This window comes from Microbacterium sp. SORGH_AS_0969 (assembly GCF_030818255.1).
Taxonomy (GTDB): Bacteria; Actinomycetota; Actinomycetes; order Actinomycetales; family Microbacteriaceae; genus Microbacterium.
Map to the genome: position 1 here is coordinate 3597661 of NZ_JAUTAG010000001.1, position 55507 is coordinate 3653167.

Sequence of the window (55507 nt, forward strand, 5' to 3'; positions counted from 1 at the left end):
GATAGCGAGTGCGCTCCGGCAGTTCCATGAGCTGGTCGGCGATCTGCTGGACGGTCTGCCGCTGGATCCGCGCACCGCACTCGGGACAGTGCGGCACACCGATGCGCGCCCACAGGAGGCGCATGTAGTCGTGGATCTCGGTGATCGTGCCGACCGTCGACCGGGGGTTGCGGTTGGTCGACTTCTGGTCGATCGAGACTGCGGGGCTGAGCCCTTCGATGAAGTCGACGTCGGGGCGATCGACCTGTCCGAGGAACTGGCGCGCGTACGCGCTCAGCGACTCGACGTAGCGACGCTGGCCCTCGGCGAAGATCGTGTCGAACGCGAGGCTCGACTTGCCCGAACCCGAAAGGCCGGTGAAGACGACGAGCGAATCACGGGGGATGTGGAGGTCGACGTCCTTCAGGTTGTGGACGCGAGCGCCACGGACGCTGAGCTTTCCGCTGGAGCCGGAAGGGGCCGAGGACGGGGCGGGTACGACGGGAACGATGGGCACCTGTTAAGTCTAGGTCGGGCCTCCGACATCGGTCCCGGGTTCGCCCGGGGCGCACGGATGTGCGAAGGTTCTCGCCCTGGCGGGCCCCTCGAGATCGATGTCAGTCGCGGGGCCGACCGGCGAATGGCGCCAGCCCGTCACGGAGAGCAACGAGCGCGTGTTCGTCGATGCCGACGCGCGCCATGATCTTTCCGGGCACCTCGAGCGCCGCGGCGCGCAGCGCCGCACCCTCCTCCGTGAGGGCGATGTCGAGCATCCGCTCGTCGTCGGCACGGCGGGTGCGTACCACCCGCCCTTGCGCCTCCAGGCGCTTCACCAACGGCGACAGGGTGGCCGGTTCCATCGCCAGCTCCGCCGCCAGGGCGCCGAGCGATCGCGGAGCCTCCTCCCACAGTGCCAGCATCACGAGGTACTGGGGGTGCGTCAGGCCCAGGGGCTCGAGCACCGGGCGATAGATCGACACCACGTTGCGCGCAGCGGTGACCAGCGCGAAGCACACCTGATTCTCCAGCTTGAGCAGATCGTCCATGCGCCCTCTCTCAAAATAGTTAGTACACTAATAATCATGACACGAAAGGATGCCGATCGGCCGCCGTTGCGCGACCGCGTGCGCGAAGCCGGCGGCTGGTACCAGTACCTCAACTCTCGGCTGATCCGCGTCGCGGGCCCGGCATCGGTCGGCCCCTACGAAACCGACCCGGAGCCTGTCCGCACCGGACGCCCCTGCCCGCTCTGCGGACACGCGATGGCGGAGCACTCGGTCGATCGGACAGGTCCGAAACCCCTCCTCCACTGCCCCTGAAAGATGCGCGGGCCGACGCGGCTCTGACCGCCGGTCACCGCGGAGCACCGCCGGTCAGAGCTGCGGTCGACCGTCCTCATCGAGCGGCCAACCGGGGTTGACCGCGATCTCCCACGGGTGACCGTCCGGGTCGACGAAGACTCCGGAATACCCGCCCCAGGGAGTCGCCGCTCCCGCCCGAGCGAGCGTGGCACCGCGGGCGACCGCGGAGTCGAGGATCGCTTCGACCTCTTCGCTGTCACGGACGTTGTGCGCGAGCGTCACGCCTCCCCACCCGCCGCTGTCTGAAACGCCGGAGTCCGCGGCGAGCTTGTGTCGGTCCCACAGCGCAAGCACCATTCCGCCGAGATCAAAGAACGCCACCTCGCCCTCGACGGACGTCGGATGTGGCGTCCACCCGAGACTCGAGGAGAAGGCGATCGCCCTGCCGAGGTCTCCGACACCGAGCGTCACGAGCGTCATGCGCTGCTGCATCTCGGTCCCCCGATCAGGCGTGTCCGGCCCGCTCCATCGCTCGGAGCTCCTTCTTGAGATCCTGCACCTCGTCACGCAGCCGCCCGGCAAGCTCGAACTTCAGCTCGGCGGCGGCGGCGAGCATCTGCTGCGTCAGGTCAGCGATCGTGGACTCGAGCTGATCCGCCCCTTCGGCGGCGATACCCGTGCGTCGGAGCTGCGGCGTCGGCGACTTGCCCTTGGCGCCCTTGTCGTTGCGCGACAGGAGCTTCTTGGTGTCGGTCGCCTCACGGTTCAGGACCTCGGTGATGTCGGCGATCTTCTTGCGCAGAGGCTGGGGATCGATCCCGTGCTCTTTGTTGTAGGCGATCTGCTTCTCGCGGCGGCGCTCGGTTTCGTCGATCGCGTTGCGCATCGAATCGGTGATCTTATCGGCGTACATGTGCACCTCGCCCGACACATTGCGGGCCGCGCGCCCGATGGTCTGGATGAGCGACGTTCCGCTGCGCAGGAAGCCTTCCTTGTCGGCGTCGAGGATCGCGACGAGCGAGACCTCGGGAAGGTCGAGACCCTCACGGAGGAGGTTGATGCCGACGAGCACGTCGTACACACCGGCGCGGAGCTCGGTGAGAAGCTCCACGCGGCGGAGGGTGTCGACATCGGAGTGCAGGTACCGGACGCGGACACCGTGCTCGCCGAGGAAGTCGGTGAGCTCCTCGGCCATCTTCTTCGTCAGTGTCGTGACGAGGATGCGCTCGTCTCGTTCGACCCGGACACGGATCTCTTCGAGGAGATCGTCGATCTGTCCCTTCGACGGCTTGACGATGATCTCGGGGTCGACGAGGCCGGTCGGTCGGATGATCTGCTCGACCACCCCGTCGGCGATTCCCATCTCATAGCGCCCCGGCGTCGCCGAGAGGTAGACGGTCTGTCCGACGCGCTCTTTGAACTCGTCCCAGCGGAGGGGCCGATTGTCCATCGCGCTCGGGAGCCGGAACCCGTGCTCGACGAGGGTGCGCTTCCGGGACGCGTCGCCCTCGTACATGGCACCGATTTGGGGAACCGTCACGTGGGACTCATCGATCACGAGCAGGAAGTCGTCGGGGAAGAAGTCGAGCAGCGTGTGCGGCGGCTCGCCCGCCACGCGGCCGTCCATGTGCCGCGAGTAGTTCTCGATACCGGAGCAGAAGCCGAGCTGCTGCAGCATCTCGAGGTCGAAGGTCGTGCGCATGCGCAGTCGCTGCGCCTCCAGCAGCTTGCCCTGCGACTCGAACTCTTTCAGACGCTCTTCGAGCTCGTGCTCGATGGTGCCGATCGCGCGCTGGACCGTCTCCGTGCCGGCGACGTAGTGAGACGCAGGGAAGATCGGGACGGAATCCATCTTCTCGATGACGTCGCCCGTCAGCGGGTGCAGCGTGTAGAGCGCCTCGATCTCGTCGCCGAACATCTCGATACGGATGGCGTACTCCTCGTACACCGGGATGATCTCGATCGTGTCGCCGCGCACGCGGAAATTGCCTCGCGAGAAATCGACGTCGTTGCGGTTGTACTGCATCGAGATGAACTTGCGGATGAGCGCGTCGCGGTCGTAACGCTCCCCCACCTGCAGAGCCACCATCGCGCGCAGATACTCTTCGGGCGCACCCAGGCCGTAGATGCACGACACCGTCGACACGACCACCACGTCGCGGCGCGACAGGAGCGAATTCGTCGTCGAGTGACGCAGGCGCTCGACCTCGGCGTTGATCGACGAGTCCTTCTCGATGAACGTATCGGTCTGGGGGACGTACGCCTCTGGCTGGTAGTAGTCGTAGTACGAGACGAAGTACTCGACCGCGTTGTTCGGCAGAAGCTCGCGGAATTCGTTCGCCAACTGCGCCGCGAGGGTCTTGTTGTGCGCCAGGACGAGTGTCGGACGCTGGACCTGCTCCACCAGCCAGGCGGTCGTAGCGGACTTGCCGGTGCCGGTGGCGCCGAGGAGCACGACGTCGGTCTCACCGGCGTTGATGCGCGCGGCGAGGTCGGCGATCGCCTGCGGCTGGTCGCCGGAGGGGCTGTACTCGCTGATGACCTCGAAGGGACGAACGGATCGCGTGGCCTGCATGATTCCAGCGTAGGCGGGGCCTCCGACATCGGGGGCGGCTTGCGTTCGCCCACCACGAACGCCGTCAGTGCGAGGGCACGATCCGCTGCCAGAGGTCGTCGACCTGACGCCGGGTGTCCGCCACATCCGCGGTCGTGTCGATCACGACATCCGCGAGCGCGAGTCGATCCTCATCGGATACCTGAGACCTGATCCTCGCCCGGGCGTCGTCCTCGCTCAGCCCGCGATTCTCGACGAGGCGTCGGACGCGAAGCTCCTCGGGCGCGTGCGTCACGACCACCAGGTCCCACGAGTCGCCGCCGCGCGCTTCGGCGAGCAGCGGGACGTCGTAGACGACGACCGCCGCAGGATCCGCCGCCAGAGCGTCGCGGAACCTCCGCTCCGACTCGCGTCGGACAGCGGGGTGGACGAGCGTGTTCAGTGCCGCGAGGCGCTCGGGATGACCGAACACGAGCGCCCCCAGAGCCGGCCGGTCGAGCTGTCCGTCGGCCGACAGGACGGCGGAGCCGAACTCGTCGACGATCGACGCGAGAACGGGCGACCCGGGGGCCTGCACGTCGCGCACGATGGCGTCGGCATCCACGACGACAGCTCCGCGGTCTCGGAGCATGGCGGCGACGGTCGATTTTCCCGACGCGATGCCGCCGGTGAGAGCGAGGAGGGGCACCTGTCGAGGATGCCACACACCCGCCGAGCACGAACGGTGGTCTAGCATTTCGAGGGGAGCCGCGCAGTGGCTTTCTCGCCCCACCCCGCGGAAGTCCGATCATGCCGAACCCGATGCTCGCGGTCGTCATCGAAGATGATGCCGATATCCGGTCGCTGGTCGTCGCTGTCCTCGAGCAGGCGGGGTACGTGGTGCACGCGGCGTCCAGCGGCTTGGACGGCATCGAGCTGGTCGCTCGTCACGACCCCGCGGTGACGACCCTCGACGTCAGCATGCCGGGTATCGACGGCTTCGAAACGGCGCGGCGCATCCGTGGATTCAGCAACACGCGCATTCTCATGGTGAGCGCCCGGGCCGACGAGACGGAGGAGCGGGAGGGCCGCGACGCCGGCGCGGACGATTACCTCACCAAGCCGTTCCGTCCTCGCGAGCTCCGCGAACGCGTGCGGATGCTCGTCGAAGGCGATTGACTCTCAGGCGAGCCCGAACGGCTGCCGCCCCGTCAGGACCGCCTCCGCTGCCGCCGCATCCGCCGCTTCGATGAGCCGCTCGGCGTCGAATCCGACCTGGCCGGCGAGGGCGACGCCCGCACCCACGACGGGAGCGACGGATGTCTGGAGAGCCGCGACATCGGCCACGACGCGATCGCGAAGCGACCGTGCAACGCGGCTCACGTCGGTGACGCTCGTCGTGATGAAAGCCACCGTGATCCCGGTCGTGTCCGTCTCCCCAACCAGGGCCATCGTCGGAGCATGCCGTCGGGCGGCCGCGCGAAACGCGCGGAGAATGGCGTCCGCTTCTTCGGGGCCGAACGCCATGGCCACGCGCCGGAGGTCGTCGATTCGCAGGCAGACGACGCACGGATCCTCCTCCGCCGCACGCGCCCGCGTCAGCAGGATGCCCAAGGCCCCGCGGAACGAATCGCGGAACAGGATGCCGTCACCGTCGACCGTCAGGTTTCGAGCGGCGACATGACCGCGGAAGGCCGATTCGCTCGACCGCAGGGTCGACGTCACGATGACGGCCGCGACGACGAGGACGATGGTCAGGAGCGACGCCACGCGCGTGTCGAAGACGGCACGGAAAAGGGCACTGTCCGGTCCGAGAGCGATGAAGACCACGGCCCGCGCCGCGAACCAGACCGACTCGATCGCCATGATCACGGTCAGTCCCCCGGCGCTCCACCGTCCACGGACGGCCCCGCGCCGGGTCTCGATGGCACCGAGCGCACCGAACAGCGCATTCCCCAGGAAGAACGGCACCGAGCCGGCCCAGGTTCCCCCATCCGGACCCGCCGCGAGGGCGGCGACCGCCACCGCCACGACCGCCGCGGCCCAGACGATCACGGGCACGAGCATCGGCCGCCCGTTGAACGAAAGACAACCCAGCCAGATGAACCCCGTGGCCCCGACGAACACCCCGTTGCCGATCGCGACGGCGATGTATGCGCCGGGCAGGACGAGCCCGATGAGGTAGCACAGGGCCGAGAGACAGCCGCTCAGGTAGGCGGCCGACCAGTACCTGCCCGGGCTGCCGTCTTTCAGCATGAGCGTGTCCAGGACGTACATCACCGCCGAGATGAGGATGACGAGGAATGCAGCGACTTGGAGAGTCACCGAATCGAGGATCATGTCGCGCTCCCCTGCTTGCGCGGCAGGCGCACGATGAAGGTCGAGCCGCTGCCGAGGGCCGAGCTCACCGTGATCTCGCCTCCATGCGCGCGGACGATGTCGCGGCTGATCGCCAGCCCCAGCCCGCTGCCGTGAGTGGACGAGTTCCGCACTGCATCGCCGCGGAAGAAGCGATCGAAGACTCTCCCCTGCTCGGACCGCGAGATTCCCGGCCCGTCATCGGCGACCGCGATCTGCACGGACGTGGCGCCGATTTCCACGGCGACCGTGACCGTCCCTCCGCGGACGTTGTACTTGATGGCGTTCGACAAGAGGTTGTCGACGATCTGACGCAAGCGTCGCGGATCGACGTGCGCGATCCCGGGTCTCACCCCGGACGAATCGATCCGGATGCCATGATCCGCCGCGCGTGGCTGCTGGGACTCCACCGCCGCACGAACGATCGTCGCGATGTCGGTGTCCACGGGAATGAGATCGAACTCCGCACCTTGGCGAGAGGAGGCGGACATCGCCAGGATGTCGGCGACCAGCTCCCTCAAACGCGTGGCGTTGCGCTCAGCGACCTCCAGACGATCGCGCGTTTCCGCGTCGATACCGGGGTCGTCGAGAGCGAGATCGAGGTAGCCGATGATCGAGGTGAGCGGGGTACGGAGTTCGTGCGAGACGCTGGCGACGAGATCGTCGCGCGCTCGCAGCGCCTGCTCCTCGGCCGTCACGTCCCGTGAGACCACGATCGTGCTCTCATCCGCGTCCGTCCCCGAGGACAGTCGTCGCGCCGTGACGCTCAACGCACGCCGGTCCTGTCCCGGCGCACCGAACCAGACGAGCTCGCCCTCGAACAGTTCTCCGGCGCGCGCTCGGGCCAGGGGGGTCTCGTTCGGCGGGACAGGGGTGGTGCCGTCCGCAGCGTAGGCCGCGATCGGCTCGCCCAGAACGTCCACGGTGGCTTGCAGCCGAGCGTGAGCTTCGTTCGTCACGGCGAGGTCGCCCTCGCGGGTGACGCGGATGACACCGAAGTCCACGGCGTCGAGCACCTCGGTGACGAGGTCTTCCTGCCGCCGCGCCCGCTCGACGGAGCGACGAAGCTCGGCCGACTGCTTCTCGAGCAGGGCGCGTTGCGCTCGTGCCCGACGCGCCGTCGAGTGTGCCAGGGCCGACAGCGCCACGACGGAGAAGGGCAAGACGAACGTCGCCGCTGTAAGGCGTTGTTCGTCGTCGTTGACGAGCTGGAACAGAACGATCGCGGAGACGCCGATGAGAACGGCGACGACTCCCCCGACCCCGAAGGTCGATCCGATCCAGATGGCGGGGAAGGCCCAGAGCAGACCGACACCGGCGAGGGGAGCACTCTCACGCAGGGCGGCGATCGCGATCATGTCGATGACCGGCACGAGCCCGAGAGCCCACGAGGGCAGCGATCGCCACGGGGCGAGGATCGCGAGGATGGCTCCCCCGAAGATCACCGTTACGCAGACGGTGAAGAGCCCGACGTCGCGCACCTGGCCGAGCACCGAGGACGAGACCACCAGGAGAAGGGTCGCCGCAAGAAGAAGCGCCTGATTGGAGAGGATGCTTCGGTGGATCCCGAGTCGCTCGGTGAGTGACGTGCCCGGCATGGCCCTGACCATAGCGCGCACATCCGCTCACCGCGCGCCTCCCCGCGATACGGCGGGTCGCGCGGTGGCTTCTGGCCGCTCAGCGGCGCGCGGTGGCTTCGCTCACCCACCGTGCGAACAGCGACCACGGGTCGTCGACGCCGGCGCGCAGCTCGTCGATGTGAGATGAGAGGGCATCGCTCAGCCGGAACCACTCCGTCCGCGCGAAACGCTCGTCCGCGAACCGCTCGTGCCTGCGACGTTCCACCTGGCGGTCGCCGCGCTCGAACGCGAGCAGCTGGTCGTGCCAGATCGCTCGCAATCAATGTCGAGGCTGCGAGGTCGTGCCGATCTTGACCCGGTCTTCGAAACGGAGGTAGTAGACGACGTCGACGCGTGGGGCGGGGAGCTCATCGTCCACCGCATCACCGACACGCCATTCGCAGACGGCGCAGAGCCATCCGCTCGGCCACCGGACACCGAGCCGGGAGCCGCAGAGGCGGCACGGCGACGGCAGCACGTCGGTGACGCCATCGCGTGAACCCGCCCAGTCCGCCGCCACGGCGAGATGCCAACCGCAGAGGTCGAGCGGAGCCCCGTCCTCGACGGGTGACGCGCAGCCGGAGGCGACGCAAACGATGGAGGCCATGGCCTCACCGTAGACGTCGCCTCCGACATCGTTCCCGGCGGCATCCTCACTCTGCGGGAGCATCCTCCATCACCAGGAAGAGTCCTGCGTAGGGCGCGAGCTCGAGGGCGAAGCTCTGTAGCTCGTCGACGCGACCGACGACATCGCCCGTGGCGGCGTCGACAGCCGTGCTCTGGGGCACCAGCCACTCGGACCGTACCGTTCCCTCGATCGTCTCACCCGAGAAGTTGAGAACCGTGATCTGCAAGGGAGCGTCCTCGCGGCGACGGTCTCCCCCGTCGAGACGGTGGACCATGACCAGCATGCTCGGGTGACCGACCTGCGGGATGTCCACCTGGGATGCCACCGCGATCCCGCTCTCGGTACGGATCCTCAACACGTCGCGCAGACCGGAGAGGAACGACGAGGAGTCGTTCTGCTGTGCGGTCAACGAGCCGTACAGGGAGCGGGCGCGCGGCATCCCCGAGGCGGAACCGCTGGCATCCGGTGCGACATCGAGCAGGTCGTGCGCTCCACGCTCTATCCACCGCGTGTCGCCCGACGCGATGAGATGACGCACGTCGTCGGCGGGAAGCGTCAGGGAGCCCGTGAGATCCCAGCCCGACAGGGCGAACACCCCCGGCTGCCACGAGTTGTACTTGGCCAGGAGCAGATGAGCGTCGCGGATCGCAGGGACGTCGTCGTCGGTGATCTCCGCCAGTGTCGCGCGTCCCTGCGTCGCCGCGATGAGCGAGGCGGTCGTGCAGGCGATCCCGTTCTGGGTGAAGACCAGGTTGTAGTCCGCGTTCACGGTGAGCTTCTCGGTGAGTTCCGCGCGAACCATCTCCGCGATCTCTGCTCCGGTCGCCTCGCCGTGCCGGAACGGATACACCGTGTCGTGGTGGGTCGTCGCCCAGTGCACGAGCTCATAGGTCAGCTCGTCGTGGTTCTGCATGCCGTGCACGAGCTGCGCCGGCTCCACGCCGATCTCGAGGGATGTCGTGAGGGCCAGCCGCAGGAACTCGGTGTTCGCCGTCGCCAATGCGTGGTGGTATCCCGGCCGAGTGACGAAATCGTAGGAGAGATCCGCACCGACCGCCGCCGTGTCTCGGATGTCCTCGATCGTGAGGTTGAGCTCCTGGAACGTGAAGCCGCCGACCTTGCGCACCATCCCGGCGATGATGTGGTTCGCCGCGTGCGAGAGCGGATGGCCCTCCGACCACGCGGGCAGACCCTCAGCGCTCTTCTCGACGCCGAGGAAGCCGTTGGCGTCGAGCCGAAGGGCGCTCGTCCCGAGATCACCGAGGGAGTGGAGAGCGTCACCGATCACGAGGCGCATTCCCGCGAACGTCGGGTCCAGCCAGTTGATGGAGGGCTGCCCCTCCTTGAAGTAATGGAGGTACACCCATCGCCGCTCCATGCCGTCGGTTCCCAGCACCGGTGCGGTCGCGCTCCAGTTGGTCTCCTTGACCCCGGGCGTATAGAAGATCACGCGCTGCAACTCGCCGATGATGTATCCGCGCTTGCTGAGCTCCCGCTCGGTCTCGGCGTCGAGGTTGACCGAGTCACGACCCGCGGGGACCTCGGGGAGCAGACCCCAGTCCTCGCGGGGGATCTCGACCATGTGGTAGATGCCCGGATAGTCCTTGTACGCCATCTCCGCGAGCCGGAAGTCGGCTCCCTTGCCGGTGTGGCCCGGGACGATGTCATCGATGACGCTCCCGCCGTGTGCGTCCGCCACGTCGGCAACGCGTCGGAAGGCGTTCTCGTCTCCGAAATCGGGATCGATCTGCGTGCTGATGCGGTCGAAGTGGCCGTCGACGCTCGGTGTCTCCTGCCACCCCGTGATGCCGCCCGCGCGCTTGACCGGTCCAGTGTGGATGCCGTTGATCCCGACCCACTCGAACGCTTCCCACAGCGCCTCATCACCGAGCGCATCGAGGAACGACTCCCCCGGCCTCGTGATCAGTGAGATCGGGTAGGCGGTGAACCACACGTCCGTCGACTCGATCGCCCGGCGGGCATCCGGGCGAGCGTACGGATTGCGCCACATGGACGGTTGCCCCGACAGCTGACGGCTGAGCACGTCCGCGTCCTTCAGCATGGACTGCCGAACGAGCCACTCGACGTAGGAGGGATTGCCACCGTTCGCGTTGCGCGGGTCGGTCAGGAACCGCCGCAGTGTGCCTCCGCGGAACTGGTCGCGCGGGCGGAGGCGGCGAGGACGCGCCGGATAGCGCTGCTCGTCGTAACTGATCTCCGCGGCGGTCTCGACCGTTTCGTCGGTCGCTTCCTGCACCTCGGCGTCCGTCACGTCATCCACCACGGTGCGCTCGTCCGCATCGTCCACTCGGAACCTCCCTCACGTCACATCCGACGCTAGTCGGTCACGCCGAGATCGGACGTGGGCATTGACCTCGAACCGGCGTCACGCCAAAGTTTCGTGTTCTCTCTTCATCGCGTGCCGGTCGCGTGGGCCCGGAGGGTGAGAGCCGCGACGCCCGCCGCGATCGCGCACATCACCAGAACCACGGCGAGGAACATCGCCCATCCGGCTCCGGAGAAGACCACTCCCAGGACCCACCCGAACAGACTCGATCCGGCGTAGTAGCCGAGGTAGTAGAGCGACGACGCTTGCGCGCGAGCCCCCGGGTCAGCCGCGACGGGTGTCCATCCGGATGCCACGGCGTGCGCGCCGAAGAAGCCCGCGGTGAATGCCACCAGGCCGACGATGACCGCCGGCACCACCGGCAGAAACATCACCGCCGCCCCGGCCGCCATGACACCGATGCTGCCGAGCAGCACCGGCAGACGGCCGAGTCGGACCGCCAACATCCCGGCACGAGGAGACGACACCGTCCCCGCCAGGTACGCGAGGAAGAGCAGCGTCACGAGACTCGGAGCGATGTCGAACGGCGGCTCGGAGAGCCGAAAGCCGAGGTAGTTGTAGACGGCGACGAAAGCTCCCATCAGCAGAAAGCCCTGCGCGTAGAGAGCGAGCTGCGCGCGAGACCGCAGATTGAGCCCGATGCGCCGACGCACGGACGGCCCCCTCTCCGACCGCATCCGCCCCGGTACGAACCCCCGCGCCTTCGGCACCAGAGTCACGAAGACGACCGCCGCCCCCGCGCAGAAAAGGACAATGGATGCCACCCCCCACCGCCATCCCGCGAGTTCGCCGATCCATCCCGCCACGATCCGGCCTGAGAGGCCACCGACCGTCGTCCCCGCGATGTATGACCCCGCTGCTGCCGCGACGTGTCGAGCAGAAACCTCCTCGCTCAAGTAGGCGAGGGCCACCGCCGGCACAGCCCCCAGGGCCGCACCCTCGAGGACGCGTATGGCGAGAAGAACGTCGAGCGATGGGGCGAAGGGGGTCGCAGCCCCGAGAACGGTCGCCGCAACGAGCCCGAGGGCCATGACCGGAACTCGACCTACTCGATCAGCGACCAGTGACCACGGGATGACCGCGACGGCAAGTCCCAGCGTCGCGGCCGAAACGGTCAGCGCGGCGCCGGCGGGACCAGACTCGACATCTTGAGCGATCGCCGGTAGAACCGACTGCGTCGCGTAGAGCTGCGCGAAGGTGGCCACGCCGCCGAAGAACAGGCCCAGGAGGAGCCGTCGATACTCACGACTGCCGGGCTGATGGCCGGAAAAGTCGCTCACGTCTTCGACCCTAGTCACCCCCCGGGAACGACGAAGCGCCGACGCGGTCTCCGTCACCGGAGAGCGCGTCGGCGCTCGTGGCATGTGCCCGTAAATGCGAAATGGCCACCCAGCTTTGGGTGGCCATTTCGTTAGAAGAAGTCCGGCGGTGTCCTACTCTCCCACAGGGTCCCCCCTGCAGTACCATCGGCGCTGAGAGGCTTAGCTTCCGGGTTCGGAATGTGACCGGGCGTTTCCCTCTCGCTATGGCCGCCGAAACACTATTGATGTTTCAAAAACCAACAACGATTACTTTCATTGTTGTGTTCCCGACCGTACATCGAGAACCACTCAGTGGACGCAAGCACCAAAAACGGTGTGTTATCAAGTCATCGGCTTATTAGTACCGGTCAGCTTCACGTATTACTACGCTTCCACATCCGGCCTATCAACCCAGTAGTCTGGCTGGGAGCCTCTCACCCGAAGGTATGGAAGTCTCATCTTGAGGCCGGCTTCCCGCTTAGATGCTTTCAGCGGTTATCCATCCCGAACGTAGCTAATCAGCGGTGCTCCTGGCGGAACAACTGACACACCAGAGGTTCGTCCAACCCGGTCCTCTCGTACTAGGGTCAGATCCTCTCAAACTTCCTACGCGCGCAGCGGATAGGGACCGAACTGTCTCACGACGTTCTAAACCCAGCTCGCGTACCGCTTTAATGGGCGAACAGCCCAACCCTTGGGACCTACTCCAGCCCCAGGATGCGACGAGCCGACATCGAGGTGCCAAACCATGCCGTCGATATGGACTCTTGGGCAAGATCAGCCTGTTATCCCCGAGGTACCTTTTATCCGTTGAGCGACAGCGCTTCCACAAGCCACTGCCGGATCACTAGTCCCGACTTTCGTCCCTGCTCGACCTGTCAGTCTCACAGTCAAGCTCCCTTGTGCACTTACACTCGCCACCTGATTGCCAACCAGGTTGAGGGAACCTTTGGGCGCCTCCGTTACATTTTGGGAGGCAACCGCCCCAGTTAAACTACCCACCAGGCACTGTCCCTGAACCGGATCACGGTCCTAAGTTAGATATCCAGAGTGACCAGAGTGGTATTTCAACAATGACTCCACACTCACTGGCGTGAATGCTTCAACGTCTCCCACCTATCCTACACAAGCCACACCGAACACCAATACCAAGCTGTAGTAAAGGTCACGGGGTCTTTCCGTCCTGCTGCGCGTAACGAGCATCTTTACTCGTAATGCAATTTCGCCGAGTTCGCGGTTGAGACAGTTGGGAAGTCGTTACGCCATTCGTGCAGGTCGGAACTTACCCGACAAGGAATTTCGCTACCTTAGGATGGTTATAGTTACCACCGCCGTTTACTGGGGCTTAAATTCTCAGCTTCGCCTTGCGGCTAACCGGTCCTCTTAACCTTCCAGCACCGGGCAGGCGTCAGTCCGTATACATCGTCTTGCGACTTGGCACGGACCTGTGTTTTTAGTAAACAGTCGCTACCCACTAGTCTCTGCGGCCACCACACCCTTTCGGAGCAAGTCCTAATAAGTGGATGGCCCCCCTTCTCCCGAAGTTACGGGGGCATTTTGCCGAGTTCCTTAACCACGATTCTCTCGATCTCCTTGGTATTCTCTACCTGACCACCTGAGTCGGTTTGGGGTACGGGCAGCTAGAACCTCGCGTCGATGCTTTTCTCGGCAGCATAGGATCACCCACTTTTTATCCGCATCGTGTCTCAGCCTGAATGACTCCCGGATTTGCCTAAGAGTCGGCCTACGCACTTGCACCAGGACAACCATCGCCTGGCTTGGGCTACCTTCCTGCGTCACACCTGTTAATACGCTAGCCGCACCAGCATGGGGTCGAGCGTTCACACAGACGATCATCACCCCGAAGGGATCCGAAACATTCTGAGCTAGGACTCTTAGCACCACTGGATTAGCTTGGGCGGTTCTTCGCCGGTACGGGAATATCAACCCGTTGTCCATCGACTACGCCTGTCGGCCTCGCCTTAGGTCCCGACTTACCCAGGGAAGATTAGCTTGACCCTGGAACCCTTGGTCTTTCGGAGGACGTGTTTCTCACACGTCTTTCGCTACTCATGCCTGCATTCTCACTCGTGTAGCGTCCACGGCTGGGTCACCCCGCCGCTTCACTCGCCACACGACGCTCTCCTACCCATCAACACGGCTGGACCACGAAGGCCTACCAAAAATGTCAATGCCACAACTTCGGTGGCGTGCTTGAGCCCCGTTACATTGTCGGCGCGGAATCACTTGACCAGTGAGCTATTACGCACTCTTTCAAGGGTGGCTGCTTCTAAGCCAACCTCCTGGTTGTCAAAGCAACTCCACATCCTTTCCCACTTAGCACGCGCTTAGGGACCTTAGTTGGTGGTCTGGGTTGTTTCCCTCTCGACTATGAAGCTTATCCCCCACAGTCTCACTGCTGCGCTCTCACTTACCGGCATTCGGAGTTTGGCTGACGTCAGTAACCTTGTAGGGCCCATCGGCCATCCAGTAGCTCTACCTCCGGCAAGAAACACGCAACGCTGCACCTAAATGCATTTCGGAGAGAACCAGCTATCACGAAGTTTGATTGGCCTTTCACCCCTATCCACAGCTCATCCCCTCAGTTTTCAACCTAAGTGGGTTCGGTCCTCCACGACGTCTTACCGTCGCTTCAACCTGGCCATGGATAGATCACTTCGCTTCGGGTCTAGGACACGCGACTGAATCGCCCTATTCAGACTCGCTTTCGCTACGGCTACCCCACACGGGTTAACCTCGCCACGTATCGCTAACTCGCAGGCTCATTCTTCAAAAGGCACGCTGTCACCCCTACTAAGGAGGCTCCAACGGTTTGTAAGCAAACGGTTTCAGGTACTATTTCACTCCCCTCCCGGGGTACTTTTCACCTTTCCCTCACGGTACTTGTCCGCTATCGGTCATCTGGGAGTATTTAGGCTTATCAGGTGGTCCTGACAGATTCACACGGGATTTCTCGGGCCCCGTGCTACTTGGGATACTCTTCACGCCAAGAACAGGCATTTCGACTACGGGGTTCGCACCCTCTATGACCGGCCATTCAAAACCGTTCGTCTATACCCTCTTGTCACGTCGACTGCTCGGCAGAACAATCAGAAAAGTCCCACAACCCCCAACATGCAACGCCTGCCGGCTATCACACACGCTAGGTTTAGCCTCTTCCGGTTTCGCTCGCCACTACTCACGGAATCGCTGTTGCTTTCTCTTCCTGTGGGTACTGAGATGTTTCACTTCCCCACGTTCCCTCTACCCGCCCTATATATTCAGGCGGGAGTCACCAGGTACGCACGCGCCCTGGCGGGGTTTCCCCATTCGGACACCCTCGGATCAAAACTCGCTTATCAGTTCCCCGAGGCTTATCGCAGATTGCTACGTCCTTCTTCGGCTCCAGATGCCAAGGCATCCACCGTTTGCTCTTAAAGACTTGAAATCACATGAGTTGAATCGTCAAAAAATTGACTAATGATCTTTAAGATCATCTACACCACACAACCCCGAAGAGTTGCATGGAAGATGCTCGCGTCCACTGTGTAGTTCTCAAAGTACGGGCGGTACCCACCCCAGCCACCGGAACACCGGCACCGAGACAGGCCCTCAAGGAAACAGCCACCAACCACCACCAGCCACACGACTAGCGCGATCAGCGCCCGGCCCCTCAGGACCCAACAGCGTGCATGTATCAGACACTCCAACCCGAACCGTTCCAGTGGCAAGCCACGTACTAAACCCGGAACCTTCGTCCCTGACACCTCATCAAATGTTCCACCCATGAGCTAACCGGCAGACACATTCGGTCTGATCCGGCGCCTGGACACCAACAACCCGAAGGCCATCCGTGCCAGATGCTCCTTAGAAAGGAGGTGATCCAGCCGCACCTTCCGGTACGGCTACCTTGTTACGACTTAGTCCTAATTACCGATCCCACCTTCGACGGCTCCCTCCACAAGGGTTGGGCCACCGGCTTCAGGTGTTACCGACTTTCATGACTTGACGGGCGGTGTGTACAAGACCCGGGAACGTATTCACCGCAGCGTTGCTGATCTGCGATTACTAGCGACTCCGACTTCATGAGGTCGAGTTGCAGACCTCAATCCGAACTGGGACCGGCTTTTTGGGATTCGCTCCACCTTACGGTATTGCAGCCCTTTGTACCGGCCATTGTAGCATGCGTGAAGCCCAAGACATAAGGGGCATGATGATTTGACGTCATCCCCACCTTCCTCCGAGTTGACCCCGGCAGTATCCCATGAGTTCCCACCATTACGTGCTGGCAACATAGAACGAGGGTTGCGCTCGTTGCGGGACTTAACCCAACATCTCACGACACGAGCTGACGACAACCATGCACCACCTGTTTACGAGTGTCCAAAGAGTTGACCATTTCTGGCCCGTTCTCGTATATGTCAAGCCTTGGTAAGGTTCTTCGCGTTGCATCGAATTAATCCGCATGCTCCGCCGCTTGTGCGGGTCCCCGTCAATTCCTTTGAGTTTTAGCCTTGCGGCCGTACTCCCCAGGCGGGGAACTTAATGCGTTAGCTGCGTCACGGAAACCGTGGAATGGTCCCCACAACTAGTTCCCAACGTTTACGGGGTGGACTACCAGGGTATCTAAGCCTGTTTGCTCCCCACCCTTTCGCTCCTCAGCGTCAGTTACGGCCCAGAGATCTGCCTTCGCCATCGGTGTTCCTCCTGATATCTGCGCATTCCACCGCTACACCAGGAATTCCAATCTCCCCTACCGCACTCTAGTCTGCCCGTACCCACTGCAGGCCCGAGGTTGAGCCTCGGGATTTCACAGCAGACGCGACAAACCGCCTACGAGCTCTTTACGCCCAATAATTCCGGATAACGCTTGCGCCCTACGTATTACCGCGGCTGCTGGCACGTAGTTAGCCGGCGCTTTTTCTGCAGGTACCGTCACTTTCGCTTCTTCCCTGCTAAAAGAGGTTTACAACCCGAAGGCCGTCATCCCTCACGCGGCGTTGCTGCATCAGGCTTCCGCCCATTGTGCAATATTCCCCACTGCTGCCTCCCGTAGGAGTCTGGGCCGTGTCTCAGTCCCAGTGTGGCCGGTCACCCTCTCAGGCCGGCTACCCGTCGACGCCTTGGTGAGCCATTACCTCACCAACAAGCTGATAGGCCGCGAGCCCATCCCAGACCGAAAAATCTTTCCAAACACGACCATGCGATCACGTCTCATATCCAGTATTAGACGCCGTTTCCAGCGCTTATCCCAGAGTCCAGGGCAGGTTGCTCACGTGTTACTCACCCGTTCGCCACTGATCCACCAAGCAAGCTTGGCTTCACCGTTCGACTTGCATGTGTTAAGCACGCCGCCAGCGTTCATCCTGAGCCAGGATCAAACTCTCCGTAAAAGAAAAATGCCCACCCAACCGGAATAAGGTCGGGACAAGCGAGTTCAATCTGACCAAACAGGAAGTCAAAACTGACTATCCAGATGCCAACCCCAAAGGGTTGGACTTTGATCCAAAGGAATTTCTCGCAATCCGAAAAACGGACCGACGAGGAATAAATTGGCATTTGACAAGTGCACGCTGTTGAGTTCTCAAGGAACGGACGCACCCACAGAAACGATCTCTCGACCTACCCGTGAGGCAGTTCACTTCTATATTGGATCATTCGAACCTTATGGCTCTCACAGTGGGACCTATCTAAGAGATCAACGTCGTGAGACCCGGTCGAAGACCAGAACCAAAACCTTACACCATCAGGTTGGGGTTTTGGGTTGTTCTCCGCTTGAGAAGACGCGGGGCCTTTCGGCCGCTCCGCTCTCCCCTGTGGGGCGAACAAGTAATAAGTTACGCGGATCCCGCCCTCTCGTCCAATCCACACCACCGCCCGGGCGTGTCGCACCTCCGAAACCGCGGAAAACCGCGGATCTACGCCGATCGGACCCGAGTGGAGCTCCTGTGGCCTCCGGCGGTCAGATTCGCGAAGGGATCGGCACGATCGAGGCGATGGCATCCGAATGTCCGCCCGTGAACTCGATGCCACCGAAGAACATGGCCCCGAGGACCAGAGCGAAGACGAACGCGATGGACAGGAACAGCACGGCCACGCCGGCGAGGGTGATCAGGAGCGGAAGTCGATTTGCCATGCGACGATCCTCCCCCGACGGCCACGGGGATGACCAGGGGTTGCGCGGGAACGACCGAAGGCCGGCACCCCGAGGGGTACCGGCCTTCGATGAGGAACCGATCAGCGACCGGAGAGCTTCTCGCGAAGCGCCGCCAGCGACTCGTCGTCGGCGAGGGTGCCCTGAGCGGGAGACTCCGACGAGAACGAGCCACCGAACGAACCGGCGTCCGTCGGGTTGGCCGCCTCGGCCTCAAGGGCCTTGGCGACGGCAGCCTTGTGGGCCTCCCAGCGACCCTGGGCAGCGGCGTACTCCTGCTCCCACGCCTCGCGCTGGGTGTCGAAGCCCTCGAGCCACGCACCCGACTCGGGGTCGAAGCCCTCGGGGTACTTGTACTCGCCACGCTCGTCGTACTCGGTGGCCATGCCGTACAGCGCCGGGTCGAACTCGGTGCCGTTGGGGTCGACAGACTCGTTGGCCTGCTTCAGCGACAGCGAGATGCGACGACGCTCGAGGTCGATGTCGATGATCTTGACGAAGACCTCTTCGCCGACCGACACGACCTGCTCGGCGAGCTCGACGTGCTTGCCGGACAGCTCGGAGATGTGCACGAGGCCCTCGATGCCATCCGCCACGCGGACGAAGGCACCGAACGGAACGAGCTTGGTGACCTTGCCCGGAGCGATCTGACCGATCGCGTGGGTACGGGCGAACACCTGCCACGGGTCTTCCTGGGTGGCCTTGAGCGAGAGCGACACGCGCTCACGGTCGAGGTCGACCTCGAGGATCTCGACGGTGACCTCCTGGCCCACCTCGACGACCTCGGAGGCGTGCTCGATGTGCTTCCAGGAGAGCTCGGAGACGTGCACGAGACCGTCCACGCCGCCCAGGTCGACGAACGCACCGAAGTTGACGATCGACGAAACCGTGCCCTTGCGGACCTGGCCCTTGTGGAGGTTGTTGAGGAACGTGGTGCGCGACTCGGACTGCGTCTGCTCGAGCAGGGCGCGGCGCGACAGAACGACGTTGTTGCGGTTCTTGTCGAGCTCGAGGATCTTCGCCTCGATCTCCTGGCCGAGGTACGGCGTGAGGTCGCGAACACGGCGCAGCTCGATGAGCGAGGCCGGGAGGAAGCCGCGGAGGCCGATGTCGACGATGAGCCCGCCCTTGACGACCTCGATCACGGAGCCGGTGACGACACCGTCGTTCTCCTTGATCTTCTCGACGTCGCCCCACGCGCGCTCGTACTGCGCACGCTTCTTGGACAGGATGAGGCGACCTTCCTTGTCCTCCTTCTGGAGAACGAGGGCCTCGACGTGATCGCCGACGTTGACGACCTCGTTGGGGTCGACGTCGTGCTTGATCGAAAGCTCGCGGGAGGGGATGACACCCTCGGTCTTGTAACCGACGTCGAGGAGGACCTCGTCGCGGTCGATCTTCACCACGGTGCCCTCGATGAGGTCGCCGTCGTTGAAGAACTTGAGGGTCTTCTCGACCGCGGCCAAGAAGTCTTCGGCGGAGCCGATGTCGTTGATCGCGACCTGCTTGGTAGCCGGGGCGGTCGTTGCGGTAGTCATGTAGTGGGTTGTCCTAGGTGGGTTTGGTGTCGGGCTTCGGCTCCTGCGGGACAGCCCCGGATGAGGCCGGACCGGCCGGGCACCACTCGCTGGAGGGCGAACGAGAACCACGAGCCGAAGCGAAGCGGATTGTTTCGTGCGATGCCACCCGCTCACACCCGCGGTGCGGGATAGCCAGACGAGTGACACTCAAGCCTAACGCATCCGCGGCCCCGGATACCGACGAGACCGCGGCCCGCGGGCCGCGCGGTCGGATCGATATGGCCTCTCGAACGGGGCCCGTCGGGGTGTTCTCGCCCAGCTTGCGTCCAGACTGCCGTGCCAGGCTCCCCGTTCCGTGCCCGTCGATCACGGGCAGGACGTGCTGTTTTCCGCCGTCCTCGCGATACGAAACCGGTTTTATGAGTTCTGATTCGACGCCCACACACAACCGCCGTGCCCGCCGACTGGCGGCCCGCCGCTCCACTCGCCGCCCCGCGATCACCGCCGGTGTCGTGGCTCTGGGACTCGCGGCGACGGTGACCCTCACGGGGACCGCTCCCCTCGCTCAGGCCAACGCGGGATCCTCCCTCCTCTCGGCCTCGAGCATGCAGCTCGCCTCCTACAGCGCACCTGTCGCGCCCGGCACGACGTCCGACCCCGATCGCGCAGACGCTCGAGCCGCCGAGCAGACCGCCGCAGCCTCGCTGCAAGCGGCGACGACGGTCCAGAACGACATCGCGGCATCCGGACTGGACATCGGTCAGCCCGCCACCGTCGACACCTCCGCGCTCCAGGCGGCCGCGGATCACCTGACCGCGGCGCAGGTGCTGCCGTCGACCTTCCTCCCCGGCGTGACCGGTGATGTGAGGGCTGAGGCGACGGCCGTCGACCAGCGCGTCAGTGCGCTTCGCGGCAGCCTGGACGCGGCGATCGCGAAGAAGCAGGAGGAAGAGGCCGCGGAGAAGGCGCGCCAGGAGGCCGAGGCGGCAGCGGCCGCCCAGGCGAAGGCAGACGCCGAGGCGGCCGCGAACACCTCGTCGGGCAGCTCTTCCGGCGGCGGCGACTGGACGCCCGCACCGTCGTCGGGCGGCGGCTCGGGAGACAACAGCCCGGCGGGCGCGCAGGCCACCGCGCGCGGCATGCTGTCCGGCTTCGGCTGGGGCGACGACCAGTTCTCGTGCCTCGTCTCGCTCTGGAGCCGCGAGTCGGGCTGGAACTACCAGGCCTACAACGCCGGAAGCGGTGCCTATGGCATCCCGCAGGCTCTCCCCGGAAGCAAGATGAGCTCTGCCGGTGCCGACTGGCAGACCAACGCCGGCACCCAGATCGCCTGGGGTCTCGGGTATATCTCGGGTCGATACGGCAGCCCGTGCGGCGCCTGGGACCACTCGCAGTCGACCGGCTGGTACTGAGCCTCAGCTCCACCGCACCATCGAGCGCGCCGCTCCGGAGAACGCTCCGGCGCGGCGCGCTTCGCTGATCACGGGGTCTTCCGCCGAGAGCCCGACTTCGTGCAGGATCGCCGGGCCGATGCGGCGCTGCCATTCCTGCGCGAAGCGGTGAGCGGTCTCGCGACGGCGCCCGATGTCCGCGGGCACCGAGAGGAATCGACGCGGGCGAACCGCCCCGGTGAGTCGGAGAGCCGCGCGGACCGGCGCCGACCGTCCGCCGCGATCGATTTCGAGCACGAACCGCGGTGCGCGCACCGGCGCGCACAGCTCGAGGAGCGCCTGTCCGAACACCGCGCGGTCGGCGGAATCGGCGTGCGCAACCGTAACGTCGAGCCGCTGAACCGCGGTGAGAGGATCAGCCGGGTCGACCCGAGGCGTGCCGGACGCGGCGCGGACACGACCGGCGTCACCCAACGCCTCCCACAGCACCTCGGCCATCCGTTGCAGGGTCGCGCCGGCGTCGCGGACGCGACGTCGTCCCTGTCGCCACGCGACACCCAGAGGGAGCGCAGCGAGGGTGCCGGCCAGAAGCGCAGCGCCGACGAACGGGGGTGCCGCCTCGGGGACGAACGCGATCGCCCCGGACACCGCCGCGCCCGTCAGCCCGAGCGTGCCGAGCAGCGCCGTCGCAGTGGCACGCGTCGCCGACACCGAGGTCGGGAACAGCGGGGCGTCCGGACGGTGCTCGACGACGAACGTCTCTTCCTCGACGTCGTCGTAGGGCTCGCCGATTCGCCAGAGCTCACGGGTCTCGGCGCGCGACGGAATCGCGCGAAGGCTGCCGATCGCCCCCGGCGAGGCTCCCGGGATCTTCGCTTGGACGTCCGTGAGTGCTCGTCGTTGAGCGTGGCCGAGAGCGGCACTCAGACCGCGCACCACCCGCGAGGGTCGTCGACGTCGATCCCCCAGAGTCGGGCGTGCTTGCGGCGGAGACGGGTGGCATCCGGTTGCGCCTCAACGGCCAGATCGATCGGGATGAGCGCGGTCACCGTCCAGTTGTGCGCGGTCTTCTCGGCCCACGACGGGTCGAGGCGCAGGGTGCGGCCGCGCAGCTGCTGCATGGCGGCGTCGCCGGCTGCGGCGGTGAGGTCGACGAGGGTGTTCACGCGGGGGCAGTCCCAGCCCTCGCCGAACAGCCCGCGCGTTCCGACGACGACCTGGAGCCTTCCCGCGTCGAGGAGCCGGGCCGCGGCGCTGACGATGCCCGCCCCGGCGATGCCACGCACCTCCAGCACGGACGGATCGTCGTCCACGGGGACCGCCGTCACCTCGACGCCGAGCTCGGAGACGAGAGCGGGCAGGACAGCGGGCGCGTGGCGGCGCGAGAGGCGCACGGTGGACGAGGTCACGAGCATCGCCGGAAGCGCTGCGGTGGCGGCGTCGGTCACCAGCACCGAGAAGGTCCGGACGGCTCCCGCGGCGCCGAGCAGGCCACCGTGCACGTTGCCGTGTCGCGCGAAGTCCGTCACGACGAGAGCGCAGAGACGCTCGCCCATGACGTCACGCTCGGCGGCGATGATGTCGCACGCCCCCTGGTCCTTGGCGAGCGACGACGTCAGAACCGAGTCGATGGGATCGCGCGTGCGACGCACACCCTTGTCGGTGAGGGCGTACCCGAAGTCGGCGAGGAGCGCACGCAGACGCTGCCATTCCTGCGTGCGAGCGGGGTCGGGAAGCACCTGGTCGAGGGCGAAACGGCCGAGGAGACGCAGCGTCTCATCGGTGGTCGGCGGGCGACGCGCGAACTCCGGCAGGTGCGCCGTCACCGGGTCGTCCGGGGCGACGAGGAAGAGCATCGCGGCGGCCGCCTCGGCACCCGCGAAATCAGCGGCGAACGCCGCAGCGAGCCCGCCATCGATGTCATCGGCGCCCGCGCCGCCGACCGCCGGTTGCAGGATGCCGAGCAGACTCGCGCGTCCGGAACCGACGGCGAAGCTCGTGCGCAGGGCGACCTCGAGAGCCTCGGCGTGGGCGCTCAGGAACAGCCGCTCCTCCGCGGTGGGCTCGACGACGTGGATGAGCTCGCGATACGGGGCGAGGTCGCCCTCGCGAACCACCGCCGGCACGGGCACCTCGAGATCGACCTCGCCGAGCAGGGAGAGGTAATTGTCGTACTCGTCGGCGTCGTCGGGAGTCGGCAGAGTCGCGGTCAGACCGATGACCAACGGCTCGCGGCCCGCGGCCCGGAGCCGCGCGATCAGGGCTGCGACGACGAGCGCCCAATGGTCGAGGAGATGGTGGCACTCGTCGAGCACGATCGTCTCGACGCCTTCTGCCACGAGGCGATCGATGAGGTCGCGCGCGTTGGGGTGGAGCGCAGCGGCGAGGACGGTGGCATCCTGTCGCGACAGCGTCCGGCGGACGGCTCGGGCACGGGCGCGGATGCCTCGCCGGTACGCGACGGGATTGCTCTCGGCCAGCGCGTCGAGCCAGGCTGTCGCGGCATCGGGCGACCGGTCGTCAGCCTCGAGCTCCTCGAGCCACCTGCCCCGCGCAAGACCCGCGAACGGCGAAACGGAGTCGAGCACGCTGATCGACTGGTAGGTCAGCGCGGTGAGGTCGGCCGGAGCGGTCGGATCGCCCGAGACCGCCGCGTCGTCGTGCGCGAGCGCTCGCGCCGCCGTGACCCATTGGTCTCTGATCGCGAGCGTCGGCGCGAAGACCACCGTCTTCTTGCCCCGTCGGGCTGCCAGCAGCAGCCCCACGAGGGTCTTGCCGGACCCGGGCGGTGCGACGAGGTGCAGCGGCTCCCCCGCGTCGACATCGACCCGCCGCAACGCCGCCGCCTGGTAGGCACGAAGCGTTCCGTCGAAGGTCCACCCCGCGAGCGGGCGTGCAGGATCGGGTCGCACCGGGACAGTCTAAGAAGGACCGCTGCCCGTTCAGCCGCCGTTGCGGCGGGCGACGAACCCCGCGAGCAGAGCGTGCGACAGCGGCGCGACCGAGGCGACCACGAGGGTCGTGCCCCAGAAACCCTGCTCGGGTTGGAGCAGGATTCCGCCGATCAGGAGCCCGGTGAACAGGACCGCCGAGACGACGCGACGGATCATCCGCTCGAGATCGCGCAATCGGCGCTCGATGCGCGGCGTCTGTACCGAGACGGCTCCCTCTTCGAACCGCGAGATCAACGTGTCGAGACGGCGCGGGAGACGCGCCGTGACGGCGGCGACCGCTCCGACCTCGCGCACGAGCGCTTGGGCGGTGTTGCCGCTCTCTTCGCGGATGAGGCGTTGCGCGTAGGGCTCGACGGCATCCCAGATGTTGAAAGCAGGGTCGAGAGCGCTGCACATGCCGCTCGTGAGCGACATCGCACGGACGATCAAGAGGAAGTTCTCGGGCAGCTGGAACGGGAGCGTGCGCACCACGTCGCCGAACTCGACGGCGAAGGCGCGGAACTCCCGCGGGTCGACCTCTTGCAGCTCGGCGAAGCCCATGCCGCCGAAGCGGGAGAAAAGCTGGGTCATCGCCCGCTCGAGCTGCACGGTGTCGGCGGAGGGAAGGAGGACGCCGATGTCACGGATGCCGTCGACCAGGCCCTTGCCGTCGCGGGAGGCCGCGGCGATCAGGACGCGCCGAAGACCACGCCGGAGTCCGGGCGGGACCTCGCCCATCATGCCGAAGTCGATGAACGTGAAGCGCCAGTCCGAAGTGGCGGCATCCGGAGTCGACAGCGGGGTCACGAACACGTTGCCGGGATGCGGATCGGCGTGGAAGAACGCGTCCTCGAAGAGCTGGTCGAACATCACCGAGGCGAACCGTGCGGCCACCTCGGAGGGATCGATCCCGGCGGCGCGGAGCGCCTCGACGTCGTTGACCTTGATCGCCGACACGTCCTCGAGCGTCAGCACGCGTCGTGTCGTGCGTTCCCACGCCACGGCGGGAACGGCGACGCCCCCGTCACGGGCGAAATCGGCGGCGAAACGCTCGGAGTTCGCCGCCTCGTGGAGGTAGTCGATCTCTTCGAGGCTCGTGACGGCGAACTCCTCGACGAGGGCCGGCATGTCGACGCGATCCGACACGATCGAGACCTTACTGAGCCACCGCCCGACCTTGCGGAGGGCGCGGAGGTCGACGTCGACGATGCGGTCGATTCCGGGGCGCTGGACCTTGACGACGACGTCGCGGAGTCCGCTCTCTTCCGCCATCGCCTCGGTGAGCGTCGCCCGGTGCGCCTGCCCGAGCGACGCCGCCGCGAGCGGTCGCTCATCGACGAAGGCGAAGGCGCGGGTCAGCGGCATCCCGAGCTCTTCTTCGATGCGCTCGCGCATCTCGGCGAAAGGCACGGCGGGCACCTCGTCCTGCAGGCCCTCGAGTTCTTTCGTGATGATCGGCGGAAGCACGTCGAGGCGCGACGACATGAACTGCCCGACCTTGATCATGAGTCCGCCGAGATCGACCGCGAGGACGTGGAAGCGCTGGGCGATGCGCAGGAGCCGCCGGGTTCGGCCTCGGGCGGAGATCCACCCGAGACCGAACCGCGGAAGGAACAGCTCGTACCACCACGCCTGGACGAGATAGCGCGCGGCGAACCGCGTGATGCGCCGGTAGCGCGCACGCATGAGGGCGTCGTCGGTCAACGGGACTCCTGGATGCCGACGTGCCGAGGGCACGCGCCGGGGACGGGCAACCTCAGCCCTGGGCGAGGATGGAGTAGAGCTTGCGACGGGCGTCGTCGAGGATCTCGACGGCCTGCGCGACCTGCTCCTTGTCTCCCGTGCGTGCCACCTGGGCGGCAGCCTGAGCGAGCTCGACGCCGGCCTTGGGGAGCGCCGTCATGCGACCTCCCTCACGCGAGCCCGCGGACTCCCACGGGGCGGTGCGTTCCGTGGTCTCTTCTCCGGCGGCCTCGCGGCCTTCGGCGGTGAGCGAGTAGGTCTTGCGACCGTTCGACTCCTCGGACTGGACGAGACCTTCGTCTGTCAGCAGCTGGAGCGTCGGGTACACCGAACCCGGGCTCGGCTTCCACGAGCCGCCGCTGCGATCCTCGATCTCGCGGATGATCTGGTAGCCGTGCATCGGCTGCTCGAGCAGGAGCGAGAGCACGGCCGAGCGCACGTCACCCTTGTTCATGCGGGGTGCGGACGCGGTCTTCTGCTCGAACTGCGCCCGCAGCTGCTCCAGGCCCTCCTCGACGATGCTGGACACCGGCCAGCCGGGGGCGTTGCTTCCGCCGCGTCCGCCGAACGCGTCTCCCAGGAATGAACCACTCATGACGACCTCCTTCGCGCGGACCCGATCTGAGTCAGCGATACATAACGATATATCGTTATGGCGCGGTCGAGGTCGATCGCGGAGGTTTTTCTCAGTACCAGTTGGTCGCCTGCGAGTGACTCCACGCGGCGCACGGGGTGCCGTACCCCCGGGAGATGTAGTCCAGACCCCACTTGATCTGGGTCGCCGCGTTGGTCTGCCAGTCGTCGCCGAAGGTCGCCATCTTGTCACCGGGGAGCGACTGCGGGATACCCGTCGCGCCACTGGGGTTGTAGGCCTGGTAGTTCCAGCCCGACTCCTTGGTCCACAGGGAGGAGAGGCATGAGAACTGGTCGTCGCCCCACCCGTACTGCTGAGCGGCGAGCTGGGCGGCGTACTCCTTGGCACCGTCGGGCGTGTTGAGGCGCGCAAGGGCCGCGGCCTCATCCGCCTTCCGCCGGGCTTCGGCGGCAGCCGCGGCCTCCGCCTGGCGCTGCGCCTCAGCCGCGGCATCCGCCGCCGCCTTGGCCGCGACAGCGTCGTTCAGGCTGCCACGCAGAACGGCGATGCGATCGTTCACGCGCTGCGTCTCGACCTCGGCGTTCTGACTGAGCGCCGGCAGGAGCACCGTGGGAAGCAGATCCGAGGTCGACAGACGATCGACCGCATCGTTCAGCGCGGCGGTGTCGATGCCCGTGTCGCCGACCGACAGCGGCAGACCCGCCGCCGCGATGTCGGCCTGCACGGACGCGGCACCGGAGAGCGCCGACTGCGCGTCGGCAGCGGCGGTGTCGGCGGATGCCGAGACCGCCTGCAGCGTCGGCGTCGAGCCGAGCGTCGCCACCGGCATCGTCGCGGGTGAGGCCGTCGCCGCGGGGGCGCTGAACGCGGACGCCGAGGCGTCCGGCAGGGAGAGCGGTGCCGCGACGGCGAGACCGGTGGTGGCGATCATGCCGAGGGCGAGGCCCGCACAGGTCGCCGCGGTGGCGAGAGTACGACGGGCGCGATGGACGGGAACGAGCTTGAGGTCGGAACGCAGCAAAAGAGCACTTTCGTCGGGGGCGCGCTCTCGGGTGGAGCGCGGGTGTTGTGCCGTCGGGTCGACACAAGTCCCCGAGTGTGGGTGGCTGTTCTGAGCGTTATCTCTTCGTTACCTGGGAGGGTCGTGGGAGGGGGCAGGCGGGAGAGACCACGCCTCGTCGAAGATCGAGGCGTCGCGAGACTTCGCGGGTCACGCGCGCGGCGTCGAAAATTTCGCGCCCTTGACCTGGCATTTCTTCACAAACGTTCGAGTGCGGGTTGAACGGCTCGTCAGCGACGCGACTCGGGCCCCCGCGACGCGGGGAAAGCGGGCTGATCCGCGACGGAAAAAATCGCGGATCAGCCCGAATTCTCAGGCGCGGTGGTCGCGGTAGTACGCGAGGAGCGCGGCCGTCGAGGCATCCTGGGCAGCGAGAGCGTCGTCGTCGCCCTCGATCGCCGGGGCGATCTGCAGGGCGAGCTGCTTGCCGAGCTCCACGCCCCACTGGTCGAACGAGTTGATACCCCAGATCGTGCCCTGCGTGAAGGTGATGTGCTCGTACAGGGCGATCAATTGGCCGAGAACGGCAGGGGTGAGCGAGGGCGCGAAGATCGACGTGGTCGGCCGGTTGCCCGGGAAGGTCCGAGCGGCGACGAGGGCACCCGTCGTCCCCTCGGCCTCGACCTCTTCAGCCGTCTTCCCGAACGCCAACGCCTTGGTCTGGGCGAGGAAGTTCGCGAGGAACAGTCCGTGCACATCTCGGCCGTCGTCGGCCAGGGGGTAGGCCGGGTTGACGAAGGCGATGAAGTCGGCGGGGATGAGACGCGTGCCCTGGTGGATCAGCTGGTAGAACGCGTGCTGGCCGTTGGTGCCGGGCTCGCCCCAGAACACTTCGCCGGTGTCGGTGGTCACCGGGGTGCCGTCCCAGCGCACGGACTTACCGTTCGACTCCATCGTGAGCTGCTGGAGGTACGCGGCGAAACGGTGCAGTTGCTGCGCGTACGGCAGCACGGCGTGCGACTGCGCGCCGAGGAAGTTCGTGTACCAGACGTTGAGCAGTCCCATGAGGACGGGCACGTTCTGCTCGACCGGGGTGGATGCCACGTGCTCGTCGACCGTGTGGAAACCGGCGAGGAGATCCCGGAAGGCGTCGGGGCCGAGTGTGATCGCCAGCGACAGACCGATCGCGGAGTCGACCGAGTAGCGGCCGCCGACCCAGTCCCAGAAGCCGAAGGCGTTCGCGGGATCGATCCCGAAGGCCGCCACCTTGTCGAGCGCGGTCGAAACGGCGACGAAGTGGTGCGCCACAGCGTCGGTGCGTGCGGCGTCGGTGTCGTCGATCGCCCCCGCCGCGGCGAGCTTCTCCCACAACCAATCGCGAGCGAGCCGAGCGTTCGTCAGCGTCTCGAGGGTGGTGAAGGTCTTGGAGGCGACGATGAAGAGCGTCGTCTCGGGGTCGAGGTCGGCGGTCTTCTGAGCGATGTCGGTCGGATCGATGTTGGAGACGAAGCGGGCGTGCACACCGGCGTCGGCGTAGGGAAGGAGCGCCTCGTAGACCATGACGGGTCCGAGGTCGCTGCCGCCGATACCGATGTTGACGACGGTCGTGACCTTCTTGCCGGTCACGCCGCGCCACTCCCCCGAGCGCACGCGGTCGGCGAAGGCGCTGAGACGATCGAGCACCTCGTGCACGTCGTGGTCGACCTGCTGCCCGTCGACGACCAGTGCCGGTTCCGCTCCGGCGGGGCGACGCAGCGCCGTGTGCAGGACCGCGCGATCCTCGCTGGTGTTCAGGTGTGCACCGCGCAGCATCTCGGCGAAGCGTTCACGCACGCCGGTCTCACCGGCGAGGTCGATGAGGGCGTCGAGCACCTCGGGGGTCACGAGGTTCTTCGACAGGTCGACGTGCAGGTCGCCGACCGTGCGGGTGAGGTCCCGGACCCGGTCGGCGTCCGCGGCGAACCAGCCGCGGAGGTCGGGCTGGAACGAGTCGCGCAACGCGGAGAGGCGGGACCAGGCGGCGGTGGTGGTGGGGTCGATAGGCGCAGTCACGATGTCCACGCTAGCGATCCCCGCGCCCGTGCACATCGCGGATGACGAACCGCGGGGAAGACGCTAAAGATCCGCGGGGTGGGGAGGAGCCGTCGGCGCCTGCTCGGGCAGCGCGATCTCGCGAGCGGCATCCCACGGTTCGGTCCAGCCGAGCAGATCGAACAGTCCGTCCAGCACCATCGCGGTGAAGCCCCAGACTGTCTGCGGACCGCCGGCCGTCTCGAGCGCGAACGCCGGTCCCCGCCACACCCGTCCCTCGCGTCGGATGACCGTCGACCCGCGACGGTCCGGATCGAGAAGGTCCGCCACGGGGGCGCGGAACACCTCGGCCGACTCTGCCCTGTCGACCGCGCGAACCGATGTCGGGCGCGACCACCAGCCGATCACCGGGGTCACCTCGTGCCGCGAGAACGCGAGCGGTACGGCCGGGAGCGTCCCCAGCACATCGACCCCGTCGGGATCGAGCCCTGTCTCCTCGCGGGCTTCGCGCAACGCCGCGGCCACGGCATCCGCGTCTCCGGGGTCAACACGGCCGCCCGGGAACGCGACCTGGCCCGGGTGCGCTCGAAGGGTGCTGGCGCGGGCGAGGAGGAGGACGTCCAGGTCGCTCGGCACGTGAACCGCCTCGCGGAGGCTCGGGATGCCGTCGAGGACACCGAACAGGATGAGCACCGCGGCGGCTCGCGCCTCCCCCTCGACGGGCAGAGCGTGCAGGGCGGCGAAGTCGCCGGCGTGCGGGCGACGGACGAGGTTCTCCAGTTGCGCGCGGGGGGAGGACATGGGTCGAGGCTACCGAGCGCGTCGTCCGATCGATCCTCCTCTCCTGCCTCGCCGGCCACCTGCCCTCGATCGGGGCGTCGACACAGGCACCGTCGGGCGCGGTCGCGGAAGAGGCCCTCTCCGAGCCCAAAGCCTCCTTCTCCGCGGCATCGGAGGCTTTCCTGGCGGATTCGGGTCAGCGCCGCCCGGGTGCGGCACCCGCGGCCGGGGTCGTGGCCGTGTCGACGCGGACCCCCAGGGAGACGGTCCAGCCGGAGGAGTTGTCGCCCGTGGCGGTGGCGAGCTCGAGTGCTCCCCCGTCGTCGCCGAAGACGTTGTCGCTGTCGAGCGAGACTCGGGAGAGGTTGGATGCCGACGACGGGTACGCCGCGTCCGCGTACACCACGGCGCACGCGACCTGCGGCAGGGCGACCTGCGACGTCGCGATCGCGTTGGACGCATCGGTGATGGCATCCACGTTCGGATAGACCTCGAAGTGGATGTGGGGCCAGCGACCGTCGGAGCAGCCGGGGAAGATCGACGTGAAGGACACGATGCCGTCGGCCCCGACGACTCGGACCCCGCGCAGGTAGCTCTCGTCCTCGATCCCGGACGAGTACATCGAGGAGCGTCCCTCGGTGTCGCAATGCCAGACGTACACGGCGGCACCGGCGAAAGGATCGTCGCCGTTCGCGGTGTCGAAGATGGTCAGATTCAGGGTCATCGGCACGCCCGCTCCGGTCGCCCCTCCACCGGGGATCGTGCGCAGGTCGCTGCGCACGATCCCCGACTGCTCAAGACGACGTGTCGGCATCGTCATGCCGTCCCGGCGAACCCGACCCGGGAGGCGATCCCCGTGTGAGGATGAGGGGACGGGAGGTAACGCCATGTCCGACTCGCTGCACGCGGTCACGCTCGTCGTGGACATGCCCATCACCAAGCTCGACGCGCTCGACGTCATCGCCTTCGCCGCCGACGGGGGCATCGAGGACGCGGGCACCTCCCGCCCCCGTGTCTGGCTCGCCCCGCACGCCTGGGCCGAGGTCGAGATCCCGAAGTTCGCCGATCCGCCGCCTTTCGCGATCGACGTCTACTCCGACGTGTCGAGGGAGGTCGCGTGGGCGCAGGCACGACGCCTGCACGACGCGCTCGAACGCCTCGGGTGGGAGGTCGAACCCCCGCGGGGGCTCACGCGCTGACCCTTCGCCCCCATGCGGTCGGCGATGACGACGTCAGTCCGACAGGTCGGTCAGAACGGCACTGCGCTCCCAGAGCTGTCGCGCGATCACCGGGTCGTCGGCGATGCGGTTCGTCTTGGCGGGCTTGTTGTTCGCGTAGAAGCCGCCCGGCTCCCAGTCGACACCGGGCTTGCCGAGGGCGAGCCACGTCAACCGCGCTCCGCCGACCGAGGTCGAGGTCATCAACCGCTTCGCGAGCGGACCGGAATACAAGAACTTCCACGGCCCGTCGCTCGACGAGCCGAAGTTCGAGGCGATGACACCGGGGTGGAACGCCACGACCGAGACGCCGAACTCGCCGAAGCGCCGGTTCAGCTCCTTCGTGAACAGCACGTTCGCGAGCTTCGCGTTGCCGTACGCCGCCGTGGAGGAGTAGTGCCGCTCACCCTGCAAGTCGTCGATGTCGAAGCGCGGAAAGAGCTTCGCGGCGGCGCTCGAGGTCTGGATCACGGATGCCCGCGAGTCGACGAGCCGCTCCCGCAGCAGGTTGGTGAGCAAGAACGGAGCGAGGTGGTTCACCTGGAACGTCGTCTCGTACCCGTCGGTCGTGAGGGTACGCCGGCCGAACACTCCCCCGGCGTTGTTCGCCAGCACGTCGATGCGCGGGTATCGCTCGAGAAGGGATGCCGCGAGCTCACGCACCTGCGCCAGGTCGGTGAAGTCCGCGACGAAGGAATCGACACCGAGGGTCCGCGCGACGCGAGCGGTCTTCTCGGGATTGCGGCCGACCACCACCACCTCTTCACCGAGATCGTTCAGCTGCTTCGCCGACGCGGCACCGATGCCGTCGCTGGCGCCGGTGATGACGATGGTGCGGGTCATGCGTACCTCCTGGTCGATGAGCGCCACGCTAATGCGCGCGCCGATGAGAACCACGGGGCTTGCCCTCGGCATCCGGGACTCCTGAGAACTCACAGCCCGCTCCCAGCCCCGAGGGACCAAAAAGCGCGGGCGCCGCGTTCTCTTGTGTGACGCCCGCTCCCGGGCGTCGAGACGAGAGGATACGAACCGTGAGCACGGAGTACCGGAAGACGTCGGAGGCGCTGGGCCGCCTCACCGACCGCCAGTTCGCCGTCACGCAGGACGACGCCACCGAGCCGCCGTTCCGCAACGAGTACTGGGACAACCACGAGGACGGCATCTACGTCGATGTCGTGTCAGGACAGCCGCTGTTCTCCTCGACCGACAAGTTCGAGAGCGGCTCGGGCTGGCCGAGCTTCACCAAGCCGATCGATGACGACGCCGTCGTGACCAAGACGGATCGGAGTCTGTGGATGACGCGCACCGAGGTGCGCTCGGCGGGAGCCGACAGCCACCTGGGCCACCTCTTCGACGACGGCCCTCGCCAGGCCGGCGGGCTGAGATACTGCATGAACTCGGCCGCCCTCCGATTCGTGCCCGTCGCCGAGCTCGAGGCGCAGGGATACGGCGCCTACCGCGCGCTGTTCCCGGAGAGCCGCGTCTCATGAACCTCTTCTCTTTCCGCAACCGCAAAAGGAGCCACACCATGACCAGCGGACCCACCGACACCGGCGAGATCACCCGCCGCCCCGGCACCGAGACCGCCGTCCTCGCCGGCGGCTGCTTCTGGGGCGTCGAAGACCTCATCCGCCGGCAGCCCGGCGTGCTCGACACACGCGTCGGCTACACCGGCGGCCAGAACGACCACGCCACCTACCGCAACCACCCCGGTCACGCGGAGGCCGTCGAGATCGTCTTCGACCCGACCCGGACGTCGTACCGCGACATCCTGGCGTTCTTCTTCCAGATCCACGACCCCTCGACGCTGAACCGTCAGGGCAACGACATCGGCACGAGCTACCGTTCCGCGATCTTCCCGCTCTCCCCCGAGCAGGAGAAGGTCGCCCGCGACACGATCGCCGACGTCGACGCGTCCGGCATCTGGCCCGCCAAGGTCGTCACGACGATCGAGCCCGAGGCGCCCTTCTGGGAGGCCGAGCCCGAGCACCAGGACTACCTCGTGCGCATCCCGAACGGGTACACGTGCCACTTCGTGCGCCCCGGTTGGGTGCTGCCCAAGCGTGAGGAAGCCTCCGCGTAAGCGTTTCCGGGGCCCGGATGCCATGGCATCCGGGCCCTTGTCATACCCGGTGGCTGCGCCTCTCGATGAGCACGGTGTCGCGCCAGCGGCCGGCCACGTCTCGTCCGATCCGCTCGCGCGTTCCGACCGTGCGGAAGCCGTGGCGGGCGTAAAGAGCGAGCGACGCGGTGTCCTCAGGAAAGATCGACGCCTGGATCGTCCAGATACCGTCGGCCTCGGTCGAATCGATGACCGCGTCGAGCAGTGCATGCCCGATTCCCTGTCCTCGACCGTCGGCCTCGACATAGACGGAGTGCTCGACGACCCCGCGGTAGACCGGCCGTGACGACACGGCCGACACAGCCGCCCAGCCCGTGATTCGACCGTCGATGACCGCGACGAAGCGGTGCGCGTCGAGCTTCCCCGTCGCGAAGTCGACCCAGGTCGCCGGGGGTGCCGCTTCGAACGTGGCGTGACCGGTCGCGATGCCCTCCGCATAGATGCGATGCACCTCCGGCCAATCCGCCTCGGCCAACGGGCGCACCGTCGTGCTCACGCGCAGCAGGACCCCGCGTCGGTCGTGCACACGCCCGTCTCGGGCAGCACGAGATCGACCTGCCGCGCCGCCACCCGGTCACCTGCGAGCTCGGCGGCTATCGATCGCACCTGCTCGTACCCGGTGAGCAGCAGGAATGTGGGCGCTCGACCGTACGACTTCATGCCTGCGAGGTAGAAGTCGGGCTCGGGGTGGGTGAGCTCGGCGACGCCGTGCGGCGGCACCGACCCGCACGAGTGCACGTTCGGGTCGATGAGCGGGGCGAGGGCACGCGGCGCCTCCACAATCTCGTCGAGACCGAGGCGGATCTCGGCCAGCATCGACAGGTCGGGGCGAAATCCGGTGGCATTGACGATCACGTCCACCGCGACCGCGAACGCCTCGCCTGCGCGTCGACCGCTCACGCGAACTCCGGCGTCGGACAGCCGAACATCATCGATCTCGAACGAGGCGATCTGCTCGACACGCCCGTCGACGACCAGACGGTGCACCGCCGTGCCGAGGCGTCCGCGCGCGGCGAGGTCGTCGGCCGCGTCGGCGGCGAGCCGCGCCGTGGCTTCGGTGCGCACGGCCCACGACACGCGCGTCGCGGGGTCTTCGTCGGCGAGTGCGGCGAGCGCGATCAGGGTGTTCGCCGCCGAGTGGCCGGCGCCGACGACGAGCACACGGCGGCCGATGAAGCGGACACGGTCGCGTCCCCGTACGTCGGGAAGCGCCGTCGTCACCCGGTCGCCGAGGTCACCTTCGGGGGCGAGACCCGACGCCAACAGCGAATGCGGAGAGCTCGTCGTGCCCGAGGTGTCGATGACGGCCCGAGCCGTGGCATCCGTCACGCCGTCGTTCGTCCGCAGTCGCAGCGTGAACGGCGCAGCAGCGCGTCCGGCGGACCGCGTGCGGTCCATGCCCTGCCTCGACACGGCCTCCACGCGCGTTCGGTAGTGGACGACGGATGCCAGGGCGGCGGTGCGCGCGAGGGGTTCGAGGTAACGGTCGATCAGCTCGTCGCCGGTGGGCAGGCCCTCGGCATCCGGAGCGGTCCACCCCTCGGCCTCGAGCAGACGGCGAGCTGCGGCGTCGACGACATAGCGCCACGGCGAGAAGAGGCGCGTGTGGCCCCATTCGCGAACGGCCGCGCCGGCGGCGTCGCCCGCCTCGAAGACGACCACTGGCAGCCCGCGCTCGATCAGGTGAGCGGCGGCAGCCAAGCCGACCGGCCCTGCGCCGATGACCGCGACGGGAAGACCCGCGCGACGGTCGACCTCGGGCCGCGGCGGGACCGTGAGGGTGAGGCTCACGCCTCGACCCCCAGCTCACGCAGCAGCGTGGTGACACGCGCCTTGATGTCATCGCGGATCGGGCGGACTTCGTCGAGGCCCTTGCCCGCCGGATCGGTCAGTTCCCAGTCCTCGTAGCGCTTGCCGGGGAAGATCGGGCACGCGTCCCCGCAGCCCATCGTGATGACCGCGTCGGACGCGCGCACGTCGTCGGTGATCAGCAGCTGCGGCACCTCGGCACTGATGTCGATGCCCTCCTCGGCCATGGCCGCGACCGCCATCGGGTTGAGGGCGTCACCCGGTGCGCTCCCGCCCGACAGCACGCGGACGCGCTCGCCGCCTAGGGCGCGGGCGTAGCCGGCGGCCATCTGCGAACGGCCGGCGTTGTGCACGCAGACGAAGAGGATGGTGGCGGTGTCGGACATCACGCTTCCTTCGGGTCGGGGCGAACGGGAACAGCATGACGCAGAACATCGACGCACGTCAATATTGACGTTCCTCGATATTCTGAGAATGATGGATGCCATGACTCCCGGTACCGCCCTGCCTCTGCTCGACGCCCCGTGCTGCGTGTCGTCGGGCGATGCCGCGATGGCACCGGCAGAGGCGGAGACCCTCGCGAAGACGCTCAAGGCGCTGGCCGATCCCGCCCGCCTGCGGATCGTGTCGATCATCGCCGCTCAGGATGCCGGCGCCACGTGCGCGTGCGACCTGCAGGAGCCGCTGGGCCTGTCGCAACCGACGGTGTCACACCACACCAAGGTGCTGGTGGATGCCGGCATCCTCACCCGCGAGAAGCGCGCCACCTGGGCGTACTTCTCGCTCGTGCCGGGCGCCCTCGACCGCGTCGCCGCGGCCATCGCGCCCCGGCCCTGACGCGCGCAACCCCCGCTTCCGCCGGCAGGGCGATGCCTAGGCTCGCCCCATGAGCGCGTACGACGTCATCGTCATCGGCGCGGGGCTCGCGGGGCTGCGCTGCGCGACCCGCCTCGCCCACGCCGGCCGCGATGTCGTGGTCCTCGAGGCGGGCGAGACCGTCGGCGGACGTGAGCGGACCGACATCGTGGACGGCTTCCGCCTCGACCTCGGCTTCCACGTGCTCAATCCGGCGTACCCGTCCATCCGTCGGTGGGTCGATGTCGACGCGCTCGCGCTCCGGCGCTTCCCCGTCGCGGTCGGCGTGCGGCTCGAGGACCGGGTCGTCCGTCTGGCCCATCCCGTGCGACCCCCCTTCTCGCTCCCCGAGACGCTGGCCAGCGGGCTCGTGCGGCCCGCCGATCTCGCCGCGCTCGCCCGTTGGGCGGCGCCGACCGTGGTCTCGGCCCGCGCGGCGAAGGACGGCGCCGACCGCACGCTCGAAGAAGCGTGGGACCGCGCGGGGCTCCGAGGCCCCCTGCGCGAGAGCGTGCTCGAGCCCTTCCTCGCCGGGGTCCTCGCCGACGACCGGCAACAGACCTCCGACGCGTTCGTCCGGCTGCTCGTGCGCAGCTTCGCGCTCGGCCGTCCGGGGGTCCCCGCCGCGGGGATCGGCGCTCTTCCCGCGCAGCTCGCCGACACGGCGCGCCGCGCCGGGGCCGGCATCCGGGTCGGTCATCGGGTGGTTTCCACCCGGCCCCGGGGGTCCGGTTGGCACGTGGGCATCGAGGGACGGGATGCCGTCACCGCCCGCGCCGTGGTGATCGCGACCGGGCTCGACCCGGCGCTCGATGTCGCGCTGCCGCGCCCGCGTGGCCTGCAGACGTGGTGGTTCGCCACCGACGACGCACCGAGCAAGGACGCTGCGCTCCGCGTCGACGGGCGACGACGCGGCCCGATCGTGAACACCGCGATCATGACGAACACCGCCCCGACCTACGCTCCGCGGGGACAGCACCTCGTCCAGGCGACCTGCGTGATGCCCTCCGCGGCGACGGAGGATGGCATCCGGAGCCAGCTCGCCGAGATCTGGGAGACCGACACCCGACCGTGGCGACTCCTCCGGCGTGACGACGTCGCTCGCGCTCTGCCGGCGCAGGACCCGCCGCTGCGGCTGCGCCGCCCGGTGCGCCTCGGCGACGGGCGGTATGTGGCCGGCGATCACCGCGACACCGCGTCGATCCAGGGAGCGCTCGTGTCGGGCCAGCGAGCCGCCGAGGCCGTGCTCGCCGACCTCGCGGGCTGAGCGGACCGGCGCTGACTCCCGGCAGACTGGACGTATGCCCGGCCTCCACCACCTCGACATCTGGATCGCCCACCCCGACGGCCTGACCGACTGGATCTGGCTCTTCACCCGCCTCGGATGGACGACGGATGCCGAGTGGCCCGGTGGGGCGACCTTCACCGCCGCCGGCGCGTACATCTCGGTGACGACGACACCGAACACGGTCGACGCCCCGCACGATCGCCGACGGCCCGGCGTGAACCATCTCGCTTTCGAGGGCGGGACGCCCGCCGAGGTGGACGCCGTGATGGTCGACGCCCCCGCGCACGGGTGGAATCCCCTGTACGCCGACCGCTATCCGCACGCCGGCGGACCGCAGCACTACGCGGGGTGGATCGAGAACGCGGCAGGCTTCAAGGTCGAGATCGTCGCGGACTAGCGGCTCGCGCCGCGAGCGGCGAGCGCGGTCAGGGCGTCGCCGGTCACGCGCCTCGTCGTCCACTCGTCCATCGCCTCGGCGCCGAGCGCGCGATAGAAGCCGATCGCAGGCTCGTTCCAGTCGAGCACCGTCCACTCCAGGCGCGAGTAGTCCTTGTCGATGCATTCGGCGGCGAGCGCGGCCAACAGGGCCACGCCGTAGCCGGACGACCGGTACTGCTCGTGCACGTAGAGGTCTTCGAGCCAGATGCCGTGACGGCCGGTCCATGTCGAGTACGTGAGGAACCAGATGGCGATCGCGCGGATCTCCCCGTCCCGCTCCACGACGAATGCGAACGCGCGGGGATCGTCGCCGAACAGCGTCGCCCGGATCATCTCGGCCGTGTTGTCGACGGCATCCGGTTCTCTCTCGTAGCCGGCGAGCGCCTGGATGCACGCGAGGATGCCCTCTTCGTCGCCGGCACGGGCGGGGCGCAGAGCGGCCCCGTCTCGGAGATCGGTCATTCCAGGGGCTCCCAGCTCTCGGCCGCCACGCGGCGGAAGTTCCCGCCGAGCACGGCGGCGGTGTCGGCGTCGGTCCATCCTCTCGCGGCGAGCGCGGAGCCGAGGCCGACGAAGGTCTCGGGCGGCATCCACTCCATGGGTCCCCACCGCGTGTAGCTGTCGTCGTACAGCTCCGGCGACTCGGCGATCGTGTCGCGGAACGTCCGCCAGTCGAACGAGAAGTCGGTGCTGACGCCGACGTGGCGGATGCCGACGACCTCGACGGCGTACTCGAGGTGGCGGACCATGGCATCCAGGGTGGCGGTGTTCGGTCCGAGAAAGATACCGACACCGGTGATGCCGACGACTCCCCCGGTGTCGGCGACCGCTCGCGCCTGATCGTCGGTGATGTTGCGGGGGTGGTCCCAGACCGCGCGCATGTTGGAGTGACTGAACACCACGGGACGGGCCGACACGGCGCACATGTCGAGCGTCGTGCGCGCGCCGACGTGCGAGCCGTCCGGCACCATCCCGCGACGGTTCATCTCGGCCACGAGGTCGCGGCCCCACGCGGTGAGACCGTCGTCGACCGCGTCGAGGCAGCCGCCGCCCGCGCGATTGGCGTGGTTGTACGTCGGGCCGAGCGTGCGCACACCCTGCGCGACGAGGGGGCCGACGGCATCCAGGTCTCCGCCGAGGGGAGCGCAATCCTCGAGGTCGAACGCGACGGCGGTGTCGCCGCGAGCGGCGATGCGGTCAACGTCGGCGACGGTGGCGGCGAGCTCCAACCCGTCGAGAGCGGCGACCTGCGCGCGAAAGGAGTGGAGAAGGGGTGCCGTGAGCTCCGGCCCGTGCGGGGCGTAGCCGACGTTCAGCGAGACGTATCCACCGCCGGCGCCGCGGTACCGGTGCACCTCAGCGATGTCGGCGGTCTCGACGAGTTCGACGCAGGCGTGCTGATCCCAGAGCATCAGGCGCCCGCTCGCGGCGCGAGCCCCGCGTCCAGCGCTTCGCGGCCGTCGAACACGAAACAGTCGCCCTGCCAATGCGCATCGCCCTGGGCCGCGAACCACCCGAGGATCCCCCCGTCGAGCTGGTACGCGTCGACGCCTTCGTCGCGAAGGTAGAGCGCGGCCTTCTCGCAGCGGATCCCGCCCGTGCAGAAACTCACGACCGTCTTCCCGGCGAGTTCATCTCGGTGAGAGCTCGCGGCATCCGGGAACTGCGTGAAACGCTCGATGCGCCAGTCCTTCGCGCCGGCGAAGGTGCCGTAATCGACCTCGAAAGCGTTGCGGGTGTCGACGAGCACGACCTCGCGTCCCTCGTCGTCGGTGCCGCGATCGAGCCAGCGGCGCAGGGTGTCGGGACTCACGGCGGGAGCCCGGCCGTCCTGAGGGCGCACCTCGGGCCGGTCCATGCGGATGATCTCGCGCTTCACCTTCACCAGGAGCTTGCCGAAGGGCACGGCATCCGACCAACTGTGCTTCGTTTCGAGAGCGGCGAAGCGCGGGTCGACGCGCAGCTCGTCCACGAAACCGCGCACGGCGTCGGCCGGCCCGGCGAGGAAGAGGTTGATGCCCTCTTCGGCGAGAAGGATCGTTCCGCGCAGACCCGCCGCGAGCGCCCGCTCGCGCAGCGTGACGCGGAGGGCGGCGGGGTCGTCGATGCGCGTGAACAGATACGCCGAGACGTTGAGGACGGATGCCATGCCTCCAGCGTACGAAAGCGTCAAGCCTCCGAGTGCCGGGGAAGCGATCGCCTAGCGTGGAGGATCACTCGTCGTCTGGAGTTCGTCGTGCCCGAAAGACCCCCTCATCCGGTCGTCGGCGTGTCGGTCGTCATTCCGGTGCTGAACGACGGGCCGCACCTCTGGCGATGCCTGCGGGCGTTGGCCGCGCAGACCCTCGCGGCCGACGAGGTCGTGGTCGTCGACAACGGCTCGACCGATGACAGCGCCGACATCGCGCGCGCCACCGGAGCTCGCGTGGTGTTCTGCGGCGAGCGCGGCATTCCCGCCGCGGCCTCGACCGGATACGACGCCGCGCGCGGGGAGCTCATCCTGCGTCTCGATGCCGACAGCCTTCCTGCTCCCACCTGGATCGCAAGCATGGTCGAAGCCCTCGCCGATCCGGAGGTGGATGCCGTGACCGGCGGTGCGGTGTTCCATGACGGTCCCGCCTCCCAGCGTGTGCTGATGGCCCGCGTGTTCCTCGGCACGTACAACACGTTCGCGTTCCCCGCGCTCGGGCACACGCCGCTGTGGGGATCGAACATGGCGTTCCGCCGCGCGGCGTGGGAGGCGGTGCGCGACCGGGTCCACCTCGACCCCGAACTGCACGATGACCTCGACCTCGCCTATCACCTGGGAGTCGACCACCGCATCCGGTACGTGCCGGGACGGCACATGCGGGTCTCGTCCCGCACGGTGGAGCCGCGGCGGTTCGCGCGCTGCTTCCGCCGCGGGGCGGGGACCGTCTTCGCGCACTGGCCCGCGGATGTCCCGCCCGTGCGGTGGGCACGGGTGGCGCGAGCGCGACGCCGCGCCGCCCGGATCGGGGCCGGGCGCTGATGGCCGGCATCCTCTTCCCCGACGTCACGGCGCCGGACCTGGACGTGATGAGCTTCAACATCCGACGACGCTTCGACCGGATCACCTGGCAGCCCGCCGATCGGTGGCCGATGCGGAAGCAACGCCTGCGCACCTTCCTCGGCGCCCGTCGGCCGCATCTGCTCGGATCGCAGGAGGCGATGCCCGATCAGGCCTCCTGGGTGCAGGTCTCCCTCGGGTCGCAGTACGGGCGGATCGGACTCGGACGCGGGAAGAATCGCGAGGGCGAGGGGACTCCCCTGTTCTACGACCGGGACCGGATCGAGGTCGAGGACTGGGAGCAGGTCATGCTGTCGGACACCCCCGACGTCCCGGGGTCGACGGGCTGGGGCAATACGATCCCCCGCGTCGCGGTCGTCGCCCGACTGCGCGATCGGGCGACGGACGCGCGATTCACGTTCGTCAACACGCACTTCGACGCCTTCTCTCGGCGGGCGCGGCGCCGCTCGGCGACCTGGCTGCACGACCTCGTTGCGCGGCGCGAACTCCCTCTCGTCTTCACCGCCGACGTCAACGCGCACATCCGCTCGGCCGAGCTCGCGGGCATGTTCGCCGACGGCCTCCTGGTGGACACCTGGTCGTACGCCCCGGCGCGCCGGACCGCCGAGTGGGGGACGTTCAACAACTACGCGGCCCCTCGTGTCGGCGCACGGCGCATCGACGCGCTCCTGGTCACCCCCGACGTGGGCGTCCGTGCGGTCGGCATCGACCCCCGCCCGACGGGCACGCAGTGGCCGAGCGACCATCTGCCCGTGGAGGCCGTCCTACGTATCCACCCGTCGGGGGGCCCGCGATGATCCGGGCCATGTACGCGAATCTTCAGCGTCCCCCGCGCAGCGTGACCGATTGGCTGGCCGACCTCGTGCGGGCGGTCGCGATCGTCGTCGTCATCGTGTCCCTGTTCACCCTGCCGTTCACCGACTTCGCGGTGCTGTCGATGTCGCTGCCCGCGGTCATGCTGTCGCGGATGATCGGGCTGCGCTCGGGTCTCGACCTCATCACCTGCGTCACGGTGTTCGTGGCCGCGGGCAGCAACGTCATCGACCTGTACCGCGCGTGGACGGGCTGGGACCTCGTCGTGCACCTCGCATGCACGGGCGTCCTCGCGGCTGTCGCGCTCGTGCTGCTCGATGACGCGCGCGTGATCTCCCCCACGGGTCGTCGCCGTACACCGATCGTCCTTGCGACGATCACCGGGCTCGCACTGAGCGCCGTGTGGGAGATGGTCGAGTGGTTCGGTTACCGCTTCATCACGGATGCCATCTTCGTGACCTACGACGACACGATCGGCGACATGATGGCCGGCGGCGCGGGAGCACTCGTGGCCGGGGTGCTGGCCTCCCGATTCCGCCTGACCCGGCCCGACCGCGCCCGGCTGTAGACGCGCGACGCGTTCCCCGCCGAGACGGATGCGTTCCCCGTCGAGGCACCCCGCCGGGGCGGGAGTGCCGGAACCGGCACTCCCCGCCCCGCGGGGCAGCCGTCAGATCTTGCCCGCGACGTCGCGGCCCACGAGGTCGCCGTCGGGATTCGGCTCGCTGAGCTGCTCGCCGGGAGAGGTCGTGTCCTCGAGCGGCGGGAGCCCGTCTTCGACGCGAGAGCCGATCTCGGCATCCACGTTCTTCCAGTACTGCACGGCACGATCGCGGACGTCTCTGCGCGTCACGCCGCCCACGTGTCCGGTGATGGTCTCGACGAGACGATCGCGCTCCTCGGCTGACATCACCTCGCGCACCAGAGCGCCGGCCTGTCCCCAGTCGTCGTCTTCGGGGTGCCGGGTCGCCGCCGACCGCACGAGCTCGCCGTCGCTCTGCCATCCGCCGTCACCGGCACGACGAGGATCGGCCGCGGGGCCACCCGCCGAGTTGGGAGCGTAGACGGGCACCTCGGGCGGGTTGTACTCGTAGCGCATCGCGCCCTCCTTCGAGTACGAGTGCACCTCGGTGTGCGGACGGTTGACCGGCAGCTGCTGGTAGTTCGTGCCCACGCGGTACCGGTGCGCGTCGGCGTAGCTGAAGATGCGCGCCTGCAGCATCTTGTCGGGGCTGCCGTCGATGCCGGGCACGAAGTTCGACGGTTCGAACGCGGCCTGCTCGATCTCGGCGAAGTAGTTGCCCGGGTTGCGGTTGAGCTCCATCGTGCCGACCTCGATCTCGGGGTAGTCGCTGTGCGGCCACACCTTTGTCAGGTCGAAGGGATTGAAGCGGTAGGTCTTCGCATCGTCGTAGGGCATGATCTGCACCTTGAGCGTCCACGTCGGGAACTCGCCCCGCTCGATCGCCGCATACAGGTCGCGGATGTGGAAGTCGGCGTCCTGACCCGCGATCTGGTCGGCTTCGTCCTGCGTGAGGGTCTTGTGACCGAGGTCGGTGTGGAAGTGATACTTCACCCAGAAGCGCTCGCCCTCGGCGTTGATCCACTGGTAGGTGTGCGAGCCGTAGCCGTTCATGTGACGCCAGGAGGCCGGGATGCCACGGTCGCCCATGAGCCAGGTCACCTGGTGGGCGCTCTCGGGCGACAGCGTCCAGAAGTCCCACTGCATCGTGTTGTCGCGCAGGTGACTGCCGGGCAGGCGCTTCTGCGAGCGGATGAAGTCGGGGAACTTGATGCCGTCCTTGACGAAGAAGACGGGGGTGTTGTTGCCGACGAGGTCGTAATTTCCCTCGGTCGTGTAGAACTTCAGCGAGAATCCGCGCGGGTCGCGCCAGGTGTCGGGGCTCCCCTGCTCACCCGCGACCGACGAGAAACGTGCGAGCATCTCGGTCTCGACGCCGGGCTGGAACAGCGCCGCGCGCGTGTAGGCCGAGACATCACCGGTCGTACGGAACGTGCCGAACGCCCCGCCGCCCTTGGCGTGCACCACGCGCTCGGGAACCCGCTCGCGATTGAACTGCGCGAGCTTCTCGATCAGATAGTGGTCGGTCAGGGCGATGGAGCCGTCGGCTCCGACGCTCTGCGAGTGCTCGTCGCTGGCGACGGGGGCGCCGCCGTTCGTGGTGGTCGGCTCGGTCATGGCTCTCCTCACGTCGTGGGCCGGGAAACGAAAGGGCCAGGGACGACGCTACGCACGGGCTCCGACATCGCCGAGGCATTGCGGTTCGTCCTCGGACCACGTAGGGGCCAGAGCCTGTCAATCCCCCGATCCCCGGCCGGCCGGGTCGGGAGCATGGCGGGACCGAACGAGAGGAACCGCACATGTCGAAGGATCTGTCGAAAGGCGACCGCGTCAGCTGGGACACCCCGCAGGGGCGCACGCAGGGCGAAGTCGTCGAGAAGAAGACGAAGGACTTCCAGCACGACGGCCAGAAGTTCACCGCATCCGACGACGACCCGGCCTACATCGTGAAGTCGGAGAAGTCGGGGTCGACCGCGGCTCACAAGGGGTCGGCGCTGAACAAGCTGAAGAGCTGACCGCGGACGCTTCGACGGGCTCAGCGGCCGCCCAGGACCCTGAGCCTGTCGAAGGGACCGGAACCACGAAGACCGGCGGCTTCGACAAGCTCAGCCACCTCCGCACCCGGGTCCCTGAGCCTGTCGAAGGGACCGGAACCCGCTCATTCCCCCTTCGCGTCCCGCCGCTTCCGCATCTGCGCCAGGGCCAGCCCCAGCCGGTGGTTGCCCGCCAGTACGTCCTCGTGACGCTCGAGGAACTCCCAGTACGCGTCGGTGAACACCGACTCCTTGGCATCCTGAGCCGACGGCCACCACGAGCCCATCTTCTGCAGATAGGCCCCACCCGAGACGTAGGGCTTGGTGGCCACGAAGCCGCCGTCGGCGAACTGGCTCATGCCCATGACGTTCGGCACCATCACCCAGTCGTATGCGTCCACGAACAGCGCGAGGAACCACGCGTTCACCTGACGTGGCGCGTACCCCTGCAGCAGGAACCAGTTGCCCAGCACCATGAGTCGCTCGATGTGATGCGCGTAGCCCCAGCTGTGCACCCGCTCCAGAACCGTGCGCACCGGCACGGGCAGGTCGCTCGGCATCCGTTCTCCGGAGTACCAGTACTTCTGGATCCGCTTCTCGAGGTGCAGCGCGTTGACGTGCTCGAGCTTCGGGTGCGCGCGGTACATCCCGCGCATGTATTCGCGCCACCCGATCACCTGACGGATGAACCCCTCGACGGATGCCAGAGGGGCATCGGTGCGGGTCGATGCGGCGACCACCTCCTCGACGGTGAGCAGCCCGATGTTCAGCATCGGCGAGATGATCGCGTGGAAGAGGAACGGCTCGTCGGCCTTCATCGCGTCCTCGTACCGGCCGAAGTCGTGCAGGCGCTCGGCGACGAAGACGTCGAGCCAGTCGCGGGAATCCTCGGGCGTGACGGGGAGCCAGAAATCGGCCGCGCGCCCGGGGTGCTCGGGGTAGCGCGCGTCCACGTCGGCGATCACCGCCCGGGTGATCTCGTCGTGCTCGAGCTGAGGGAGGGGCGGGATCTCGACGCCCTTCTTCGGCAACGGCTTGCGGTTGTCGGCGTCGAAGTTCCAGCGTCGACCGGCAGGCTTGCCGCCGTCCATCAGGATGCCGGTGCGCCGGCGCTGCCAGTGGTAGAAGTCCTCCATGAGCGGCGTCGGGTGCTCGGCGAACCAGGCGTCGACCTCTTCTTCGGGGGTGAGGAAGAGCCCGTCCGGGAGGACGTCGGTCTCGACGTCGTGATCGGCGCAGATGCGGGCGATCCGTTCGTCGACCGGGCGGTTCGGATCGCTCATCCACGTCAACTCGGTGACGCGGTGCTCCCGCAGCAGGCGTTCCAGACCCGCCTTGAAGCCGAGGTCGTCGGCGAGGGTGATCCGACGCACCGTCCGCCCCTCGGCCTCGAGCCGGGCGGCGGTGTGCCGCATCGCCGAGATCAACAGCACGATCTTGTGCCGGTGGTACGGGAGCTTGCGGAAGCGGGGCGCCGACTCGATGAAGAAGAACTCCTCGACATCGTCGTCGGCGTAGGCGGGGTGCTCGGCGAACTGCTGCGTCGCGAGGATCAGTGCGGCCCTCACGCGCGCCGCCTCTGTCTTGCGGCGTTGGCGCGACACCCACGCGAGCAGTAGAGGACCTCGTCCCACTGGTCACGTCCGCTCCACCGCTTGCGATCGGTGAACGGGCGTCCGCAGTAAGCGCACGGCTTGGAGCGCACCTCGGGTCGTGACATGGCGTCATCGTCGCAAAACGCGACTCGTAACGTCGGGGGCTTGCGCTGGCACGCGGGGCGCTCACACAAGCGCTCCCGCACGGCGCTGACGCCCGCAGCGCTGACACACACGGGGAGCACGCGCAAGGCCCGCACGCAATCGCGGGAGTCCGTGATCGGGTCGCCCGATGGACACGACACCGGACCGTACGAACGACACCGCCGACGAGCCCGACGAGCTCGAGACCGCCGACGCGCCAGAGATTCCCGACACGACCGACGACGACGGCGAGCCCGTCGACAACCCCTCCGGAGGATGACGCACACGAAGGGCCCCGCGCGCGGGGCCCTTCGTCGCATCAGTCGGTCAGATCGAACTTCTCGTTCTCGCCGCCCTTCGGACGCTCGCCGGTCACTTTCGACGTGACCAGGGCGATCGCCGTCGCGAGGCGCCCTCCTGCACTTCCCCAGTACTCGCCGGTCAGCGCGGAGACCTTCAGCAGCGTGACCCCCGGGGACTCGGGGCCGTCCGGGAACCACGCCTCGACCGTCGTCGACCACAGCTCCTTGAGCTTCGCGAGGTCGTCGACGACCTCGGCGTGACCGGCGAGCGACAGCCACGTGCTGTCCGAGCTGAACGACAGTCCGACCTTCGGGTCCCGCCGCACGTGCTCGACGGCCGAGGCGTGCGTACCGACGATGAACCACAGGTCGCCGTCGGACTCCCGCTCCTGGACTGTCAACGGGTGAGCGTGGAGCGCGCCGTCCTCGGCCCGCGTGGTGACCATGGCGAAGCGGAACTTCTTCAGTAGTTTGTTGAGCGTTTCCAGCTCGGTGTCGGTGGATGACATGACACTCCCTCTTTCTGACGAATCCCCAGCCCACCGGCTCACTCCGACGAGCGCTACGCGTTGACGTCAGGGCCGTCGTCTGCTCTCGGCGGGGCGAGCCGATCGAGCTCTGCGAGCGCCTCGCCGGCGCGGTCGAGGCGAGAGGCCACGTCCTCTTCCCACCACCGCGGTCCGCGCTCGCCGAGCCCCGTCTTGGCGAGTCCGACGCGTCGACGCGCGTCAGCCGTTCCGTCAGCGTCCCCCGCGCGTTTCGTCGTCCGCACCGCGGAGCGAGCCCGTCCGAGGTGCGATCTCAAGCGGTCGACCAGCCCCGGCGGGAGCGACGGATCCGTGCGGCGCCATCGACGACCTTCGATCACGAGCCAGCGTTCATCGTCGGTGGAGTCGTCGATCCCGGATGCCATGCCCCCAGTCCACCGTCCGGCGACGTCCGCGAAAATCTCCCGGGCGTCCCGTGGGCATCCGTGCTACCGTTGAATCATCAATTCTGGGATTTGCTTCATGGACGCCCGCCTCATCGATGAGATGTCGGGCGGACGGCACCGAGCCGTTCACCATCAGAATCCCCCTCTATCTCGTCGCGCGGCACGCTCGATGACATCGGTCATCGCCTGCCTCCCGCGGAAAGTTTCTGTGTCTTCGCTTCACCCTTCGCCACTGTCGTGGCGCCAGGCCGATCTCGACGTCTTCGTCGCGACGGCCGGATCCGACTATGCCGGTTTCGTCGGCGCGGCCACCTCGGGCTTTGAAGCCCAGGGTCCGCTCGGCGAGAACCTCGGCATTCACACGTCCGTCGGGGCGGCTCAGGCCGCTGTCGACGGGCATCGCGTACGCGGCACCACCTCGGTGTCGCGGCGTCCCCGTCCGCTCCGCATTCGTCGGAACGGCGCCCACGGTCGCTTATGCGGCCCAACATGAATAAAGGAAGAACACGATGGCCACTGGCACCGTGAAATGGTTCAACTCCGAAAAGGGCTACGGCTTCATCGCTCCCGATGACGGCTCCGCCGACCTGTTCGCGCACTTCAGCGCGATCCAGGGCAACGGCTTCAAGGAGCTGACGGAAGCGCAGAAGGTCGAATTCGACGCCGAGCAGGGCCCCAAGGGCATGCAGGCGGCGAACATCCGCCCCCTCTAAGCTCCGCAACACCCGAAGGCCGGGTCTGCCGCACGTGCGGCGGCCCGGCTTTCGTTGTGCTCGCAGGTGAACGGAGAGGGTCCGGCAGATGTGTATTCCCCGTGAGGCTCCTGCACATGTGGATGTATACCGGAGTCCTCATACGTCGGCACGTAGGGTTGGCCGAACCCGAGGATGCCTCCCGGGATCCCGACTCCGGTCACCTCAAACGAGGAGCAGTTCATCGCCTCCACCATCGTCGAGTCCCGTCTCGGCCCCGTTCGTCAGACCTACTCCGGCACCACCGAATTCCCCCCGATCGCGAAGGCCTACACAGAGCTGTCCCAGGTCGTTCGCGAGAGCGGACTCCTCGTCCGCACCCGCGTGTTCTACGCTCTCGTCGGCTCCGCCCTCGTCCTGGCCTTCGCCGGCTGCATCGCCGGATTCGTGCTCCTCGGCGACAGCTGGTTCCAGCTGCTGATCGCCGCAGCCCTCGGCATCCTGTTCACGCAGGTGGCGTTCCTCGCCCACGAGGCGAACCACCGTCAGATCTTCGCCTCGGGCCCCGCGAACGATCGTCTGGCGCTGTGGATCGGCAACGGCGTCGTCGGCATGAGCCAGTCGTGGTGGGCCTCGAAGCACACCCGTCACCACGCCAACCCCAACCGCGTCGGCAAGGACCCCGACATCGAGATCGACACCATCTCGTTCCTCGACGAGGACGCGGCCAAGGCCCGCGGCATCCAGCGCTGGATCACCCAGCGGCAGGGCTGGCTCTTCTTCCCCCTGCTGACGCTGGAGGGCCTCAACCTGCACGTGCTGGCCATCCGCCACCTGCTCTCGCGCGGCGAGGTCAAGGGTCGCTGGACCGAGCTGGGACTCATCGCCCTGCGCTTCACGGTCTTCGTGGCCCCGGTCTTCGTGTTCCTCCCCCTCGGCATGGCCTTCGCGTTCCTCGGTGTCCAGCTCGCGGTGTTCGGCGTGTACATGGGCGCCTCGTTCGCGCCCAACCACAAGGGCATGGCGGTGATCGCTCCCGGCGCGAAGCTCGACTTCTTCAGCAAGCAGGTGCGGACCTCGCGCAACATCTCAGGCGGCTGGTGGGCCACCTGGCTCATGGGCGGGCTGAACTATCAGATCGAGCACCACCTGTTCCCGAACATGCCGCGGCCGCACCTGAGCCGCGCGCGCGAGATCGTCATCGAGCACTGCCAGACCCTCGGCGTGCCCTACGTCGAGACGACGCTGCTGCAGTCCTACGGCATCGTGATCCAGTACCTGAACCGCGTCGGCCTCGCGGCCCGCGACCCGTTCGAGTGCCCGCTGACCTCGGCGGCCCGCCGGGTCTGAGCCCGCACGCACGGGGAAGGGCGTCGCACCGGGAGACCGGTTGCGGCGCCCTTCCTCTGTCCGTCACCCGTGCGTGCAGCCTCTGCTACGGACACTCGCCCCGGCCGTCTCCCCGCCCTATCGGGTCACGCATACGCGGACGATACGCCGTCAGTCGCGGACGACCTCGTGCAGGGCGAGATCGCGGATCGTCCCCTCGGCCAGCGTGAGAGTCATCATCGTGCACCGCGGCTGTCGTCGGCGGTCCGTCGGCGATCCGGGGTTCAGCAGACGCACACCCGCCGGTGTCGAGGTGTCCCACGGGATGTGGCTGTGCCCGAACACGAGCAGGTCGGTGTCCGGGAACGCGGCGTCCATCCGTCTCTCCCGGCCGGTCGCGGCACCCGTCTCGTGGACCACGGCGACGCGGACCCCCTCGATCTCGGCGCGCGCGATCTCGGGCAGTCGAGCGCGCAGATCGGCACCGTCGTTGTTCCCCCACACCCCCAGCACGGGCCCGAGGGAGAGGAGCCCGTCCAGCACCGCCTCGGTCACCCAATCCCCCGCATGGACGATCAGATCGACCTCGGATGCCGCTCTGCGCACGGCATCCGGAATCGACCGGGCTCTCTTCGGGACGTGCGTATCGGCCACGAGCAGCAGTCGGGTCGCCATCACTCCACGCTACATACGCTCGCGATACGCCGTCCCGCCTACCATGACGGGATGCGCGTGCTGATCGTCGAGGACGAGCCCTATCTCGCCGAGGCGATCCGCGACGGACTCCGGTTGGAGGCGATCGCAGCGGACATCGCGGGCGACGGCGATTCCGCGCTCGAGCAGCTCGGCTACACCGCGTACGACGTCGTCGTCCTCGACCGCGACATCCCCGGACCCAACGGCGACGAGATCGCCCGCCACCTCGCCGTCCAACCGACCGCCCCGCGCGTGCTCATGCTCACCGCCGCCGACCGCCTCGACGACAAGGCCTCGGGGTTCGAGAGCGGTGCGGACGACTACCTGACCAAGCCGTTCGTCTTGAAGGAGCTCGTGCTGCGACTGCGTGCGCTCGCGCGGCGGCCCGCGACCGGGGCTCCCCCGATCCTCGAGCTCGACGGCATCCGTCTCGATCCGTTCCGGCGCGAGGTGTACCGCGACGGCCGATACGTCTCGCTGACCCGCAAGCAGTTCGCCGTGCTCGAGGTACTCATGTCCGCGGGCGGCGGCGTGGTGAGCGCCGAGGTCCTCCTCGAGCGCGCGTGGGACGAGAACGCCGACCCCTTCACCAATGCCGTCCGCATCACGATCTCGACGCTACGCAAGCGCCTCGGCGAGCCGTGGCTGATCCAGACCGTCGCCGGCGTCGGATACCGCATCGGTCCCACGGATGCGTGAACGTCCGCCCGGACTCTCGGTCCGGATCAAACTGACGCTCAGCTACGCAGTCTTCGTCGTGATCGTCGGGATCGCCCTGTTCACGGTGGGGTTCCTCGTCCTGCGGTTCCTGCCCGAGGGCACCCTCTACGCCACGAGCGGCCTCTTCACTCCCGCTCGCCGCGACCTCGCCGACGTCTTCGTGAAATACGCGTGGTTCACCGTCGCCGGGCTCGCCGTCATCGGCTTGGGCGGAGGCTGGATCGTCGCGGGTCTCATGCTCCGGCCGCTGACGCGCATCACCGACGCCGCGCGGGCGGTGCGCGACGGGAGCCTGGACCGTCGCGTGGACCTCCCCGGCCGGCGGGACGAGTTGACCGACCTCGCCGACACCTTCGACGCGATGCTCGCGCGCATCGCCGAGACCGTGCAGGAGCAGCGGCGTTTCGCCGCGAACGCCTCGCACGAGCTGCGCACGCCGCACGCGACGATGCGCACGATGCTCGAGGTGGCGAAGGCCGACCCCGCGAGCGTCGACGTCGAGCGGCTGATCGCCCGCCTCGACGACACGAACGAGCGGGCGATCCGGCTGACGGAGGCGATCCTCGCCCTCTCGCGCGCCTCGAGCGGCGGCGTGGTGGCGCGTACCGAGGTGGAGATCGACGCCCTCGCCGCCGAAGTGTGCGGCGAGCTCGCTCCGCTCGCGACGAGGACGTCCGCACGGCTGACCACGCGTATCGTGTCGCCCGCCGTCGCGATCGCGGACGAGACGCTCGCCCGCCAGATGCTCACGAACCTCGTGCACAACGCGATCGTCCACAGCACACCCGACGGCGAGCTTGCGCGCGAGGCGCAGATCGCCGTGCGGACGGACGCGCGCAGCGTCGTGATCGACGTCGCGAACACCGGCGCCGTGCTGTCCCGTGAAACGGTGGCCACGCTCCCCGAGCCGTTCGTTCGCGCGGCGGGGCGCGCCCGCCCCGCGGAAGGCGGCACGGGCCTCGGTCTCGCCATCGCCGTCGCGATCGTGCGCGTGCACGAGGGCTCGCTCGAGCTCTGGCCACGCGAGGGCGGCGGACTGCACGCGCGCGTGCGCCTGCCCCGGCCGACCGCTGTTCACGAGCGGTGACCCGTCTCGCGGGCGACTCCTCACCCGCGCGCTGCCATGTCCCCCGCGCGGACGGCCGCACGCGCCACCAACCGCGACACGATCACGATCACCGTGCCCACGCCCGCGCCGATGGTGTTGTGGAGAACGTCGTCGGCGTCGGGCACCCGACCCGGGATGAACGACTGAGCAGTCTCGACCGCGAGTGAGACGGCGGCCCCGAAGAGCACGGCGGCGGGTGCGAACCGCAGGGGAAGCAGCGCCGCCACCGCGATCCCGAGCGGCACGAACAGGGCGACGTTCATCACGACATCGCTGTCGTACGCCGGCGCGAAGCCGCCCCATCGCTCGGTCACGAGGAAGAACGCGTCGATCGCCCTCTCCTGGAACGGACGGATGAGCGCCCGCGGCGCGAGCGTGAGCGTCCCGACGACGGTGAGCGCTGCGGCGGCGACGAGGACACGGGCGGGGGTGAGGACCGGGGCGTTCGGCATGGAGTCTCCTGGGTGATCGGGCTCCCAGCCCACACGCCAAGGTGTTGCCGGCGCGTCTGCGCCTTCCGATACACGGACGATATGCCGCGCCCGGACGAGGACAATGGATGCCGTGACCTCCTCCCGCATCCACCCCGCGCTCGTCCTGCTCGTCGACGTCGTCTTCGTCGTCGTCTTCGCCGCGATCGGGCGCGCGACGCATGACGGCGACATCCTCGGACCGGGCGGATCGGGGCTGGCGACCACGACGTGGCCTTTCGTCGTCGCGTTGGGCCTGGGGTGGTTGATCAGCCGCGGGTGGCGCGCTCCCCTCGCTCCGGTGCGCACGGGACTCATCGTCTGGGTGGTGACCGTCGCCGTCGGCATGGTGCTGCGCGCGGTGAGCGGTCAGGGCGTCGCTGTCGCCTTCGTGATCGTCGCGGCGATCACGCTCGCGCTCTTCCTCGTGGGCTGGCGCGCGATCGCGCGGCTGGCGTCACGTCGCCGCCGGGCCGCCTGAGACGCGGAGCCACGCGCGGACGCGGGACTCAGTCCGCGAGCGAGACGTCGACCTGGATCTCCGCCGCCAGGCGCTCCAGCTCGTCGACGAGATCGTCGATCTCGACGCCCGCGACGAGCGTCACCGTGATGGACGCCTCGAACAGACGGCCGCCCGCCATCGCGGCATCCGTCGTCTGCGTCGACATGCGCTCGATGCCCACTCCGCGTGCGCTGAGGGCCGACGTGATCTCGCGCACGATGCCCGAGCGGTCGTTGCCGATGACGTCGAGGGTGACACTGTGCGGAGCGGATGCCGTGCCCTCGAGTGAACCGACGTGAACCGTGACCGCGAGGGTACCCGCCAGCCCCTCGAGGGCGGCGCGGAGGGCATCGGCCCGATCAGCGGCGATGGATACCTCGACGATGCCGGCGAAGGCTCCCGCGAGTTCGGCGAGCTCGCTGTTCTCCCAGTTGCCGCCGTGGGCGTCGACGATGTCGGCGACGGACGACACCAGGCCCGCGCGGTCGTCGCCGACGATGGTCAGAACGAGGGTGGTCATGGCCCCAGCGTAGCGAGCGGCCCCTGCTAGCGTGGGAGAGACGTCGAGAGGAGACCGCACGTGATCGCATCGCTGATCGCCCTGCTGAACCTGCTCCTCGCGACCGCCGAGCTCGCTCTCACGCCCGGTACCGGGGCTCCCCTGCTCGCCGTGGTCCTTGCCGCGGCCGTTGTCGCCACCGTCGCGATCGTCCTCGTCGTTCTGCCGGCTCTGCTCGCCGGCGCATCGCCGCGTGTTCCGCGGCCGATCGATCCCTCCGCTCCGCTCACGCAGAGCGACCCCGACGCAGCGGGGCACCCCCGCCCTCGAGCGCCGGGATTCGTGGCCCGCGCCGCCTAGCCCCCGCCCCCGCCGTCCCGTGACGGTGGCCGTGGCATCCGTTCCGGAGGGGCGGTGGCGCAGTGATCCCTCGATCACCGATCCCTCGATCACCGCCACGAACGGAACCCTCATGGACCTCTTCGCTCTGCCCCCACTCGCCTTTCTCCTCGATCTCACCACCCAAGGCCTGCTCTCCCTCACGGACGCTCTCACGCCCCTGGCCGGGGGTCTCGCCGCCGCTCTCGCCGTCGTGGCCGTCACCCTCGTCGTGCGGCTCATCCTCATCCCGGTGGGGATCTCCCAGGCCCGCGCCGAGCAGACGCGCGCCCGTCTGGCGCCGCGTCTGCGCGTGCTGCAGGAGCGCTGGCGCAAGAACCCCGAACGTCTCCAACGCGAGACGATGCAGCTCTACCGCGACGAGAACACCTCCCCCGCCGCCGGCTGCCTCCCGCTGCTCGCGCAGGCGCCGATCGTCGGGCTGCTCTACGCCGTCTTCCTGCACCCGACCGTCGCAGGGCACGCCAACACGCTCCTGACGCACGACTTGTTCGGCGTCCCCCTCGGGCGCAGTCTGATCGGGGCGTTGACCTCAGGAACGATGGATGCCACGACCCTCGTCGTCTTCGCCGGCATCGTCGTCGTGATCGCCGGCGTGGCCGAACTCACCCGACGGCTCCTGCGGCCGGCGACCGATCCGTCGTCGCCGGCGTGGATGACGGGAATGGTCGGAGTGCTGCAGTTCACCACCGCGGTCGTGGCGCTGTTCGTTCCCCTGGCGGCGGCGCTGTATCTCACCGTGACGACGGTGTGGACGCTCGGACAGCGGCTCCTGCTCCGGCGGCGCTACCCGCTGCCGGCGTGAAGCTCAGAGCGACCGGCCGTCCCACCGCGAGCTGCGCGAGGCGTTCGCCCAGGCCATGGCCAGCACCAGGAGGGCGGCCACCGCCGGGAAGAGCATCGCCGTCTCCACCGAGACCTGCTCGGCGACCGCACCGGTCACCGCCGACGAGAGTGCCTGCGCGAGCGTCAGCGCCGAGGCGAGGACGGTCATCGTCGAGGCCGTGCGTCCGCGCGGCGCGCGGTGCCCGGCGAGGCTGAAGAGCGTGACGAGCGAGGGGCCGACGCCGATCCCCATGAGACACAGCACGAGGGTGACGGTGGGGACGGAGCCGCCGACGGTGTACGCGCCCGCCGAGGCGGTGAGGATGCTCGCGAAGGCGACGAGACGCCAGCGCAGCGAGAAGCGCGCGGGAAGCACAGCGACGGCGAGGGCGAGCACCGCCGACCCGACGCCCATCACGCCGTACAGCAGGGCACCGGCCTCGGGCGCGCCCTGCGCCTCCATGAACGCCGTCAGCGAGGTGAGCGTCGAGCCGAAGAAGAGGCCCACGCCGAACACCGAGGCCACGAGCACGAGGAGCCGCGGATGCAGGAGCTCTCGCGCCGGTGCCATCGCCGCGCGCTCGGACCGCTCGGGCACCGCGCGGCCGGTCGGATGCAGGGCGAACGCCGTGACGAAGACGAAGCTCAGCACCGCCGCGCCCGCGATCGGCGCCCACGGCGCGATCAGTGCGGCGAGCAGCCCCACCACGAAGGGGCCGATGACGAACGCCGTCTCGTCCGCGGCCGACTCGTAAGCCATCGCGCGTGAGAAGGTGCGCTCGCGCCGCGTCGGATCCACCCGCTCGCCGATGAGCGCCATGACGCGACTGCGCGACATCGCCGCGGTCTGCGGACCGGTGAGCCCGATCGCC

Annotated in this window: 58 protein-coding genes and 3 rRNA genes (2 of these 61 running past the window's edge); 21 read left to right on the forward strand and 40 right to left on the reverse strand. The window is 67.9% G+C overall.

The genetic code is table 11. The features are described from left to right. On the reverse strand, positions 1-496 hold the start of the coding sequence (uvrA, locus tag QE388_RS16850) for an excinuclease ABC subunit UvrA (RefSeq protein WP_307386618.1). The gene continues 2474 nt to the left of window position 1, outside the view; the window shows 496 of its 2970 coding nt (coding positions 1-496); the start codon lies at positions 494-496; its stop codon lies off the left edge, out of view. A gap of 100 nt (positions 497-596) precedes the next feature. Beyond that, positions 597-1025, reverse strand: a complete 429-nt coding sequence (locus QE388_RS16855) for a MarR family winged helix-turn-helix transcriptional regulator (RefSeq protein WP_275801552.1) — start codon at positions 1023-1025, stop codon at positions 597-599. Between the two features lie 36 nt (positions 1026-1061). Between QE388_RS16855 and QE388_RS16860 the strand changes: the two genes are divergently transcribed. Continuing rightward, positions 1062-1298, forward strand: a complete 237-nt coding sequence (locus QE388_RS16860) for a hypothetical protein (protein WP_307386620.1) — start codon at positions 1062-1064, stop codon at positions 1296-1298. Between the two features lie 54 nt (positions 1299-1352). Here the strand turns inward: QE388_RS16860 and QE388_RS16865 are convergent, their stop codons facing one another. From QE388_RS16865 to coaE, 3 genes are all read right to left on the reverse strand, one after another. After that, on the reverse strand, positions 1353-1760 hold the full coding sequence (locus QE388_RS16865) for a VOC family protein (protein ID WP_307386623.1): 408 nt from the start codon (positions 1758-1760) through the stop codon (positions 1353-1355). 25 nt (positions 1761-1785) lie between these two features. Next, entirely contained in the window at positions 1786-3855 is a 2070-nt protein-coding gene (gene uvrB / locus QE388_RS16870) for an excinuclease ABC subunit UvrB (RefSeq protein ID WP_058596842.1), read from the reverse strand. Positions 3856-3919: 64 nt separating this feature from the next. Further along, a complete protein-coding gene (gene coaE / locus QE388_RS16875; protein WP_275801549.1) occupies positions 3920-4522 on the reverse strand; it encodes a dephospho-CoA kinase in 603 nt (200 codons plus the stop codon). 101 nt (positions 4523-4623) lie between these two features. Here coaE and QE388_RS16880 point away from each other — a divergent pair, with 101 nt between their 5' ends. Next, complete coding sequence (locus tag QE388_RS16880) at positions 4624-4992, forward strand: response regulator transcription factor (RefSeq protein ID WP_275801548.1); 369 nt, start codon at positions 4624-4626, stop codon at positions 4990-4992. A gap of 3 nt (positions 4993-4995) precedes the next feature. On the opposite strand, the gene QE388_RS16885 is transcribed toward QE388_RS16880, so the two are convergent. From QE388_RS16885 to rpsA, 11 genes are all read right to left on the reverse strand, one after another. Beyond that, positions 4996-6153, reverse strand: coding sequence for a diguanylate cyclase domain-containing protein (locus QE388_RS16885; RefSeq protein ID WP_307386625.1), 1158 nt, complete (start codon positions 6151-6153; stop codon positions 4996-4998). Continuing rightward, a complete protein-coding gene (locus QE388_RS16890) occupies positions 6150-7769 on the reverse strand; it encodes a cell wall metabolism sensor histidine kinase WalK (protein ID WP_275801546.1) in 1620 nt (539 codons plus the stop codon). Before QE388_RS16890 ends, QE388_RS16885 begins: the two co-directional genes overlap by 4 nt. Before the next feature lie 79 nt (positions 7770-7848). Further along, complete coding sequence (locus QE388_RS16895) at positions 7849-8070, reverse strand: hypothetical protein (protein WP_307386627.1); 222 nt, start codon at positions 8068-8070, stop codon at positions 7849-7851. Beyond that, entirely contained in the window at positions 8071-8397 is a 327-nt protein-coding gene (locus tag QE388_RS16900; RefSeq protein WP_307386629.1) for a hypothetical protein, read from the reverse strand. Positions 8398-8443: 46 nt separating this feature from the next. After that, complete coding sequence (gene treS / locus QE388_RS16905; protein WP_373426627.1) at positions 8444-10726, reverse strand: maltose alpha-D-glucosyltransferase; 2283 nt, start codon at positions 10724-10726, stop codon at positions 8444-8446. A 104-nt stretch (positions 10727-10830) separates the two neighbouring features. Then, entirely contained in the window at positions 10831-12045 is a 1215-nt protein-coding gene (locus QE388_RS16910) for an MFS transporter (protein ID WP_307386630.1), read from the reverse strand. A 140-nt stretch (positions 12046-12185) separates the two neighbouring features. Continuing rightward, positions 12186-12302, reverse strand: a 5S ribosomal RNA gene (rrf, locus tag QE388_RS16915). A 102-nt stretch (positions 12303-12404) separates the two neighbouring features. Continuing rightward, positions 12405-15514 (reverse strand): 23S ribosomal RNA (locus QE388_RS16920). Positions 15515-15937: 423 nt separating this feature from the next. Beyond that, positions 15938-17459, reverse strand: a 16S ribosomal RNA gene (locus QE388_RS16925). Together the 16S, 23S and 5S rRNA genes form the textbook arrangement of a ribosomal RNA operon. Positions 17460-18028: 569 nt before the next feature. Next, entirely contained in the window at positions 18029-18202 is a 174-nt protein-coding gene (locus QE388_RS16930; protein WP_307386632.1) for a hypothetical protein, read from the reverse strand. A 101-nt stretch (positions 18203-18303) separates the two neighbouring features. Further along, positions 18304-19758 carry a 30S ribosomal protein S1 gene (gene rpsA / locus QE388_RS16935; RefSeq protein ID WP_115920676.1) on the reverse strand — a complete coding sequence of 485 codons (1455 nt, stop codon included), beginning with the start codon at positions 19756-19758 and terminating at the stop codon, positions 18304-18306. 401 nt (positions 19759-20159) lie between these two features. Between rpsA and QE388_RS16940 the strand changes: the two genes are divergently transcribed. After that, complete coding sequence (locus QE388_RS16940) at positions 20160-21152, forward strand: lytic transglycosylase domain-containing protein (RefSeq protein ID WP_307386634.1); 993 nt, start codon at positions 20160-20162, stop codon at positions 21150-21152. A gap of 3 nt (positions 21153-21155) precedes the next feature. Here the strand turns inward: QE388_RS16940 and QE388_RS16945 are convergent, their stop codons facing one another. From QE388_RS16945 to QE388_RS16980, 8 genes are all read right to left on the reverse strand, one after another. Further along, the gene (locus QE388_RS16945; RefSeq protein WP_307386636.1) at positions 21156-22067 is read right to left on the reverse strand and encodes a hypothetical protein; all 912 of its coding nucleotides are present in this window, start codon (positions 22065-22067) and stop codon (positions 21156-21158) included. Then, positions 22055-24043 carry a DEAD/DEAH box helicase gene (locus QE388_RS16950; RefSeq protein ID WP_307386638.1) on the reverse strand — a complete coding sequence of 663 codons (1989 nt, stop codon included), beginning with the start codon at positions 24041-24043 and terminating at the stop codon, positions 22055-22057. Before QE388_RS16950 ends, QE388_RS16945 begins: the two co-directional genes overlap by 13 nt. A 30-nt stretch (positions 24044-24073) precedes the next feature. Beyond that, a complete protein-coding gene (locus tag QE388_RS16955) occupies positions 24074-25750 on the reverse strand; it encodes an AarF/ABC1/UbiB kinase family protein (RefSeq protein ID WP_307387169.1) in 1677 nt (558 codons plus the stop codon). 70 nt (positions 25751-25820) lie between these two features. After that, positions 25821-26402, reverse strand: coding sequence for a PadR family transcriptional regulator (locus tag QE388_RS16960; RefSeq protein WP_307386639.1), 582 nt, complete (start codon positions 26400-26402; stop codon positions 25821-25823). Positions 26403-26493: 91 nt separating this feature from the next. Next, positions 26494-27423, reverse strand: coding sequence for a phospholipase (locus tag QE388_RS16965; protein ID WP_307386641.1), 930 nt, complete (start codon positions 27421-27423; stop codon positions 26494-26496). A 351-nt stretch (positions 27424-27774) separates the two neighbouring features. Next, positions 27775-29490 carry a glucose-6-phosphate isomerase gene (gene pgi, locus QE388_RS16970; protein ID WP_307386642.1) on the reverse strand — a complete coding sequence of 572 codons (1716 nt, stop codon included), beginning with the start codon at positions 29488-29490 and terminating at the stop codon, positions 27775-27777. Between the two features lie 27 nt (positions 29491-29517). After that, a complete protein-coding gene (locus QE388_RS16975) occupies positions 29518-30234 on the reverse strand; it encodes a CoA pyrophosphatase (protein WP_307386644.1) in 717 nt (238 codons plus the stop codon). Between the two features lie 175 nt (positions 30235-30409). Next, positions 30410-31033, reverse strand: a complete 624-nt coding sequence (locus QE388_RS16980; protein WP_307386646.1) for a 3,4-dioxygenase subunit beta — start codon at positions 31031-31033, stop codon at positions 30410-30412. Positions 31034-31100: 67 nt separating this feature from the next. On the opposite strand from QE388_RS16980, the gene QE388_RS16985 reads away from it, so the two are divergent. Further along, entirely contained in the window at positions 31101-31412 is a 312-nt protein-coding gene (locus QE388_RS16985) for a hypothetical protein (RefSeq protein ID WP_307386648.1), read from the forward strand. Positions 31413-31445: 33 nt separating this feature from the next. Here QE388_RS16985 and QE388_RS16990 read toward each other — a convergent pair whose 3' ends face one another. Next, the gene (locus QE388_RS16990) at positions 31446-32273 is read right to left on the reverse strand and encodes an SDR family NAD(P)-dependent oxidoreductase (protein WP_307386650.1); all 828 of its coding nucleotides are present in this window, start codon (positions 32271-32273) and stop codon (positions 31446-31448) included. A gap of 188 nt (positions 32274-32461) precedes the next feature. On the opposite strand from QE388_RS16990, the gene msrB reads away from it, so the two are divergent. Both msrB and msrA read left to right on the forward strand, forming a co-directional pair. Then, positions 32462-32920 (forward strand): peptide-methionine (R)-S-oxide reductase MsrB, encoded by a 459-nt coding sequence (gene msrB / locus QE388_RS16995; protein WP_307386651.1) that lies wholly within the window; start codon positions 32462-32464, stop codon positions 32918-32920. Positions 32921-32958: 38 nt separating this feature from the next. Then, positions 32959-33513 (forward strand): peptide-methionine (S)-S-oxide reductase MsrA, encoded by a 555-nt coding sequence (msrA, locus tag QE388_RS17000; RefSeq protein WP_058596679.1) that lies wholly within the window; start codon positions 32959-32961, stop codon positions 33511-33513. A gap of 40 nt (positions 33514-33553) precedes the next feature. On the opposite strand, the gene QE388_RS17005 is transcribed toward msrA, so the two are convergent. Genes QE388_RS17005 through QE388_RS17015 form a run of 3 tightly spaced genes read right to left on the reverse strand, consistent with a single transcriptional unit; the run spans position 33554 to position 35747 of the window. Next, a complete protein-coding gene (locus QE388_RS17005) occupies positions 33554-34078 on the reverse strand; it encodes a GNAT family N-acetyltransferase (RefSeq protein ID WP_307386655.1) in 525 nt (174 codons plus the stop codon). Beyond that, positions 34045-35343: an FAD-dependent oxidoreductase gene (locus QE388_RS17010; protein WP_307386657.1), complete on the reverse strand. Its 1299-nt coding sequence runs from the start codon at positions 35341-35343 to the stop codon at positions 34045-34047. The genes QE388_RS17005 and QE388_RS17010 overlap by 34 nt, the downstream gene beginning before the upstream one ends. After that, the gene (locus tag QE388_RS17015) at positions 35340-35747 is read right to left on the reverse strand and encodes an arsenate reductase ArsC (protein WP_307386659.1); all 408 of its coding nucleotides are present in this window, start codon (positions 35745-35747) and stop codon (positions 35340-35342) included. The genes QE388_RS17010 and QE388_RS17015 overlap by 4 nt, the downstream gene beginning before the upstream one ends. Before the next feature lie 100 nt (positions 35748-35847). Here QE388_RS17015 and QE388_RS17020 point away from each other — a divergent pair, with 100 nt between their 5' ends. The 3 genes from QE388_RS17020 to QE388_RS17030 are packed head-to-tail and all read left to right on the forward strand — an operon-like array spanning position 35848 to position 37901. Further along, positions 35848-36198, forward strand: coding sequence for an ArsR/SmtB family transcription factor (locus QE388_RS17020; protein WP_373426628.1), 351 nt, complete (start codon positions 35848-35850; stop codon positions 36196-36198). Between the two features lie 49 nt (positions 36199-36247). Beyond that, on the forward strand, positions 36248-37483 hold the full coding sequence (locus tag QE388_RS17025) for an NAD(P)/FAD-dependent oxidoreductase (RefSeq protein ID WP_307386662.1): 1236 nt from the start codon (positions 36248-36250) through the stop codon (positions 37481-37483). A gap of 34 nt (positions 37484-37517) precedes the next feature. Further along, positions 37518-37901 (forward strand): glyoxalase, encoded by a 384-nt coding sequence (locus QE388_RS17030; protein WP_307386664.1) that lies wholly within the window; start codon positions 37518-37520, stop codon positions 37899-37901. Here the strand turns inward: QE388_RS17030 and QE388_RS17035 are convergent. From QE388_RS17035 to QE388_RS17045, 3 genes are read right to left on the reverse strand one after another with little or no spacing between them, the layout of a single operon-like run. Then, a complete protein-coding gene (locus tag QE388_RS17035; RefSeq protein ID WP_307386665.1) occupies positions 37898-38404 on the reverse strand; it encodes a GNAT family N-acetyltransferase in 507 nt (168 codons plus the stop codon). The genes QE388_RS17030 and QE388_RS17035 overlap by 4 nt on opposite strands. Further along, the gene (locus QE388_RS17040) at positions 38401-39354 is read right to left on the reverse strand and encodes a dipeptidase (protein WP_307386666.1); all 954 of its coding nucleotides are present in this window, start codon (positions 39352-39354) and stop codon (positions 38401-38403) included. The genes QE388_RS17035 and QE388_RS17040 overlap by 4 nt, the downstream gene beginning before the upstream one ends. Beyond that, positions 39354-40091, reverse strand: coding sequence for a sulfurtransferase (locus QE388_RS17045; protein WP_307386668.1), 738 nt, complete (start codon positions 40089-40091; stop codon positions 39354-39356). The genes QE388_RS17040 and QE388_RS17045 overlap by 1 nt, the downstream gene beginning before the upstream one ends. Positions 40092-40178: 87 nt before the next feature. Between QE388_RS17045 and QE388_RS17050 the strand changes: the two genes are divergently transcribed. Genes QE388_RS17050 through QE388_RS17060 form a run of 3 tightly spaced genes read left to right on the forward strand, consistent with a single transcriptional unit; the run spans position 40179 to position 42372 of the window. Then, positions 40179-40952 (forward strand): glycosyltransferase family 2 protein, encoded by a 774-nt coding sequence (locus tag QE388_RS17050; RefSeq protein ID WP_307386670.1) that lies wholly within the window; start codon positions 40179-40181, stop codon positions 40950-40952. Further along, the gene (locus tag QE388_RS17055; protein WP_307386672.1) at positions 40952-41788 is read left to right on the forward strand and encodes an endonuclease/exonuclease/phosphatase family protein; all 837 of its coding nucleotides are present in this window, start codon (positions 40952-40954) and stop codon (positions 41786-41788) included. The genes QE388_RS17050 and QE388_RS17055 overlap by 1 nt, the downstream gene beginning before the upstream one ends. An 8-nt stretch (positions 41789-41796) precedes the next feature. Next, on the forward strand, positions 41797-42372 hold the full coding sequence (locus QE388_RS17060) for a hypothetical protein (protein ID WP_307386674.1): 576 nt from the start codon (positions 41797-41799) through the stop codon (positions 42370-42372). 102 nt (positions 42373-42474) lie between these two features. Here QE388_RS17060 and QE388_RS17065 read toward each other — a convergent pair whose 3' ends face one another. After that, the gene (locus QE388_RS17065; protein ID WP_307386675.1) at positions 42475-44004 is read right to left on the reverse strand and encodes a catalase; all 1530 of its coding nucleotides are present in this window, start codon (positions 44002-44004) and stop codon (positions 42475-42477) included. A 182-nt stretch (positions 44005-44186) separates the two neighbouring features. On the opposite strand from QE388_RS17065, the gene QE388_RS17070 reads away from it, so the two are divergent. Beyond that, positions 44187-44402, forward strand: coding sequence for a DUF2945 domain-containing protein (locus tag QE388_RS17070; RefSeq protein WP_058613150.1), 216 nt, complete (start codon positions 44187-44189; stop codon positions 44400-44402). Positions 44403-44545: 143 nt separating this feature from the next. On the opposite strand, the gene QE388_RS17075 is transcribed toward QE388_RS17070, so the two are convergent. Further along, complete coding sequence (locus tag QE388_RS17075; protein ID WP_307386677.1) at positions 44546-45988, reverse strand: cryptochrome/photolyase family protein; 1443 nt, start codon at positions 45986-45988, stop codon at positions 44546-44548. Next, positions 45985-46140, reverse strand: coding sequence for a DUF2256 domain-containing protein (locus QE388_RS18590; protein WP_081317363.1), 156 nt, complete (start codon positions 46138-46140; stop codon positions 45985-45987). The genes QE388_RS17075 and QE388_RS18590 overlap by 4 nt, the downstream gene beginning before the upstream one ends. A gap of 167 nt (positions 46141-46307) precedes the next feature. On the opposite strand from QE388_RS18590, the gene QE388_RS17080 reads away from it, so the two are divergent. Further along, positions 46308-46439 carry a hypothetical protein gene (locus tag QE388_RS17080; protein ID WP_275044576.1) on the forward strand — a complete coding sequence of 44 codons (132 nt, stop codon included), beginning with the start codon at positions 46308-46310 and terminating at the stop codon, positions 46437-46439. A 39-nt stretch (positions 46440-46478) separates the two neighbouring features. Here the strand turns inward: QE388_RS17080 and QE388_RS17085 are convergent, their stop codons facing one another. Both QE388_RS17085 and QE388_RS17090 read right to left on the reverse strand, forming a co-directional pair. After that, positions 46479-46970, reverse strand: coding sequence for a pyridoxamine 5'-phosphate oxidase family protein (locus tag QE388_RS17085; RefSeq protein ID WP_307386679.1), 492 nt, complete (start codon positions 46968-46970; stop codon positions 46479-46481). 53 nt (positions 46971-47023) lie between these two features. After that, positions 47024-47374, reverse strand: a complete 351-nt coding sequence (locus QE388_RS17090; RefSeq protein WP_307386681.1) for a biopolymer transporter Tol — start codon at positions 47372-47374, stop codon at positions 47024-47026. 530 nt (positions 47375-47904) lie between these two features. Between QE388_RS17090 and QE388_RS17095 the strand changes: the two genes are divergently transcribed. Both QE388_RS17095 and QE388_RS17100 read left to right on the forward strand, forming a co-directional pair. Then, on the forward strand, positions 47905-48108 hold the full coding sequence (locus tag QE388_RS17095) for a cold-shock protein (RefSeq protein WP_013583139.1): 204 nt from the start codon (positions 47905-47907) through the stop codon (positions 48106-48108). Between the two features lie 174 nt (positions 48109-48282). Then, positions 48283-49437 carry an acyl-CoA desaturase gene (locus QE388_RS17100; protein ID WP_058628742.1) on the forward strand — a complete coding sequence of 385 codons (1155 nt, stop codon included), beginning with the start codon at positions 48283-48285 and terminating at the stop codon, positions 49435-49437. A gap of 150 nt (positions 49438-49587) precedes the next feature. Here the strand turns inward: QE388_RS17100 and QE388_RS17105 are convergent, their stop codons facing one another. Beyond that, on the reverse strand, positions 49588-50091 hold the full coding sequence (locus QE388_RS17105) for a metallophosphoesterase family protein (RefSeq protein ID WP_307386683.1): 504 nt from the start codon (positions 50089-50091) through the stop codon (positions 49588-49590). A gap of 51 nt (positions 50092-50142) precedes the next feature. Here QE388_RS17105 and QE388_RS17110 point away from each other — a divergent pair, with 51 nt between their 5' ends. Together QE388_RS17110 and QE388_RS17115 are read left to right on the forward strand one after the other, a co-directional pair. Continuing rightward, positions 50143-50811, forward strand: a complete 669-nt coding sequence (locus QE388_RS17110) for a response regulator transcription factor (protein WP_307386685.1) — start codon at positions 50143-50145, stop codon at positions 50809-50811. After that, positions 50804-51919 carry a HAMP domain-containing sensor histidine kinase gene (locus QE388_RS17115; protein WP_307386687.1) on the forward strand — a complete coding sequence of 372 codons (1116 nt, stop codon included), beginning with the start codon at positions 50804-50806 and terminating at the stop codon, positions 51917-51919. The genes QE388_RS17110 and QE388_RS17115 overlap by 8 nt, the downstream gene beginning before the upstream one ends. A 20-nt stretch (positions 51920-51939) precedes the next feature. Here QE388_RS17115 and QE388_RS17120 read toward each other — a convergent pair whose 3' ends face one another. Beyond that, the gene (locus QE388_RS17120) at positions 51940-52392 is read right to left on the reverse strand and encodes a VanZ family protein (RefSeq protein WP_307386688.1); all 453 of its coding nucleotides are present in this window, start codon (positions 52390-52392) and stop codon (positions 51940-51942) included. A gap of 103 nt (positions 52393-52495) precedes the next feature. On the opposite strand from QE388_RS17120, the gene QE388_RS17125 reads away from it, so the two are divergent. After that, positions 52496-52891, forward strand: a complete 396-nt coding sequence (locus QE388_RS17125) for a DUF3054 domain-containing protein (protein ID WP_307386689.1) — start codon at positions 52496-52498, stop codon at positions 52889-52891. 28 nt (positions 52892-52919) lie between these two features. Here QE388_RS17125 and QE388_RS17130 read toward each other — a convergent pair whose 3' ends face one another. Then, positions 52920-53432, reverse strand: coding sequence for a glycine cleavage system protein R (locus QE388_RS17130; RefSeq protein ID WP_307386690.1), 513 nt, complete (start codon positions 53430-53432; stop codon positions 52920-52922). Between the two features lie 60 nt (positions 53433-53492). Here QE388_RS17130 and QE388_RS17135 point away from each other — a divergent pair, with 60 nt between their 5' ends. Together QE388_RS17135 and QE388_RS17140 are read left to right on the forward strand one after the other, a co-directional pair. After that, complete coding sequence (locus QE388_RS17135) at positions 53493-53771, forward strand: DUF6412 domain-containing protein (protein ID WP_275796998.1); 279 nt, start codon at positions 53493-53495, stop codon at positions 53769-53771. 112 nt (positions 53772-53883) lie between these two features. Further along, a complete protein-coding gene (locus QE388_RS17140) occupies positions 53884-54615 on the forward strand; it encodes a membrane protein insertase YidC (RefSeq protein ID WP_275797025.1) in 732 nt (243 codons plus the stop codon). Between the two features lie 3 nt (positions 54616-54618). Here the strand turns inward: QE388_RS17140 and QE388_RS17145 are convergent, their stop codons facing one another. After that, positions 54619-55507, reverse strand: partial view of an MFS transporter gene (locus tag QE388_RS17145; protein ID WP_275796996.1) — the 3' portion only. The gene runs 341 nt beyond the window's last position; 889 of the gene's 1230 nt are visible here — the last part of the coding sequence; its start codon lies beyond the right edge, outside the window; it ends in the stop codon at positions 54619-54621.

Coding starts and splice junctions, on each gene's coding strand:
- QE388_RS16855 (WP_275801552.1), bottom strand. CDS start 1,025: ATGGACGATCTGCTCAAGCTGGAGAATCAGGTGTGCTTCGCGCTGGTC.
- QE388_RS16860 (WP_307386620.1), top strand. CDS start 1,062: ATGACACGAAAGGATGCCGATCGGCCGCCGTTGCGCGACCGCGTGCGC.
- QE388_RS16865 (WP_307386623.1), bottom strand. CDS start 1,760: ATGACGCTCGTGACGCTCGGTGTCGGAGACCTCGGCAGGGCGATCGCC.
- uvrB (WP_058596842.1), bottom strand. CDS start 3,855: ATGCAGGCCACGCGATCCGTTCGTCCCTTCGAGGTCATCAGCGAGTAC.
- QE388_RS16880 (WP_275801548.1), top strand. CDS start 4,624: ATGCCGAACCCGATGCTCGCGGTCGTCATCGAAGATGATGCCGATATC.
- QE388_RS16885 (WP_307386625.1), bottom strand. CDS start 6,153: ATGATCCTCGATTCGGTGACTCTCCAAGTCGCTGCATTCCTCGTCATC.
- QE388_RS16890 (WP_275801546.1), bottom strand. CDS start 7,769: ATGCCGGGCACGTCACTCACCGAGCGACTCGGGATCCACCGAAGCATC.
- QE388_RS16900 (WP_307386629.1), bottom strand. CDS start 8,397: ATGGCCTCCATCGTTTGCGTCGCCTCCGGCTGCGCGTCACCCGTCGAG.
- QE388_RS16930 (WP_307386632.1), bottom strand. CDS start 18,202: ATGGCAAATCGACTTCCGCTCCTGATCACCCTCGCCGGCGTGGCCGTG.
- rpsA (WP_115920676.1), bottom strand. CDS start 19,758: ATGACTACCGCAACGACCGCCCCGGCTACCAAGCAGGTCGCGATCAAC.
- QE388_RS16940 (WP_307386634.1), top strand. CDS start 20,160: ATGAGTTCTGATTCGACGCCCACACACAACCGCCGTGCCCGCCGACTG.
- QE388_RS16955 (WP_307387169.1), bottom strand. CDS start 25,750: ATGCGTGCGCGCTACCGGCGCATCACGCGGTTCGCCGCGCGCTATCTC.
- QE388_RS16960 (WP_307386639.1), bottom strand. CDS start 26,402: ATGAGTGGTTCATTCCTGGGAGACGCGTTCGGCGGACGCGGCGGAAGC.
- pgi (WP_307386642.1), bottom strand. CDS start 29,490: ATGTGCACGGGCGCGGGGATCGCTAGCGTGGACATCGTGACTGCGCCT.
- QE388_RS16975 (WP_307386644.1), bottom strand. CDS start 30,234: ATGTCCTCCCCCCGCGCGCAACTGGAGAACCTCGTCCGTCGCCCGCAC.
- QE388_RS16980 (WP_307386646.1), bottom strand. CDS start 31,033: ATGACGATGCCGACACGTCGTCTTGAGCAGTCGGGGATCGTGCGCAGC.
- QE388_RS16985 (WP_307386648.1), top strand. CDS start 31,101: ATGTCCGACTCGCTGCACGCGGTCACGCTCGTCGTGGACATGCCCATC.
- QE388_RS16990 (WP_307386650.1), bottom strand. CDS start 32,273: ATGACCCGCACCATCGTCATCACCGGCGCCAGCGACGGCATCGGTGCC.
- msrA (WP_058596679.1), top strand. CDS start 32,959: ATGACCAGCGGACCCACCGACACCGGCGAGATCACCCGCCGCCCCGGC.
- QE388_RS17015 (WP_307386659.1), bottom strand. CDS start 35,747: ATGTCCGACACCGCCACCATCCTCTTCGTCTGCGTGCACAACGCCGGC.
- QE388_RS17020 (WP_373426628.1), top strand. CDS start 35,848: ATGACTCCCGGTACCGCCCTGCCTCTGCTCGACGCCCCGTGCTGCGTG.
- QE388_RS17025 (WP_307386662.1), top strand. CDS start 36,248: ATGAGCGCGTACGACGTCATCGTCATCGGCGCGGGGCTCGCGGGGCTG.
- QE388_RS17030 (WP_307386664.1), top strand. CDS start 37,518: ATGCCCGGCCTCCACCACCTCGACATCTGGATCGCCCACCCCGACGGC.
- QE388_RS17035 (WP_307386665.1), bottom strand. CDS start 38,404: ATGACCGATCTCCGAGACGGGGCCGCTCTGCGCCCCGCCCGTGCCGGC.
- QE388_RS17040 (WP_307386666.1), bottom strand. CDS start 39,354: ATGCTCTGGGATCAGCACGCCTGCGTCGAACTCGTCGAGACCGCCGAC.
- QE388_RS17045 (WP_307386668.1), bottom strand. CDS start 40,091: ATGGCATCCGTCCTCAACGTCTCGGCGTATCTGTTCACGCGCATCGAC.
- QE388_RS17055 (WP_307386672.1), top strand. CDS start 40,952: ATGGCCGGCATCCTCTTCCCCGACGTCACGGCGCCGGACCTGGACGTG.
- QE388_RS17060 (WP_307386674.1), top strand. CDS start 41,797: ATGTACGCGAATCTTCAGCGTCCCCCGCGCAGCGTGACCGATTGGCTG.
- QE388_RS17065 (WP_307386675.1), bottom strand. CDS start 44,004: ATGACCGAGCCGACCACCACGAACGGCGGCGCCCCCGTCGCCAGCGAC.
- QE388_RS17070 (WP_058613150.1), top strand. CDS start 44,187: ATGTCGAAGGATCTGTCGAAAGGCGACCGCGTCAGCTGGGACACCCCG.
- QE388_RS18590 (WP_081317363.1), bottom strand. CDS start 46,140: ATGTCACGACCCGAGGTGCGCTCCAAGCCGTGCGCTTACTGCGGACGC.
- QE388_RS17080 (WP_275044576.1), top strand. CDS start 46,308: ATGGACACGACACCGGACCGTACGAACGACACCGCCGACGAGCCCGAC.
- QE388_RS17085 (WP_307386679.1), bottom strand. CDS start 46,970: ATGTCATCCACCGACACCGAGCTGGAAACGCTCAACAAACTACTGAAG.
- QE388_RS17090 (WP_307386681.1), bottom strand. CDS start 47,374: ATGGCATCCGGGATCGACGACTCCACCGACGATGAACGCTGGCTCGTG.
- QE388_RS17095 (WP_013583139.1), top strand. CDS start 47,905: ATGGCCACTGGCACCGTGAAATGGTTCAACTCCGAAAAGGGCTACGGC.
- QE388_RS17100 (WP_058628742.1), top strand. CDS start 48,283: ATGCCTCCCGGGATCCCGACTCCGGTCACCTCAAACGAGGAGCAGTTC.
- QE388_RS17105 (WP_307386683.1), bottom strand. CDS start 50,091: ATGGCGACCCGACTGCTGCTCGTGGCCGATACGCACGTCCCGAAGAGA.
- QE388_RS17110 (WP_307386685.1), top strand. CDS start 50,143: ATGCGCGTGCTGATCGTCGAGGACGAGCCCTATCTCGCCGAGGCGATC.
- QE388_RS17115 (WP_307386687.1), top strand. CDS start 50,804: ATGCGTGAACGTCCGCCCGGACTCTCGGTCCGGATCAAACTGACGCTC.
- QE388_RS17120 (WP_307386688.1), bottom strand. CDS start 52,392: ATGCCGAACGCCCCGGTCCTCACCCCCGCCCGTGTCCTCGTCGCCGCC.
- QE388_RS17125 (WP_307386689.1), top strand. CDS start 52,496: ATGGATGCCGTGACCTCCTCCCGCATCCACCCCGCGCTCGTCCTGCTC.
- QE388_RS17130 (WP_307386690.1), bottom strand. CDS start 53,432: ATGACCACCCTCGTTCTGACCATCGTCGGCGACGACCGCGCGGGCCTG.
- QE388_RS17140 (WP_275797025.1), top strand. CDS start 53,884: ATGGACCTCTTCGCTCTGCCCCCACTCGCCTTTCTCCTCGATCTCACC.